This window comes from Hoylesella shahii (assembly GCF_937990675.1).
GTDB lineage: Bacteria > Bacteroidota > Bacteroidia > Bacteroidales > Bacteroidaceae > Prevotella > Prevotella shahii.
On the sequence record NZ_CALKQY010000003.1, the window covers coordinates 1 to 57,671 of the forward strand.

44 protein-coding genes and 1 riboswitch (1 of these 45 running past the window's edge) are annotated in these 57,671 nt (G+C 40.9%); of the genes, 20 read left to right on the forward strand and 24 right to left on the reverse strand.

All coding sequences use genetic code 11. The features are described 5' to 3' along the window. Positions 1 to 283: 283 nt before the first annotated feature. The 5 genes from QME03_RS00450 to QME03_RS00470 form a co-directional block, all read right to left on the reverse strand. Positions 284 to 1,705, reverse strand: a complete 1,422-nt coding sequence (locus QME03_RS00450) for a threonine/serine exporter family protein (protein ID WP_281723094.1) — start codon at positions 1,703 to 1,705, stop codon at positions 284 to 286. Between the two features lie 396 nt (positions 1,706 to 2,101). After that, positions 2,102 to 2,830: an SDR family NAD(P)-dependent oxidoreductase gene (locus tag QME03_RS00455; RefSeq protein ID WP_281723095.1), complete on the reverse strand. Its 729-nt coding sequence runs from the start codon at positions 2,828 to 2,830 to the stop codon at positions 2,102 to 2,104. A gap of 67 nt (positions 2,831 to 2,897) precedes the next feature. Further along, entirely contained in the window at positions 2,898 to 4,259 is a 1,362-nt protein-coding gene (gene tilS / locus QME03_RS00460) for a tRNA lysidine(34) synthetase TilS (protein WP_281723096.1), read from the reverse strand. A gap of 32 nt (positions 4,260 to 4,291) precedes the next feature. Next, complete coding sequence (locus QME03_RS00465) at positions 4,292 to 5,479, reverse strand: class I SAM-dependent rRNA methyltransferase (RefSeq protein ID WP_273262137.1); 1,188 nt, start codon at positions 5,477 to 5,479, stop codon at positions 4,292 to 4,294. 57 nt (positions 5,480 to 5,536) lie between these two features. Then, on the reverse strand, positions 5,537 to 6,160 hold the full coding sequence (locus QME03_RS00470; RefSeq protein ID WP_025817381.1) for a 3'-5' exonuclease: 624 nt from the start codon (positions 6,158 to 6,160) through the stop codon (positions 5,537 to 5,539). A gap of 112 nt (positions 6,161 to 6,272) precedes the next feature. Here QME03_RS00470 and QME03_RS00475 point away from each other — a divergent pair, with 112 nt between their 5' ends. From QME03_RS00475 to QME03_RS00495, 5 genes are all read left to right on the forward strand, one after another. Continuing rightward, on the forward strand, positions 6,273 to 8,759 hold the full coding sequence (locus QME03_RS00475; protein WP_281723097.1) for an FtsK/SpoIIIE family DNA translocase: 2,487 nt from the start codon (positions 6,273 to 6,275) through the stop codon (positions 8,757 to 8,759). An 87-nt stretch (positions 8,760 to 8,846) separates the two neighbouring features. Then, a complete protein-coding gene (lolA1, locus tag QME03_RS00480) occupies positions 8,847 to 9,458 on the forward strand; it encodes an outer membrane lipoprotein periplasmic chaperone LolA1 (protein WP_281723098.1) in 612 nt (203 codons plus the stop codon). 41 nt (positions 9,459 to 9,499) lie between these two features. Next, positions 9,500 to 11,011: a DUF5687 family protein gene (locus QME03_RS00485; RefSeq protein WP_281723099.1), complete on the forward strand. Its 1,512-nt coding sequence runs from the start codon at positions 9,500 to 9,502 to the stop codon at positions 11,009 to 11,011. A 147-nt stretch (positions 11,012 to 11,158) separates the two neighbouring features. Further along, a complete protein-coding gene (gene recJ, locus QME03_RS00490) occupies positions 11,159 to 12,907 on the forward strand; it encodes a single-stranded-DNA-specific exonuclease RecJ (RefSeq protein ID WP_281723100.1) in 1,749 nt (582 codons plus the stop codon). Positions 12,908 to 12,913: 6 nt separating this feature from the next. Then, a complete protein-coding gene (locus QME03_RS00495) occupies positions 12,914 to 14,839 on the forward strand; it encodes a RecQ family ATP-dependent DNA helicase (protein WP_281723101.1) in 1,926 nt (641 codons plus the stop codon). 253 nt (positions 14,840 to 15,092) lie between these two features. Here QME03_RS00495 and QME03_RS00500 read toward each other — a convergent pair whose 3' ends face one another. From QME03_RS00500 to mscL, 6 genes are all read right to left on the reverse strand, one after another. Next, positions 15,093 to 16,859, reverse strand: coding sequence for a DUF4465 domain-containing protein (locus tag QME03_RS00500; RefSeq protein ID WP_110370381.1), 1,767 nt, complete (start codon positions 16,857 to 16,859; stop codon positions 15,093 to 15,095). A gap of 17 nt (positions 16,860 to 16,876) precedes the next feature. Next, a complete protein-coding gene (locus tag QME03_RS00505) occupies positions 16,877 to 18,049 on the reverse strand; it encodes a YncE family protein (protein ID WP_281723102.1) in 1,173 nt (390 codons plus the stop codon). Between the two features lie 13 nt (positions 18,050 to 18,062). Beyond that, entirely contained in the window at positions 18,063 to 20,078 is a 2,016-nt protein-coding gene (locus QME03_RS00510; protein WP_281723103.1) for a TonB-dependent receptor plug domain-containing protein, read from the reverse strand. Positions 20,079 to 20,118: 40 nt separating this feature from the next. Further along, a riboswitch (cobalamin riboswitch) is annotated at positions 20,119 to 20,314 on the reverse strand. Between the two features lie 372 nt (positions 20,315 to 20,686). Beyond that, a complete protein-coding gene (locus QME03_RS00515) occupies positions 20,687 to 20,974 on the reverse strand; it encodes a hypothetical protein (protein ID WP_281723104.1) in 288 nt (95 codons plus the stop codon). Positions 20,975 to 21,588: 614 nt separating this feature from the next. After that, on the reverse strand, positions 21,589 to 24,129 hold the full coding sequence (locus QME03_RS00520; RefSeq protein WP_281723105.1) for an endonuclease MutS2: 2,541 nt from the start codon (positions 24,127 to 24,129) through the stop codon (positions 21,589 to 21,591). Positions 24,130 to 24,252: 123 nt separating this feature from the next. After that, a complete protein-coding gene (mscL, locus tag QME03_RS00525; RefSeq protein WP_281723106.1) occupies positions 24,253 to 24,648 on the reverse strand; it encodes a large conductance mechanosensitive channel protein MscL in 396 nt (131 codons plus the stop codon). Between the two features lie 194 nt (positions 24,649 to 24,842). On the opposite strand from mscL, the gene gap reads away from it, so the two are divergent. The 3 genes from gap (at position 24,843) to QME03_RS00540 (ending at position 27,832) form a co-directional block, all read left to right on the forward strand. After that, positions 24,843 to 25,862 carry a type I glyceraldehyde-3-phosphate dehydrogenase gene (gene gap / locus QME03_RS00530; RefSeq protein WP_025816532.1) on the forward strand — a complete coding sequence of 340 codons (1,020 nt, stop codon included), beginning with the start codon at positions 24,843 to 24,845 and terminating at the stop codon, positions 25,860 to 25,862. A gap of 82 nt (positions 25,863 to 25,944) precedes the next feature. Continuing rightward, positions 25,945 to 26,880 carry a tRNA (adenosine(37)-N6)-dimethylallyltransferase MiaA gene (gene miaA, locus QME03_RS00535; protein ID WP_273147319.1) on the forward strand — a complete coding sequence of 312 codons (936 nt, stop codon included), beginning with the start codon at positions 25,945 to 25,947 and terminating at the stop codon, positions 26,878 to 26,880. 19 nt (positions 26,881 to 26,899) lie between these two features. After that, positions 26,900 to 27,832 (forward strand): diacylglycerol/lipid kinase family protein, encoded by a 933-nt coding sequence (locus tag QME03_RS00540; protein WP_273147321.1) that lies wholly within the window; start codon positions 26,900 to 26,902, stop codon positions 27,830 to 27,832. Here the strand turns inward: QME03_RS00540 and QME03_RS00545 are convergent. Then, positions 27,829 to 28,533 (reverse strand): Crp/Fnr family transcriptional regulator, encoded by a 705-nt coding sequence (locus QME03_RS00545; RefSeq protein WP_025816535.1) that lies wholly within the window; start codon positions 28,531 to 28,533, stop codon positions 27,829 to 27,831. The two genes, QME03_RS00540 and QME03_RS00545, sit on opposite strands and share 4 nt — an antisense overlap. Before the next feature lie 254 nt (positions 28,534 to 28,787). Between QME03_RS00545 and QME03_RS00550 the strand changes: the two genes are divergently transcribed. The 8 genes from QME03_RS00550 (at position 28,788) to QME03_RS00585 (ending at position 40,704) form a co-directional block, all read left to right on the forward strand. Further along, a complete protein-coding gene (locus QME03_RS00550; protein ID WP_281723107.1) occupies positions 28,788 to 30,734 on the forward strand; it encodes a glycogen debranching enzyme N-terminal domain-containing protein in 1,947 nt (648 codons plus the stop codon). An 18-nt stretch (positions 30,735 to 30,752) separates the two neighbouring features. After that, positions 30,753 to 32,021, forward strand: coding sequence for a glycosyltransferase family 4 protein (locus QME03_RS00555; RefSeq protein WP_025816537.1), 1,269 nt, complete (start codon positions 30,753 to 30,755; stop codon positions 32,019 to 32,021). A gap of 24 nt (positions 32,022 to 32,045) precedes the next feature. Then, a complete protein-coding gene (locus QME03_RS00560) occupies positions 32,046 to 33,443 on the forward strand; it encodes a glycoside hydrolase family 57 protein (RefSeq protein WP_281723108.1) in 1,398 nt (465 codons plus the stop codon). A gap of 430 nt (positions 33,444 to 33,873) precedes the next feature. Next, on the forward strand, positions 33,874 to 35,715 hold the full coding sequence (locus QME03_RS00565; protein WP_281723109.1) for an ABC transporter ATP-binding protein: 1,842 nt from the start codon (positions 33,874 to 33,876) through the stop codon (positions 35,713 to 35,715). A 30-nt stretch (positions 35,716 to 35,745) separates the two neighbouring features. Continuing rightward, positions 35,746 to 37,719, forward strand: a complete 1,974-nt coding sequence (locus QME03_RS00570) for an LTA synthase family protein (RefSeq protein ID WP_281723110.1) — start codon at positions 35,746 to 35,748, stop codon at positions 37,717 to 37,719. A 2-nt stretch (positions 37,720 to 37,721) separates the two neighbouring features. After that, positions 37,722 to 38,699, forward strand: a complete 978-nt coding sequence (locus QME03_RS00575; protein ID WP_025816540.1) for a lysophospholipid acyltransferase family protein — start codon at positions 37,722 to 37,724, stop codon at positions 38,697 to 38,699. 12 nt (positions 38,700 to 38,711) lie between these two features. After that, positions 38,712 to 39,524 (forward strand): alpha-1,2-fucosyltransferase, encoded by an 813-nt coding sequence (locus tag QME03_RS00580; RefSeq protein ID WP_025816541.1) that lies wholly within the window; start codon positions 38,712 to 38,714, stop codon positions 39,522 to 39,524. A gap of 1 nt (position 39,525) precedes the next feature. Continuing rightward, positions 39,526 to 40,704, forward strand: coding sequence for a glycosyltransferase (locus QME03_RS00585; RefSeq protein WP_025816542.1), 1,179 nt, complete (start codon positions 39,526 to 39,528; stop codon positions 40,702 to 40,704). Between the two features lie 1,200 nt (positions 40,705 to 41,904). Here QME03_RS00585 and QME03_RS00590 read toward each other — a convergent pair. Both QME03_RS00590 and QME03_RS00595 read right to left on the reverse strand, forming a co-directional pair. Next, the gene (locus QME03_RS00590) at positions 41,905 to 42,678 is read right to left on the reverse strand and encodes a glycosyltransferase family 2 protein (RefSeq protein WP_025816543.1); all 774 of its coding nucleotides are present in this window, start codon (positions 42,676 to 42,678) and stop codon (positions 41,905 to 41,907) included. A gap of 162 nt (positions 42,679 to 42,840) precedes the next feature. Then, positions 42,841 to 43,677, reverse strand: coding sequence for a hypothetical protein (locus tag QME03_RS00595; RefSeq protein ID WP_281723111.1), 837 nt, complete (start codon positions 43,675 to 43,677; stop codon positions 42,841 to 42,843). Between the two features lie 333 nt (positions 43,678 to 44,010). Here QME03_RS00595 and ftsY point away from each other — a divergent pair, with 333 nt between their 5' ends. The 4 genes from ftsY (at position 44,011) to QME03_RS00615 (ending at position 48,693) form a co-directional block, all read left to right on the forward strand. After that, a complete protein-coding gene (gene ftsY / locus QME03_RS00600; protein ID WP_281723112.1) occupies positions 44,011 to 44,964 on the forward strand; it encodes a signal recognition particle-docking protein FtsY in 954 nt (317 codons plus the stop codon). Positions 44,965 to 45,235: 271 nt separating this feature from the next. Continuing rightward, a complete protein-coding gene (gene rimO, locus QME03_RS00605) occupies positions 45,236 to 46,531 on the forward strand; it encodes a 30S ribosomal protein S12 methylthiotransferase RimO (protein ID WP_025816545.1) in 1,296 nt (431 codons plus the stop codon). Between the two features lies 1 nt (position 46,532). Beyond that, positions 46,533 to 46,823, forward strand: a complete 291-nt coding sequence (locus QME03_RS00610) for an HU family DNA-binding protein (protein WP_025816547.1) — start codon at positions 46,533 to 46,535, stop codon at positions 46,821 to 46,823. Next, positions 46,816 to 48,693 carry an HU family DNA-binding protein gene (locus QME03_RS00615; protein WP_281723113.1) on the forward strand — a complete coding sequence of 626 codons (1,878 nt, stop codon included), beginning with the start codon at positions 46,816 to 46,818 and terminating at the stop codon, positions 48,691 to 48,693. Before QME03_RS00610 ends, QME03_RS00615 begins: the two co-directional genes overlap by 8 nt. A gap of 358 nt (positions 48,694 to 49,051) precedes the next feature. On the opposite strand, the gene QME03_RS00620 is transcribed toward QME03_RS00615, so the two are convergent. From QME03_RS00620 to QME03_RS00665, 10 genes are all read right to left on the reverse strand, one after another. Then, the gene (locus tag QME03_RS00620; protein WP_025816549.1) at positions 49,052 to 49,762 is read right to left on the reverse strand and encodes a hypothetical protein; all 711 of its coding nucleotides are present in this window, start codon (positions 49,760 to 49,762) and stop codon (positions 49,052 to 49,054) included. A 130-nt stretch (positions 49,763 to 49,892) separates the two neighbouring features. Beyond that, positions 49,893 to 50,264, reverse strand: coding sequence for a preprotein translocase subunit SecG (gene secG / locus QME03_RS00625; protein WP_281723114.1), 372 nt, complete (start codon positions 50,262 to 50,264; stop codon positions 49,893 to 49,895). Between the two features lie 115 nt (positions 50,265 to 50,379). Continuing rightward, positions 50,380 to 51,135 (reverse strand): tetratricopeptide repeat protein, encoded by a 756-nt coding sequence (locus tag QME03_RS00630; protein WP_273115094.1) that lies wholly within the window; start codon positions 51,133 to 51,135, stop codon positions 50,380 to 50,382. A 26-nt stretch (positions 51,136 to 51,161) separates the two neighbouring features. Further along, positions 51,162 to 51,683 (reverse strand): LptE family protein, encoded by a 522-nt coding sequence (locus tag QME03_RS00635; RefSeq protein WP_025816552.1) that lies wholly within the window; start codon positions 51,681 to 51,683, stop codon positions 51,162 to 51,164. Then, positions 51,661 to 52,923, reverse strand: coding sequence for a sigma-54 interaction domain-containing protein (locus QME03_RS00640; protein WP_025816554.1), 1,263 nt, complete (start codon positions 52,921 to 52,923; stop codon positions 51,661 to 51,663). Before QME03_RS00640 ends, QME03_RS00635 begins: the two co-directional genes overlap by 23 nt. A gap of 228 nt (positions 52,924 to 53,151) precedes the next feature. After that, positions 53,152 to 54,189, reverse strand: coding sequence for a lysylphosphatidylglycerol synthase transmembrane domain-containing protein (locus QME03_RS00645; protein ID WP_281723115.1), 1,038 nt, complete (start codon positions 54,187 to 54,189; stop codon positions 53,152 to 53,154). Positions 54,190 to 54,195: 6 nt separating this feature from the next. Continuing rightward, on the reverse strand, positions 54,196 to 55,311 hold the full coding sequence (locus QME03_RS00650; RefSeq protein WP_281723116.1) for a PdxA family dehydrogenase: 1,116 nt from the start codon (positions 55,309 to 55,311) through the stop codon (positions 54,196 to 54,198). A 22-nt stretch (positions 55,312 to 55,333) separates the two neighbouring features. Next, positions 55,334 to 56,389, reverse strand: coding sequence for a dual-specificity RNA methyltransferase RlmN (gene rlmN / locus QME03_RS00655; protein WP_281723117.1), 1,056 nt, complete (start codon positions 56,387 to 56,389; stop codon positions 55,334 to 55,336). A 154-nt stretch (positions 56,390 to 56,543) separates the two neighbouring features. Continuing rightward, a complete protein-coding gene (gene nudC, locus QME03_RS00660) occupies positions 56,544 to 57,329 on the reverse strand; it encodes an NAD(+) diphosphatase (protein WP_281723118.1) in 786 nt (261 codons plus the stop codon). Positions 57,330 to 57,556: 227 nt separating this feature from the next. Continuing rightward, positions 57,557 to 57,671 carry the 3' portion of a bifunctional metallophosphatase/5'-nucleotidase gene (locus tag QME03_RS00665; RefSeq protein WP_281723119.1) on the reverse strand. The gene runs 1,613 nt beyond the window's last position, so 115 of the gene's 1,728 nt are visible here — the last part of the coding sequence; the start codon falls outside the window, past its right edge; its stop codon occupies positions 57,557 to 57,559.

A 57,671-nucleotide genomic window follows, 5' to 3' on the forward strand; every position in this document is an offset into this window, starting at 1 on the left:
ATAACAAACCCATCGGAAGAATTAAATACGCACTAAATTAATTCCGCCAACGGGTAAGTAATATATGTTAGGTAACAATACAAAAACAAGAACTCAGGAAACATTGTGACCTAATGAGACCGGTTGGGGTTCAATAGCAAATTCCATATAGTATCTATATACTAAAACGGTCAAGACCATTAGCCTTGACCGTTTTAGTACATTGCATGTGATTTGCTTAAAACTTGTAAGTTTACCGTAGCTAATAAACAATTACAAGCTGATTATAACTTTCTAGTTCAAGTTAGCTGCCCATAGTGGCGATATCAACAAACTTACCACGCTGTTTTCTTTCTTCAATCATTCGTTTCAATTTGCGTTGTCTGTTAGGAGCAATCCATTTTCGTGCAAAGATATTGGGGATGGCTACACCTATCGCAACACATAAAACGATGAGCGATGCAGTCATGCCATTAGTCATTGCCTTAGTAAGTTCGCCCACTACGCCGTGCATATCTAGTAAGGCGAAAAGACAACGATACATCAAAACACCAGGAACCATGGGTATAACGGTGGGAATTGAAAGGCATTGATGAGGCAAATGCACCCAGTGCACCACTTTGATATAGATGATACTAACGAGCGAAGCGCCAACCAAGGAGCCAATAACTGGACCTAAATCCAATCCAATATTGTTTGTGCTCTCACCAAGATTAACATAGTTTCTGGTGCAAACAGCCACAATACCTCCCAATGCCAATATCCATAAATGCTTTGGAGGGAAGTTGTATATCGTGGCAAAACCCATAGCCGAGATGGCGGCAGCCACAGCGTATTCCCAATAATCGTGATGGGGCGTCATGCTAAGCGTCTTAACAAAGTTGTCAATGCCACAAACACGAATAGCCAAGACAATACCAAAGGCCATGGCCGTAACAATAAGTATTGTGTTGATACCGCGTATAATACCCACCTCGATGTTGTTATCTAACACATCATTAACAAAGTTGATGATGGGTACACCTGGAACGAGAAATAGTGTACAGGCCATTAGCGGATGCCAAGGAGTATTAGTGTGTAGAACATGTGAAAGCAATGGAGGAAGGCTTGCCACGAAATTAGAAGAAGCAAAGGTGCCAAGCAGCCAAGCAAGGATGGTTGCCACAAAGGCTGCCATTGCGATGTTGGCGTACATATTAGAGCCAATCTCATTAAGTTTGACACGGAGTCGGAAACCTAGTGCTGCCGCAATAGAAGCATAAAAGAAGGCAGGCCAGTCGCAACCAAATTGGATGCAGAAGCCCCCACAAGCAAAACCTGCTGCAATGGCAACTTGCCAGTGGGTGTAACTTCGTTTGCGAGTGGCAATTTTATTTAATTCTTCTTCGTAGCGATCGAGCGAATAGTCTTCTTTAATTGCACTCCACGACAGTTTACTGATGTCTGAAATGGCGTGCATCTCTATGCCGTGCTTGTCGCAACGTTGAAATTTGGAAAACGAATGTGTGCCGTCGCTTAGGTTTACCATCAACATGTTGTAGGTGATGTGTATGTGCAGCTGTTCTTCGTTGAGACCTAAATAGGCTGCCGTTCTTTTCATGTTGCGCATAATACGACTGGTATCGGCCGAACTTTCAACGAGAATTTTACCTGTACGAAGTAGCAAATCAAGTTTTCTTCGCAATAGTTTTCTAGACTCAACTTGTTGATTTCCTTCTTGTTTCATTGTTTTACTAAACTAAATGTTTATGATTTGGTTTCCTGAGAACACATGCAAAGTTAATAAAACATAAGGAGACTAAGGTGGTTTTTAACTTCTTTATCATTAGCAAACTATGTGTACAATCTCTATTTTAAAGGCTAATTCAATAGGATAAATCAGCTATTTGCAAATATGTTCAAAGTTTGTTTAGGTCTATGGGATGGAAGCGCCTCAAGTTTCATATCATTTCTTTAGTTGATATATGACTGCTTTTCAATAAAGATAGTGCCAACAACCATAAGACGTTGTTGGCGCTAAGCTATATTTTAGAAGTTATTTCGGTTAAATGTGTTGTGGGTGGAAAATAATTAGGGAATATCGACACGCAAGTTGCTGCATATAAGCTGCGTATTAAACACCTTATGCCTTCTGCAGTTTAAATCTTCGCCACAGCCAATTGGGTAGCATTCGCCAAAATAGTATCAATAACCGATAGCGCCAATCTATAATTCGCACACGTTTTTTGTATTTTAGCGCACGCATAATGCTGTCGGCGACTCGATCTACCTGCATCAACATAGGATAATTGCCCCCCGTTAACAAGGCTGTATCCACAAATCCAGGTCTTATATCCGTGAAGTTGATATGCAAATTGCGCATCATTGCTAATTGGTCAAGGGCTTGTATGTAAGTGTTTTGAAAGGCCTTTGAAGCGCTATAAGAAGCAGCACTACCCATTCCTTTTGTGCCTGCCACAGAAGAAACCACAGCAATATGTCCACCATCATGTTGTGCCATATAGTTAAACACAAAGTCTACCATACGCGCAAAACCCATTACATTTGTTTCAAGAGTTGCTAGTTCGATGGTTTCGTCGAGTAAGCGATTTTGTTTGCCAATGCCCGAAGCGTGAAAATATAGGTTCACTCCCTCTAAACGGTCAATGAGTTGAGATAGGGGGGCAGTGGCATTGAAGTCGTTTACATCTACTTGTTGGGTAAACACCCTATTGGGAGCAAGCTGTTTCAAAGGTTCTAACAATTCTAAACGGCGAGCAGAAAGCCCCACCGTCCAACCATCTTCTATTAGTCGTTTGGCAACAGCATAGCCTATACCAGAAGATGCACCCATAACAATAGCCTTTTTCATTGTATTGCGAATTTAGATAATTATCGTTTAATTATATTTGAGATGCAAATAACACACATCTAGTGTATTAGCTAATCAAACATTCCAATTGAAGCACTTCATTTGTGTTTTCGTTTACTCTAAACCTGTTGTCTGTTCGTTCGCCAACAAGCCAAATTAGTGCGCCATTTTTATCAAAAAGTGCCAGTTGTCGTTGTTTGTCAAAGTACGAACGCTTTCTGTCGGTGAGAAAATCACTTACCAATTTCGAACTTTTCATACCAAAAGGTACAAAGCGGTCGGCTGTTTTAATGTGCCGTAAAACTAAGGGGAAAACAATATTGCTAGCATCAAGATGCACGCATTGAGCAAGTTTACTGGGGCGAAATGTTTCTGTTTTTGTGCATTTGGTTATTCGCAAGCGAACATTCTGTGAGAAAACATAAGTTCCAACCTCAGGAAGTAGCATTGTTCTAGTCAATTCGGCAGGTGTAACGCTTTGTTCTATCAACAATATTTGCCTGTCAACAACTAGCGTATGATTAGCCGAATGCCACATTTTACCCGTTTGTTGGTTATCATTTTGAGCTATTTGTTCAATCTGAGCAGGTGTAAAACCCAGTTTGTGAATGAGCTGGAAGAGCACATATTGAGGCGAAGGCGTTTGCATCAACTTATCAATCGCAATACCCAGTCGCCATCTTGGCTCCTCATCTTTAAATATCGTCACTTCCTTTGCATAAGTCTCGATGGCAGGATTGAACACTTTTTCGGCTTCCACTAGTCGTTCAATTGTCTTGGTTATGTTTTTTGTAGACGCCTCGTTTATTTCTGTGAGTAGCGGAATGAGCTGAAGCCTGATTTTGTTACGTGTGTAATCGGTGGTGAAATTGGTGCTATCGGTAACATACGTCTGACCTATGCCTTGCAGATAATCTTGCAAATCAGCGTGGGCAACCTGAAGTAAGGGGCGAATCACCCACCCATTGCGAGGCATCATACCCGTGAGCCCATTCAGTCCTGTACCCCTAAGAAGATTAATGAGCATTGTTTCCACATTGTCGTCTTTATGGTGACCCACACAGATGCCATCCATATCAAGGTCGTGCCGAAGTTTTTCAAAATGGTTATATCGTAATTCGCGTGCAGCCATTTCGATGCTAAGTTTGTGGAAGGCAGCATATTCAGCAGTATCGAAATGCACAGTGTGAAACGCAACTCCATGTTCTTTACATAGATTTGCACAAAAAATCTCGTCGCGAAATGACTCCTCACCTCGCAATTTGAAGTTGCAGTGTACCGCCTCTATCTGTAAACCCAATCGCAAGAGTATGCGAAAGAGCGCCACACTATCTGCACCACCCGACAAAGCAACGAGATAGCGCCCTTGTGGCGACAGCAAACGATGCTTGGCAATAAACTTAGTTACCTCTCTTTCAATATACATCATGCGTTTGTAATGGTGAAAACGACTTGGAAACGTTATTCAACGTAGAGTACAAGTCCCTTTAAATATTCACCTTCTGGATGAAAAATATTGATGGGATGGTCGGCTGGTTGGTGCAATTGGTGCATGATGCGCACCTTTCTACCAGCTTGAGCTGCTGCTGTGAATACGGCATTGCGGAATTGGTCTTTGGTGACAACTTGACTACAGCTGAAAGTAAAGAGCAAACCACCGGGCTTAATACACTCGAAACCCTTGGCATTAAGACGGGTATAACCCTTCAATGCATTGTGGAGGGCTGCACGATGCTTAGCAAAAGCAGGCGGGTCGAGTACAATAAGATCGTATTTATTCTCGTTAGCATTTAAGAATTTGAATGCATCTTCGCAAAAAGCCTCGTGTCGGTTGTCGACGGGAAAGTTTAGTTCCATATTCTTATTGGTCAATTCGATAGCTTTAGCACTACTATCAACCGAGTGAACAAGTTTAGCATTGCCACGCATTGCATAAACAGAGAAGCCACCGGTGTAACAAAACATGTTGAGAACACTCTTACCCTTGGCATACTTTTCGAGTAGCAAACGATTATCGCGTTGGTCGATAAAGAACCCAGTTTTCTGCCCTTTCAGCCAATCCACATGAAAGAGCAAACCATTTTCTTTGCCCGTATTATTCTCGCTTCCGCCGAAGATAAATTCATTTTCTTGTCCCAGTTCAGCTTTGAAGGGTAGGGTAGTGTCACTTTTGTAGTACACATTCTCAATTCTTGCGCCCAACACCGCAACCAGCGCATTACAAATAGCGTGTCGAGCCATGTGCATGCCAACGCTATGAGCTTGCATCACGGCCGTTTTACCATAACAATCTACAATAAGTCCTGGTAGGTTGTCGCCTTCGCCGTGCACCAATCGATAGGTGTCGTTATCATCTTTATCAGCAATACCAATGGCCAATCTAGCATTAAGCGCCGAAGCGAGTCGGGATTTCCAAAACCCATCGTTGATTTCAACGTCGCTAAACGAGAGTACGCGCACAGCAATAGATCCAATTTGATAATGGCCTACAGCAATAAAATCGCCCTCATTGGTAAGCACTCTCACTACCTCGCCTTCTTCAATCTCGTCTTTTTCGGCAAAACCAGCGATGGCACCAGAGAACACCCATGGGTGAAAACGCTTTAAACTTTCTTCTTTTCCCTTCTTTAAATATATTGATTTGTACATAAATCTTATAATTGTCAGATAATCAAAAAACAGCGATTAACGGCAAGAGCGTATGTGTTATTCTTGCTCGTTAATCACCAATTCGTAGTCGCCACTGTTTTTAAGTCGCACAATCTCTTTATACAAATTGATGCATGCCCAAGCATCGAGAGCCGCATAAGCTTTTTGTTTGTCGTTAAGCACATCCGAGTCCCAGTTTGTTAGTCTTTGTCTTTTGCTTATTTTTTGATGAAAGAGGTTGGCATATAGCTTTTGAAGACTAAGGTCTTCGATACCCAAATCGCCCACAAGGTCTTGCAGGTCGATAAAGTTTCCAGGTCTAAAAGCCTCCCTCTTATGCAGCGACAGCATATCGTCGTGCAGCGACAAGCCCACCATAGGCACTGTCTTATTCTCTAGAAGGCGCAAGATGGCAGGAGTAATGCCAATATGATTGAGCCTGAAGAGGAAACAAATATCGCATGTAGACACTTGCAGGAGCGACACCATGTGCGATTCACCCTTCTTAAACGAGGGTCTAGTCTCGGTGTCAACGCCCAAGATGTCTTGACTAAGAAGGAACTCAACGGCCTTCTCAGCCTCGCTCTCGCTCATTACCACAACCGTTTTTCCAGGGAAAGCAACTGTGGGAAGTTGAGCAATGCTTTTCTTATCGAATTTGTTATATATAATCTTTTTCATTTCCACTTCGCATTATAACGTGTTGCAAAATTAGAAAAAAGTTGTGACTTTATGGGCCTTTCTTGGTTTTTTACGCTAATTTTGCAGTTGATTTTCAGTTAAAAAAGTAACGATGGTAAAAAGAAAGACAGAGAGTAAGCCAAAAAGGAAAAGCTCAACGTTCTCACTTAGCAGCATATTTAAGATAAGCAACGAACGAACCGATTTTATTTTTGGGGTTGTACTCATCCTGATCGCGGTTTATGTGACTATGGCAATGGTCTCTTTCTTCTCAACGGGAAAGGCCGATCAAAGCATATTGGAAGACCTAAAACCGGGTGAATGGTTGAATACGAATAGAGAATTTTCAAACTATTGCGGTTCGATAGGAGCCATAATAGCCTACACACTCATTTCGCTCAATTTTGGTTTTGCTGCTTTTGCTGTGCCCATCTTTATTCTTTTGGTTGGGGCAAAGCTTACTCGTGCTTATAAGGTTAACCTTTGGAAAACCTTCTTTTACTTAGCCATCATTATGGTTTGGAGCTCAGTGGCAATCGCTAAGTTCCTTACTCCGTTTACAGGAAGTCTCATATTTAACCCTGGTGGCAATCATGGTTTATTCTGTGTGCAAAATATTGAGAACATGATTGGCCCTCCAGGACTTACCGCATTGTTGTTTATTGTGGCCTTAGCTTTTCTTACTTACTTGAGTGCAGAGACTGTTTCGCTAGTAAGAAAGGCGATTAATCCTGTTAATTACATCACTAATAAGGTAAAATTTACTATTGCCAACAATGGAAATCGTACCGTTCCAACCGACAGCGACGAGGATGTGCTTGTTGAAACACCACAAGAAGAACCCATTATAGAAACAGAAGAGGAAGTCGACGAGGAAGAAACAATGCCAACAGTTGTTGACCTTACGGCTGCTACAGACCAGTTACAAGACAAGGGAAAGTCTGTTACTGAATTGAAAGTGAATGATGAGCCTGAAGTGATAGACGATGCAGCAACACAATTAAAAGTGGAAATTCCTCAAGAAGAAGAGGAAGCTAGTGGTCGCGAATTAACAGCTGCTGAGGTGTTAAGCACACCCATCAATCCCTTAGAGCCATTCTTATCGTACAGATATCCCACGTTAGACTTGCTTAAGGCTTACGATAATGACAATAAGCCTTATGTGGATATGAACGAATTGAAGGCTAACAACGACCGCATTATAAAGGTGTTGCGGGACTTCGGGGTTGAAATTAGGGAAATTAAGGCAACAGTTGGTCCTACCATTACGCTCTACGAGATTACACCTGCTGAGGGAGTTCGTATTAATAAGATACGAAATCTAGAAGACGATATCGCTTTAAGTCTTGCAGCTCTGGGCATTCGTATCATTGCACCTATACCAGGCAAAGGAACAATCGGTATTGAGGTGCCCAACAATAAGCCAAATATCGTGTCGATGGAGAGTATTCTCAACTCGAAAAAGTTCCAAGAAACGAAGATGGATCTGCCTTTGGCTTTAGGAAAAACCATTACCAACGAGGTGTTTATGGTGGATTTGGCCAAAATACCTCATCTACTCGTAGCAGGTGCCACGGGTCAAGGAAAGTCGGTAGGTCTTAATGCTGTTATTACTTCTTTGCTCTATAAAAAACATCCCAATGAGTTGAAGCTAGTTTTGATAGACCCAAAGAAAGTAGAATTCAGTATATATTCGCCTATTGCCAACCACTTCCTGGCCAAAGTGCCAGAAGACGATAGCGAACCCATCATCACCGATGTTACAAAAGTGGTGCGCACGCTCAACAGTCTTTGTAAACTGATGGACACACGTTACGACTTGCTTAAGGCAGCAGGAGCTCGTAATATCAAAGAATATAATGAGAAATTTGTTAATCACAGACTAAATCTTAACAAAGGCCACGATTACATGCCTTATATCGTGGTAATTATCGACGAGTTTGGCGACCTAATCATGACTGCTGGTAAAGAAATAGAATTGCCAATAGCCCGTATTGCTCAGCTAGCTCGTGCGGTAGGTATTCACATGGTGATTGCAACACAACGCCCAACAACGAGTATTATCACGGGTAATATCAAGGCAAACTTCCCCGGTCGTATGGCTTTCAAAGTGAGTGCAATGATTGACTCGCGCACCATTCTCGACCGTCCAGGTGCCAATCAACTAATTGGACGAGGTGACATGCTTTTCCTCAACGGCAATGAACCTGTTCGCGTGCAGTGTGCATTTGTTGATACACCTGAAGTTGAAAACATTAACCTGTTTATTGCAGATCAACCAGGACCTATTGAGCCAATGGAGTTACCCGAACCAAACACCGAGGAAGGCGGAATGGGCGGCGGTGGAACAGCCGATATGAACAGTCTTGACCCCTATTTTGAAGAAGCAGCTCGTGCAATTGTTATCTCGCAACAAGGCTCAACCAGCATGGTTCAACGACGTTTCTCTATTGGATATAACCGTGCAGGAAGGCTAATGGACCAGTTGGAGGCCGCAGGAATTGTAGGAGTAGCCCAAGGTAGCAAACCCCGCGAAGTGCTTATTAGCGACGAAAATACACTTAATACCCTCTTAGCTAAACTACGGGGCATAGGATAAGTTGCGTGAACGGGGTATGGATGGCTAAATATAGCCCTCATAAACAAATAAATTAAGAATAAGCTATAATAATAAGGAGTAATAGTTATGTTAAAAAAAGTATTATTGTTGATGTGTCTTTCAATATTTGCTTTTAGTGCAAGCAAGGCGCAAACAGATAAAGAAGCTCGCCAAGTATTAGATAAAACAGCAGCCATCGTGGGCAACAAGGGTGGGGCACAGGCCAGCTTTAAACTCTCCAATGGTAAGCTAGGAGCAATCAATGGCACGATCTCGATAAAGGGAAATAAGTTTTATGCACGCACAGCTAAGGCTACAGTGTGGTTTAATGGTAAAACTCAATGGAGCTATATGCCTTCAACCAACGAGGTAAACGTAAGTACTCCAAATGAAGTTCAACAAGCAGCCATGAACCCTTACACCTTTATTAATATGTATAAGAGCGGTTATAAACTCTCAATGAATAAGGTGGGAAGCGACTATCAAGTGCATCTTGAGGCTGAAAAGGGCAATAAAGGTATTCCCGAAATTTATGTTTTGGTAGACGCTTCGTATAAACCTAAGCAGGTTAAGATGAAACGAGGAGGAGAATGGACTACTATTACGATCAGTAATTTCCAGCATAAAAAACTCTCAGACAACCTCTTTAGCTTTAATTCAAAGGATTTCCCAACTGCCGAAGTAATTGATTTGCGATAAATAAAATATTGCAACACTAACTATTTTAAACTATCATACCTATGAATCGTGTACAGTTATATCGCATCTTATATAGGCATCGTTCATTATCCGCACGTCGTGCACTGGATTATGAACAAAATCGCTCATACAAGTATATGTTTTATATCCTTTATACGTTTATGTTTGCGTATTTGCTATTTGCAGCAGTGATGATGTCTCTAGCAGTAAACAACATGAAGGGTGTAAACTCGATGGGTATGATGACGCTGTTTTTACCCTTTATCTTGTTGTTAGATCTCTTCATTAGGTTTTTCTATCAACAAACGCCTGCACAAATAGTTAAGCCATATATGCTTTTGCCTATACCGAGAAAGGTGTGTATTGAGAGTTTTATTGGTATTTCGCTATTCAATTTAGGCAATGCTTTTTGGCTAGTACTATTTGTTCCATATTGTATTATGTCGGTGATTTTCAGCTATGGTTTGTTGGCCACATTGATGCTTTTGGTGTTTCTTAGCTTAGCCATACTGCTCAATAGTCAGCTATATCTAATTTTTCAAACACTTAGTAGTCAATCGTTGCTTTGGCTATTAGGACTTTTGCCAACCTATTCTCTGCTGGCTTTGCCAGCTATATGGGGTGGAACGCTCTCGACAAACAGCTTCTACGTTTTCTATACAGGTATAGGAATATCTTTGTCTAAGGCAAATGTCTGGCCATTAATCATCCTTTTACTTGTTCTTTTAGTTGTTGTTTGGCTTAATAGAGAAATTCAATTTAGAAACGTTTGGAATGCGTTAACCAAAGTGAATGGTACAACTAAGATTAGCGGAAAAGACCGAATGGCGTTTCTTAAACATTATGGTGAGGTGGGAGAATATGCTTATTTGGAGTGTAAATTGATTTCTCGCAACAAATTTCCTCGAAATGCTATCTTAACCAGTATGTTAGTTATAGCCTTGTTAAGTGTCGTTATGAGCTTTACAGCAGCATACGATAGTCAATCGATGATGGCTTTCTGGTGCACATACAATTTTGTTTTACTAGGGATAACCTTCTTTACTAGACTATTATGCATGGAAGGGAATTATATTGATGGGCTAATGGTTCACCCAAACAGCATCTACTCATTGATGCGAGCAAAATATTATCTGCACTGCATCTTGCTGATCGTGCCTTTTGTATTGATGATTCCCATTGTTATAGTGGGTAAAATTAGTTTGTACATGTTAATTGGATATATGCTGTTTACTGCAGGATTTCAGTTCTTTATTTTATTCCAATCAGCAGTTTACAACAAGCATAGCCAAAAACTAGATGGTAAATTCTTTAGCAATCGCAATGTCGATCGCAATTATTTGCAAATGTTCATTGGAATTATGACATTCTTTTTCCCTTTAATATTAACCACAGTGCTTAACGTTCTCGTTTCCAAAACTGTATGTTACACCATCCTTGCAATAGCAGGTATTATCGGAATACTCACCCACAAACTTTGGATAAGAAACGTTTATGGACGGATGATGTCGCGGCGATACGAGAACATGGAAGGATTTAGAGCCACTAGATAGCACAAACATCCGCTGAGAATATATATCAACCAAAGGTTTTCTACCTTTACGCATGATAATGTCGTAGATATTTTGTAACTTTACACCCTATATGCGGTTTGCTTATTAACCGCCATTATGGATAAGAAACAATAAACCAACACGATAATGCACTTTAAATGGATATACGATCCGCTTTCGCCTCAAATGCAATCTGTGGCAAAAGAACTGGGTGAGAAGCTCAACATGAGTACCATTCTTGCCCAATTGCTCATACGTAGAGGCATTACAACCGAAAGTGCGGCCAAGCGTTTCTTTCGTCCGCAGCTCAACGATATTATCAATCCCTTCTTGATGAAAGACATGGACGTGGCCGTAGATAGGCTTAACGATGCCATGGGACGTAAAGAGCGCATCATGGTGTATGGCGATTACGATGTGGATGGATGCACTTCGGTTGCTCTTGTATACAAATTTCTACAACAATTCTACTCAAACATCGAGTATTACATACCCGACCGTTATGAAGAAGGCTACGGCGTGAGTCGAAAAGGTATCGACTATGCCCATCAATCAGGTGTTAAATTAGTTATCATCCTCGACTGTGGCATTAAGGCTATCGACGAAATAGGCTACGCCAAGTCGCTTGGTATCGACTTCATTATTTGCGACCACCATGTTCCTGATGAAGAGATGCCACCTGCTGTGGCCATTCTTAACCCTAAACGCCCCGATGACCATTATCCCTTTAAACACCTTTCAGGGTGTGGAGTGGGCTTTAAGTTCATGCAAGCATTTGCTAAAAACAATGGTATTCCTTTCTCAAGGCTCATCCCGATGCTCGACTTATGTGCTGTTAGCATTGCTGCCGACTTAGTTCAGGTGGAAGAAGAAAACCGTATCTTGGCTTTCCATGGTCTTAAACAGCTTAACCAAAATCCCAGTTTGGGTTTAAAAGCTATTATTGACATCTGTGGACTCGCAGGTAAGGAAATTTCAATGAGCGACATTGTATTTAAGATTGGCCCGCGTATCAATGCTTCTGGACGTATGGAGAGTGGTAAAGAAAGCGTGTCGCTATTGGTTGAGAAAGATTATAACGTGGCTTTGCAAAGCGCTAAGCACATTAATGAATACAACGAACAACGAAAAGATATCGACAAGCAAATGACTGAAGAGGCTAACCAAATTGTTGCGCGCCTTGAAAGTCAGAAAAAGCAGTCGAGTATTGTGCTATACGATGAGAATTGGAAGAAAGGAGTGATTGGCATTGTGGCTTCACGGCTCACAGAAATCTATTTCCGACCCACCGTTGTCATTACTCGTGATGGCGATTTTGCCACAGGATCGGCTCGCAGTGTGATGGGGTTCGACATTTATTCGGCCATTAAGAGCTGTCGCGACTTGCTTATTAACTTTGGCGGACATACTTATGCAGCCGGGCTTACGATGCGGTGGGATGATGTGCCCCTTTTTGTTGATCGGTTTCATAAATATGTAGACCAACATATTCTGCCTGAACAAACTGAAGCCATCCTGCATATAGACGAATTAATCGACTTTAAGGATATTACAAAGAAGATGCATCACGACTTGAAAAAGTTTTCTCCCTTTGGTCCGGGCAACCTTAAACCGCGCTTTTGCACCAATAGTGTTTACGATTATGGCACTAGTAAAGTAGTAGGTCGTGAGCAAGAGCACATCAAACTTGAACTTATCGACTCTAAATCAAGTAATGTGGTGAACGGAATTGCTTTCGGACAAAGTGCGTCGGCTCGTTATATCAAGTCGAAGAGAAGTTTCGATATAGCTTATACCATCGAAGATAATGTGTTTAGACACAATACAATACAATTGCAAATAGAAGATATCCGACTTACCGAGAACGACGATCAAGACGATCACAACGCTCTTTAATCACCCATGGAAGAATCTAACGGCGCGCTCAATGCCAACGATGCATTTAGACAAACATTACGCGAGTATTGGGGTTATCCCGATTTTCGTGGCATCCAACGCGACATCATTGAGAGTATCTCACAAGGAAAAGATACTCTTGGATTGATGCCTACCGGTGGTGGAAAGTCTATTACCTTTCAAGTGCCTGCTTTAGTGATGCCTGGGGTTTGTGTTGTGATAACGCCTTTGATTGCTCTGATGAAAGACCAGGTAGACCATTTACGTCAAAAAGGCATTCAAGCAGCCGCCATTTATTCAGGCATGAGTAGGCGCGAAATAATCACAACACTTGAAAATTGTATCTTCGGAGGTATAAAATTGCTTTATGTTTCGCCCGAACGCTTGTTCTCAGATATCTTTAAAGTAAAGTTTAAGCACATGGATGTTAGCTTTGTCACCGTTGACGAAGCACATTGCATTAGTCAATGGGGGTACGATTTCCGCCCATCTTACCTCTCTATTGCCGAAATTAGACAGCTTAAACCTGATACAGCCATTCTCGCTTTAACCGCAACAGCCACTCCTAAAGTTATAGACGACATCCAAGAGCGTCTGGGTTTTAAGCAGAAGAACGTTTTTAGGATGAGCTTTGAACGTTCAAACCTAGCTTATATCGTTCGTGAAACGATGGATAAGTACACCGAATTAATTCATATTCTCAATGCTGTTTCTGGTTCGGCCATTGTTTATGTACGAAGTCGCAAGCATGCAAGCGACATGGCACAATTCCTTACTTCAGAAAATATCTCAGCAACCTTCTATCATGCAGGACTCGAACCTGCTATAAAAAACCAGCGTCAAAACAGTTGGCAGCAAAACGAAGTGCGCGTAATCGTTGCTACAAATGCCTTTGGTATGGGTATCGATAAGCCTGATGTTCGCCTTGTGCTGCATATTGATTGTCCCGACTCGATTGAAGCCTATTTTCAAGAGGCTGGTAGGGCAGGTCGAGATGGGAAAAAGGCTTATGCTGTGTTGCTTTGGAACAAAGGCGATCGAAAGAAACTCAACAAAAGGGTGGCCGAAAATTTCCCTGAAAAGGATTATATTAAAGAAGTGTACGAAGACTTAGCCTACTATTACCAAATTGGAGTGGGTAGTGGGGCTGGCTATTCGTTTGTATTTGAGATAGATAAATTTAGCCGAACTTTTAAGCATTTCCCCGTGCAAACCCATTCTGCACTTCAAATTTTAGAGCGAGCGGGCTATATACATTACGAGATGGAGCCTGAGGCTAGAGCAAGAGTGATGTTTAAACTGGGCCGTAACGACCTCTATCGACTTGATGAAAGCAGTAAGTTTGAAGATGCCGTGATAACGGCTTTGTTGAGAACCTATGGTGGTTTGTTTAGCAACTATGTTTATGTTGACGAGGGTTTGGTGGCGCAAGAAGCCGGACTTACTACTCAACAGGTTTATGTGATACTGAAAAATCTAGCACAACGTAATATCATCTATTTTATTCCGCAACGCAAAACTCCGTTTATCACTTATCTCCAAGATAGGATTGACGGTGAGAACGTTGTGTTAAGTAAGGAGATATACGAAGAACGTAAGGAACAATATGTTAAACGTATCAACGCCATGCAGGCTTATGCAAGCAACAATGAAGTGTGCCGAAGCAGACAACTCCTTATTTATTTTGGCGAAAAACGCCATAAGGATTGCGAACAGTGCGATGTTTGTCTAGACCATGAGTCGCCCGAACCTAGCAATGAACAGACGAAAAATGCACGAGAAGCTATCCTTAATCTATTAAAAGATGGCGAACGTCACCATATAACCGAGCTTCACAAATTGAATTTGCCAAATAAGGGATTGGATGTGGCACTAGAATATCTTATACACGAAGAAGAAATTAATATTGATGGTAGTTTCATTTTCTTGTAGCGATATTTCAATCTCTTACATAAGATGGTACTGACAACCATTTAAGCGATATGAATAAGGCTGTCCCAGTCTCGTAATAAGCCGAAGTGGCAAAAAATGTTTTGCATACACCGCTGTCTTCTTAACTCTTTACAACCACTTTATCAGATTGGTCGAATATTATATAACTTTTAAATAACAATCGTGCCAGTAACACTTCGCGGTGATACTGGCACGATAAGTATTGCTTTAATCAAAATCTCTAAGCAAAACTTTATTCTACAACAACCTTCTTCGTTGTTCCGTCTGCATATTTCACGATATTAATACCTTTAACGGGCCCATTAATGCGTCTACCATCAATCGTATAACGAGCCACTTCGCGTTTCTCGTCATCGTTTTTCAATGTGCGTTCTACGCCTGTTGTGATATATTTTCTACCACTCTTGCCATCGTCAGTGCCATTAATATTGTCAATACATACATAGCTGGCCGTAGTTAGTCCCCATTGATTAGAACGTGAACCACTAAAAGAGAATTTCAATTCTTTAATTGCACCCATGCCACTAAGGTCAACCCACTGCCAGTCTCCTATGTAATAATGTTCAGCTGTGTTGCTCGAACGATAATCAGCCAAATACACCTCTGTTTTTGTTTCACTACTATCTGCTTTTATTCCTGTAATCGTTAGTAGCAGCCAATCGCCTTTCTCAAACCCTTTCTTGCCTGTAGCACCTTGCGAGAAGCCATCACCATCAAGAATATTGCTCAGTGTATATGCGGAGTTAGTGAGATATAGACCGCGAACCACTTCTCCTTCGGCTTTACCCACTACTTCAATAGGTGCAGACTGACCAAAGACATAAAGAACACAATAATTCGAAGAGTTGTTATAACCATGGCCAACACACGAATTAAATTGGTCGGGGAATAGTTTTTTAAAACTAGTTTCAGTACGATTTGATATTGCAAAATCATTCCAACTATTCCATTTCTTGATGTTGGTAAGGCTAAATCTATAGTTTCCGCTTATATAATACGATGTTTTAGCTTCACCATTGTCACTTTCCATACCCATATAATAGCCATCAGAACTTAGGTTAACATCCACATCGTCAAAGGTTGCAACCCCTTCTTTCAAAGCTTTATCAATAGCAGCTACCGACTCTTCTATATGCAAATCTTCAGCACCTTTCACCTCGGTTGAAGTTTCTCCTAACCAACCAGCCATCTGTTGTTCTGCACAATACACCTTTATAAAGTCTATGAAGTCTAGTTTTACCTTCTTTCTGTTTTGGTCTACTGCCCAATCAATGTCAAAACTATTTCCCTCTTTGTCAGAATTGGCCTTATTGTCTACATAACCCCAGTTAAACCCACTCAAACTCCAAAACCCTGTATCAGGGTCTTGTTTAGCATTTTTAGGAAGAAGAGTGCCTTTATAAGTAATTTTTGCAGGCATCCACAAAGGATAATATTCCTGGCTATGATAGGTATTACGCTCCACTTTCCCGCTGCCACCTTTATTGTCGGTCCAAGGAATGTCTTGCATAGGCGAGGCGGTATAAGTTACTTCGTAGCCATACACCAGCTTGTTGGGTGTTTCTCTATCGGCACTTCCACTCAGTTCGTACCACGGGTCGTCAGCAATACCATTTCGATTCACGTCTTTCGACACCATCACAATTCCAGGTTCAGAGTTTCCCTCAAATGCATTGCCTTCAATAAGAAAATCTTTTTGACCAGCTACATTTGCTACACTATGGTCGAAATGAAAGATTATCGAGCCACCAAATGCACCCAATGTAACCAAATCGCCTTTGTTATTGGCAAGACTTTCTGTGCATTTTTGGGCCATTTTTGTTGCATCGTCACCAGTTTCAAACATAGGGAGTTTGTTGACAAACTGACCAGGTGCGGGTGAATAGTCTACAACTTTATAAATATATTTTCCCGGTGTGGTCTTTGTGAAATACTGTTGTGCAGATGCATTCGCGCCAAAGAGCGATAATACAGCCACTAAAAGTAAAGTTTTATTCATACTGTTGCGTTATTGTTTTAATTCGTTTTACGTTTATATACAAAGGTGGCGTGCCCTGGTATGTCGCCTGTTTGAACTTCCCAATCAAACGTGCCATCTGCTTTAAAGTGTAAAAGACTACCACTAGAAACATAGTTTTTAGCATCCATCAAATAGAAATCACGACTTATTGGGTTAACTATAATTCCGTAGGGCATTTTTATTGTATTTATTTGGGGCGATGTAAATAAGTTGGTGCTGATGCGTTGATGGGTTTTTACATTTATTAGTCCATAGCTGATAACATTTGTAGCAGTGGCATTATTCCACGCCGAACCATAAAAATATAAGGAATCGCCCACGATTGAAATACCCGATACGGGCGTGTCAATACTGTCTATTGTCTCGTACTGTTGGTTCTTATTCTTAGCAAGCCAATAAATACGCGAAGGGATATTGTTGTAGTTGCCCCTAGTTGTAACCCATATTTGCCCATATTTGTCTACTTGACAAAGATGCGGATTGACACCCACGTTTATTTTTCTTATCTCCTTAAATGTGTTAAGGTCTATTTCGCTTACAGTGTGGTCGTAATTAGGAGCACGATAACCACCGCTGTTTACTACGTATAGTTTGTTGTCAACAATACAAAGCTGTTCGGGCTGATAACCAACAACAACCGAATCTTTCTTCTTAAAGTCAACAGTGTCAACCTTATAAACCATTCCTAGAGGCGCATTTTTATCAATTCTCACCGGTCCGACATAGGATGAGACATAAGCATAGCCATCTTTAAAGGCCAAATATCGGCAATTGGGTATGTTGATTTGCGTAATGCGTTTAGAACTATCTACGGTAGCCACCTCCACCTTGTTCGACACATTAACCACAATCCACAGCTTACTGCCATAGATTTTGATGTCGTTACCCACATCACCCAATTCTTTCACCACTTTAGGATTGCGTTCCGAATAGATGTTTTTTTTGTAATACACTGTGGGGTTATTATCATTTAAATCAAGATAATCAATTGAGGCTTTGTTGCTTCCCATATTTCCCTCGTTCAATACATACATACCCACAATGTTGCCCTGTGTGGGTTGTGCACCTGTATCTTGATTATGCGAAGGTATAACGTACAATTCTTCTCGACATGCATTAATCGTCGCTAAGAGTACAAGTGATATAAATAAAAAAGATAATTGTCTCATTGTTGGTTTATTTTTAAAGTGTTACATCTAATGTGATGGCGTAGTTGCGCTTAGGCATTGGATAATTGAGTATTACATCATAGTCTTGCGCTAATAAATTATTTACTTCGGCCGTTATTTTACATTTAGTTTTCTTCCAATTAAAGGTATAAATCAGCGACATGTCGCTGGTATACCATGCTGGCATATAGTTATAAACGCTGTTTTCCTGTTGATTAAATCGTTTACCTGCATATATAAAGCTATAGTTAAGTTGCCAAGCTTTATAATTTGCGCCAACAACAGCAGACCCGCTATGCCATGGAATATAGGGGATTTGGTGTTTATAATACGAATCGGAAGGGTTGGTCACATCTCTTGCCTGTTGATAGGTGTATTGCAAACGGGTTATAATAGAGAGCAGGGTGGTGGGTTGCACCGTTGTTTCGGCTTGCAGATCAACACCTTTTATATGCACCTTACCCAGGTTAAGCATCGTCCATCTAAACTGTTGCCCCTTGGGATAAGCCACAATTTTATCGTCAACACTATTGAAATAGCCATCTGCTTGCACCCTTAGTCTGCGTAACAAGGCTTTGGCAAACATTTTTTGCCACACAGCCCCCCCATTGTATTGTACTGCAGTTTCAGGTTTTAATAAAGCGTTGCCCACTTCGGTGTAATACAATTCGTTAAAGGTGGGCATCCGAAAACTTTTTTTGACATAGGCTCTAAGCGAAAAATCTTTGCTTGAAAAAGGATAGAAGTTAACGAAAATGGCAGGCGAGAGGGCAAATTTGCTATTGCCATCGATCAATGTTTTTGTGTGGTCTTTAACAAAAGTGGCCAAAACAGAAGCTTGCAACTTAAGGCGTTGATAGTCGAAAGCTGTGGCACACGATAAGAAATTGCTGAAGCGGTGAGGAAAAACAAATAAGCGAGCATCTGAATCGAGTTTGTTCCACTTGAAATCGTAGCTCAAACTAATCGACCAGTTTGGCATTAATCCCAATACGTTGGCCGTAGAAAGATAAAACTCTTGCTGTTTATAAGTGTTATCAACGGGTAGTTGGGTTGGGTCGTTGTTTACATAATGGGTGCGATAGTAAGCATATTTAGTCAACCATTGCGTAGAAAAGGCATCCGAGAAACTTTTTTGAAAGCGCAATTGCGAAAAGTGGTTATGGTCTGATTGTCTTTCTCCTCGTCGCCACACGTTATTAACAATTGCGCCTGGTATTCCGCGCTGCGAGTTATAGGTGTAAACCTTCCAGTTCCACATGCCATGATCTATTACACCATGGAGGTTTGCTTCAGCTCTTAATGCCCAGATGTCGCCATTTTGGCGTACAGCAGTGGTGTCGTAGGCCACGGAGCGGTCTTGATTATGGCGCAGATAACGAAACTTATACTTACCGCTTGAACTGAGATAGCCCAAACTTAGTGAGGCATTAACAGATTGAGTGAGTTTGTTTTCCCACAACCCCGATAAACGATAAGTATCGCTAGAGGCATTTCCAGCCTTAACTTTTAGGTTAAAAGACTTATTAACACTGAACCGTGGTGTGCGTGTGCGAATATAAACAGAGCCAGCATTTCCAAATTCGCTTGCAGGTTGGAAGATGGCACTTTTCTGACCATTATATAAAGTAATCTCTTCTACATTGTCTAATGACAGTTGGCCCAGGTCTATTTGTCCGTTTTGGGCATTACCAAGTTCAATTCCATCATAAAAAACACCAAGATGGTTGGTGCCCATACTACGGATATTAACCGTTTTTAGTCCGCCAACGCCCCCATAATCCTTAATTTGTAATCCCGAAAAATATCGCAATGCGTCGGCCACACTATGCGCATTAAGTTTTTCGAGCACTTTTCCGTCTAGTTTTTGCGAAGGGATTACTTCTCGATAGGTGTTTTTAGACACAACAATAACCTCGCGCACATGCTGCACCGAGTCTAGTTCCAACTGCTGTTTTTTATTTTGTGCGTGGCTAGATGTAGCCACAACGAGTGCTACACAAAGCCCAAAGATATGTACTCTCTGCATATTTTACGGCTTATCTTATAACCTTTCCTCGAGGTTAAAATAAAGATAATAGGCAATGGCAGGTCTTCTGACTTTGTAGCCCAGCCACAAACGCCTTCCCGAATGTTCCTTATTGGGTTCAGTGGCTTATTTTTTGTGCCTGTAAAAAGGTTACTCACAGCAGCGGGACTGTTCGGGATTTTCACCCGATTCCCTATTAATCGCCTATAAGCGAACCTATTGCCTTACTTTGCAAAGTTAATGATAATATATGGAAAATGGATAGTTTGGCTGTTATAATTATCTTTATTTAAGTTCGAACCGTAGGTTGGGAGTATGTAATTAGTTTTGATTGTCGAGGATTAAAGTGGAAACTAGTGGCAAATAGGGTACTTATTGTTGATAGTGTAAGGTACTAAAAAAACAACGTAGGGATAAATGCTGATCAACTTGATAACTCATTACTTTGGTTATAGAATTGGCTCTGCATTTGTTTTAATAATGCCGATATAGTTTTATTTTTTAATCATTGCAAAAGAAAGGTATTGGGGAGTCTTAATTATTCATCCCTCCCTTTAACTGCAATAAACAATATGTTAAAGATGGTAATAATATTTTACAATGTGGCTTTAAATAACAACGCGTTCTAGAAGAAAAACAGGCTTAAAAACCCCAATAACTGCACAAATAAGAAAAAAATGTGCAGCTGTTTTTGGAGGTAAAGCACGGTGGTTTTGATAAAACACTATGGTTTTAGCACTTTTTTTAGAAGAAAATTGCGCTATATTTGTATTCGCAACATCACAAAATATGAGACAGATTGCTTCAAGTTGAATAGCGTTTTGCTGCAAAACGCAGTGCAATCTGCTGCAAAACGCAGTGCAATCTGCAGCAAAACGCAGTGCTATTTGCAGCAAAACGCAAGGTATTTAGCAGCAAAACGCAAGGTGTTTTGCTGCTAAACGCAAGATAATTTGCAGCAAATAGCATCGGAAAAGCTTAAAAAGTGGTTTAAAACACGCTTTTTATGGTCAAAATATTCTTTTTGAACATGAGCTGACTTACTGGTCTTAAAATATTCAATTTGTTATGATTTTGTCTTTTTTGCGAACTAAAATGCGAACTTTTGCGTATAAAACGCCGTAAACTGCAATAAGTCAATAAGATAGAAACTTTAAAAATACGCTCAAAAATAAGAGCACTTCCTAGATTTTTCTAACAAAGGGCACTCTTAATGTTAAAAATCAGTAGAAATATTTTACAAAGACGAGGGTTGCAATTCACTCTTTATTACAGAGCGTTCCTTAGTGTTAAGAACGATTAAGAGAGAAAGCTGTAGATGATGTTTAACAAGTATGTATGGAATTAATCAGGATCGCAATTCGAGCGATTTATCAATACGAAGGCTACCAGTAGCTGATAACTACACCATAGTAAGTTTTCGCCGATAGCGTAAACTAAATATAGCTAACTAGCAACAACTGGTAGCCTATAATAAATACTACAGAGCAGGACAGAGTAAGTTAGATGGTTATAAATCTACCACGGTAATACCGGCTCCACCAAACTGCACATGCTCATCTTTAAAAGCGGTGACATTAGGAACTGTGGCCAAATATTGCCTGATAAGTTGTCGCAAAATACCATTGCCCTTACCATGAAGAATGCGAACACGTGGCATACCTACTAAAATGGCATCGTCTATAAAATGCATCACGGCATTAAGCGCCTCGTCGCCACGTTCACCACGCACATCGAGGTCTTGGTGAAAGTTGTTCTTACGATCGTCAATGGCTTGACGTGTCTCTTTACTTATGCTGTATAGCTTGGTTTGCTCTTTCTCTGTGGGTGTAGCCAATTCAAGACGTTTTACATCAATTTTAGAACGTATACCACCAAAAACCACCATGGCCATACCGTTGGAGTCGAGAGATTCTACCCGTCCAACAGTAGTAAGTCCTTTCATCTTCACCGAGTTTCCTGGCATAATCACATCCGTGGGTGTAGATTTCTTGCTTACGGCCTCCCTAATCTGCTCAGCTGCTTTCTTCTGTTTCTCAGCTTTTTCCTTGATATGTTTCTCGTGTCTTTCCTTTCTGCGCTTTATTTGTTCAATCTTTTTGGCGATAAACTCATCGTTGGCAGAAGCATCAACCTGTTCGACAGAGGTACGAAATTCGCTTAATTCTTCGCGTATGCGTTTGGTACGTTCCTTTTCGGCTTGCGCTTCCTTAATCTCGCGAATAGTGGTTTCAATACGTTTGTTGCTTTCGCGCAAAAGTTCTTCGGCCTGTTCTTTTGCTCTTTTGAGCACATCTTTGCGCGTTTTACCAATTTCTTCAATATCTTTTTCGTAGCGTTCGATAACCGCTTGTAAGTCTTTCTCCTGTTTATGTATTGTGGCGCGTTTGTTTTCCCAATAACGTTTGTCGCGTACAATGTCTTGCAGATACTTGTCGCTTTGTATATAATCTTCACCCACAATGCGCGAGGCATCTTGTATAACTTCTTCAGGTAGACCAATTTTACGGGCTATCTCAATGGCAAACGAACTTCCTGGCTGTCCGATAGACAACATAAAGAGCGCTCTCATTTCCTTTCTATCATAAAGCATAGCGCCATTGACCACCCCTTTATGATTGTCGGCAAAGTGTTTAAGGTTTTGATAGTGAGTGGTAACAACGCCAAAGGTGCCTTTTTTGCAAAATTGAGTAAGTACCGACTCGGCAATTGCACCGCCAATTTGCGGTTCGGTGCCAGTTCCAAACTCGTCAATGAGGATGAGTGTTTTGTCGTTGGCGTTCTTCATCATCATCTTCATGTTGAGCAAATGCGAAGAATAGGTGCTCAAATCATTTTCAATGCTCTGTTCGTCGCCAATATCTATCATGAGATTTTGAAATACACCCACACACGAAGTGTCGCCCATGGGCACAGAAAGTCCACATTGCACCATATATTGGAGCAAGCCAACGGTTTTGAGACACACCGATTTACCACCCGCGTTTGGCCCTGAAATAATCAAGATGCGTTTATCCTTGGTGAGAATAACATCAAGAGGCACAACACGTTTGCCCTGTTTTTCTAACGAGAGCCTTAACAAGGGGTGAACGGCCTGCCCCCAATCAATAAGTGGTGAACTGCTTAATTGCGGTTCGATGGCTTTAAAGGTGCGAGCCAATTCGGCCTTAGCACGAATAAAATCGATGTGCGCCAGCAATTGGTAAGATGCCATCATAGGAGTGATGTGTGGCCTAATGTCTGCCGACACCTCTTTTAGTATGCGCACAATCTCCTTTTTCTCATCGGCTTCAAGTTCTCTAATCTTATTGTTTGCCTCTACCACCTCGGTGGGTTCGATATAAACCGTACGGCCCGAAGCCGACTCGTCGTGTACGATACCTCCAATCTTGCGCTTCATTCCAGGCAAAACAGGGATTACCAAGCGCCCTTCGCGAATAGCAGGCGAAACGTCTTTTTCAACCAATCCCTCTTGTTGAGCGTTGCGTAAGATATTATTTAATATGCGCGAAACACTACCTTCAGTTTGCGCAAGTTCGCGTCGGATACGTGCTAACTCAGGCGAAGCATTATCTTTAATTTTACCAAACTTATCAACAATCTGTCCAATACGGCGCACGATGTCGGGAAATGTGGTCACCTCCACGGTAAGACGCTGTAGAGTGGGGTAGGGAAAGCGTGCGTTTTCCCCATCAGTGGCATCTTCGCCATCGGTGGTGCGGTTGAGAAAGCGGGTTACGAGGTGTATGGTGTCGAGCGAACGAAGCAAGTCGAACAACTCTTGTTCATCAAGATGCGTTCCTTCGATACGCAATCGCGATAAGGTAGAGCGAAGATCGAAGAAATATTGTAGAGGGAAATCGTCGGCTTCAGTTTGCAAGAGTCTGAACTCACGCGTTTGCTTGAGCCAAGTTTGTATTGCGTTGGGGTCATCGCTCATAGCCATATCATCTACCAATCCCGTGCCAAGAGTAGATAGGCATTTGCTTTTTAACAAGGTTCTCACCTCGTTAAAACCAATTTTCTGCTCGAAATTATTTGGATAAATCATACTGCAAAATTACGTCACATAATTGAAATGGCAAAACCAAAGGGCAAAAATGGTGCATGAAGACAAACTAAAAGCACCCGACAAGTGAATGTCGGGTGCTAAAATAAAGTTTAGAAGCTAATATTATTGCTTCAATTTTAGTAAGTCGCGAATTTCAGAAAGCAACTTCTCTTCATTGCTGGGTTCAGCAGGAGCTTCGGGAGCAGCAGGTTCTTCTTTCTTCTTTTTTGTGAGAGAATTGATACCCTTCACGATGAGGAAGATACAGAAAGCCACAATCAAGAAGTCGATAACGTTTTGGATGAAGTTTCCATACATAACTTGTGCTTCGCCAATTTTAAGCGATAGATTTTTGAAATCCAACCCTCCGAGAGCCATTCCGACAAGAGGCATAAGGATATCGTCTACAACCGACGACACAATTTTGCCGAAAGCTCCACCAATTATAACACCGACTGCCAAATCTAATACGTTACCCCGCATGGCAAAGTCTTTGAACTCGTTTAAAAATTTACTCATTGTTTTTTGTTGTTTATAATAATTATTTGGTGAAATCTTATGCAAATGTAGAAATAAATTTGTAACTTTGCGGTGCAATTGAGGAAAAAAGCATTGTTTAGGCTAACATTTTGATTTTTTAATCCATTTTGTAATGTCAACTTGCTAATTTGCCCCTGCTGTGTATTTTTAACCCATTAAAAATAAAAAACAAGATGATTAAAATTGGTATTAACGGATTTGGCCGTATCGGTCGTTTCGTATTCCGTGCTTCTCTCGAAGAGACTAACGCTAAAGAAGTGCAAGTTGTTGCTATCAACGACCTTTGCCCCGTAGACTACTTGGCATACATGCTAAAGTACGACACGATGCACGGCATCTTCAAAGGCACCATCGAGGCTGATGTGGAGAAGTCGCAACTCATCGTAAACGGCAACGTTATCCGTGTAACCGCAGAACGCAATCCCGCTGATTTGAAGTGGGGTGAAGTAGGTGCAGAATATGTTGTTGAGTCAACTGGTCTGTTCCTTTCTAAGGAAAAGTCACAAGGTCACCTCGATGCTGGTGCAAAGTATGTTGTTATGTCTGCTCCTTCTAAGGACGATACACCTATGTTTGTATGCGGTGTAAACGAGAAGAGCTACGTTAAGGGTACACAATTTGTATCTAACGCTTCTTGTACTACCAACTGCTTGGCTCCTATCGCTAAGGTATTGAACGACAAATGGGGTATCACCGATGGTTTGATGACCACTGTACACTCTACCACTGCTACACAAAAGACTGTTGACGGTCCTTCTTTGAAAGACTGGCGTGGTGGCCGTGCAGCTTCAGGCAACATCATTCCTTCTTCTACTGGTGCTGCTAAGGCTGTAGGTAAGGTTATTCCTGAACTGAATGGCAAGCTTACTGGTATGTCAATGCGTGTTCCTACACTCGACGTTTCTGTAGTTGACCTTACCGTTAACTTGGCTAAGCCTGCTAAGTACGAGGAGATTTGCGCAGCTATGAAGGAAGCTTCTGAGGGCGAACTCAAAGGTGTTCTGGGTTACACCGAGGACGCAGTAGTATCTTCTGACTTCTTGGGCGACGCTCGCACTTCTATCTTTGACGCTAAGGCTGGTATCGCTCTTACCGATACTTTCGTTAAGGTTGTATCTTGGTACGACAACGAAATTGGCTACTCGCACAAGGTTGTTGAGCTGATTAAGCACATGGCTAAGGTTAATGCCTAATTAATTTTAGTTTCAACCGAACAAAAACGAGCCGTCCTATAACTTAGGACGGCTTTTTTTTATTACCTTTGTCTTTGTGAAGATGATTACGATATTAGGTCCTACGGCTTGCGGAAAAACAGCATTAGCCGTTAAGGTCGCTGCTATGACTGGTGGCGAGATTATCAGTGCGGATAGTAGGCAGGTGTATCGAGGTATGGATATTGGCACAGGTAAAGACTTGAACGAGTACATTGTTGACGGAAAAGCCATTCCCTATCACCTTATAGATATAGAGGATGCTGGGCAGAAATATAATCTGTTTAGATTTCAAGAAGACTTTAATGCCGCCTACGAAGATATCACACGTAGAGGAGTTCTGCCCATTCTGTGTGGCGGAACGGGTCTTTATATGGAAGCTGTTCTCAAAGGTTATGCCCTATCTCCTGTTGAACAGGATGATAATTTGCGTAAAAAACTTTCTACGAGAACGCTCGACGAACTCAAAGAATTACTTACCCGACTGAAAGCGAGAAACGGTTCGGCCATGCATAACGTAACAGATGTAGACACCGTGAGCCGAGCTGTGCGAGCAATAGAAATAGAATTTCATAATTTGAAGCATCCTTTAGATACGCGTTCAATGCCTGCAGTAAATTCGCTTATCGTGGGATTGGATGTGGATAGAGAAGTGAGACGAGAAAGAATAACCGCCAGACTGAAAGCAAGATTGCAAGAAGGAATGGTGGAAGAGGTTAGCGGATTGCTGAAAAACAATGGCGTGACGAAAGAAGACCTGATGTATTATGGGCTGGAATATAAATATGTTACGGCATACGTAGTTGGAGAAATGTCGTACAACGATATGTTCAATCAACTTGAAATAGCCATCCATCAATTTGCAAAACGCCAGATGACCTGGTTTAGAGGCATGGAACGACGAGGATTTAATATCCATTGGCTAAATGCAAGTATGTCTATAGAAGATAAATTGGCTCAGATAGAACAGTGGATGAGCGAAGAAAAGGAAACGGTTTAAGAAAAAGAGTATAACAAAAATGGCAGCAAACAAGAAATGGGCGATATTATACTGTCCCAAAAAAGGCATGTACAGCAGAGGAGTACGTTGGAGTAAGGTGGAAAAATGCCTGATGGACAACGGTATTGACTTTGACTATGTGCAAAGCGAAAACGCCAATAGCGTGGAACGACTGATAACTATGTTCATTGAAAATGGTTATAAAACAATCGTGGTTGTTGGTGGAGACTCGGCCCTGAACGATGCTGCCAACTGCTTAATGCATATTGATAAACAGGCACGCGAAGACATTGCACTGGGCGTTATACCCAATGGCTTAATGAACGACTTTGCACATTTCTGGGGAATGAGCGAAGGAGACATTGACGCCACAGTGAAATGGCTAAAGAAAAGGCGAGTTAGGAAAATAGACTTGGGCAAAGTGCGCTATACCAATAAGGAAGGCCAACAATGCCAACGCTATTTTCTTAACTGTGTAAACGTGGGTTTGATTGCCACAATCATGAACTTACGCTTGCAAACACGTCGCTTTTTTGGTTCGCGAACACTTTCATTTCTCTTCTCTTTTGTGCTTCTGGCCTTTCAACGACTAGAATACAAGATGCATCTAAAGATTAACGAAGATGTGTTGAACCGAAAAATTATGACCATCTGCGTGGGAAATGCCCAAGGGTACGGACAAACGCCCAATGCAGTTCCATACAACGGATTGTTGGATGTGTCGGTGGTGTATCATCCAAAGATGATGAAGTTGTTCGAAGGTATATATTTGTTTTTACGTGGTAAATTCTTAAATCATAGAAGCGTGCACCCTTATCGTACACGCAAAGTGGAATTCATGGATGCCAACCACGCTTTAGTAGGCATTGACGGCAGGCCTATGAATACGCCTGCTGGTTCGTTTACGATTACAGTAGAGCAAGAGGTGATCAACTTTTTGATACCTGATTAACCTAGTTTACTAACTTTTCGCAACTCTTCGTCTTGCATGATGCGGATTTTTCGTCCGTCAATAGCAATCATATTTTCAACAGCGAAAGACGACAACGTACGTATAGCGTTGCTCGTAGTCATGTTAGACATACTAGCGATGTCTTCTCGGCTAAGATAAATGCTCAGCGTGTAGCCATCTTCTTCCACACCATAACTATCTTTTAAGAATAGCAATGTCTCGGCCAATCGCCCACGAATATGCTTTTGTGTGAGGCTAACCGTACGTTCGTCGGCCGTGCCTAACAATTTTGCAAGATGGCGAATAAAGAACATGGAAACAGCATTGTTCTCATGTACAAACTTTATAACCAATTGTATGGGCAAGAAAGCCACCACACAATTATCTATAGCCATGGCCGAAGTTTTATATTCTTCGCCTGCAAAGAAGGCACGATAACCAAAGAAATCAACGGCTTTGATGGCACGAATAATTTGACTTCGCCCATTAACACCATCTTTATAAACCTTAACTTTACCAGCGATAAGGCACATCACCTCACGTGGAGGTTCACCATCTCTATATATAATATCGTTCTTTTTGAACGAAACAATCCTAACATTGTCTGCCAATAGCTTTCGTTGAGACTCTGAAAGGGGCGTCCAGCGATCGGAAATAATCTTGATTACTTCGTCTTTTGATACTAGAAATTTAGCTGTCATAATTTTTCTGGCTTTACTCAGTCTTATGTTGATTAACAGAATTGGTTACAAAATTACAACTTTTTCTTCTATGAGACCGTTTAATTGTTCTCTTTTTTATATGAATGAAGAAGAAAATTTGTTATTTCTGTAATTTTTATTGGTTTTATTTGGGTTAAAGACAATTATTTTGTACTTTTGGCAATAGAAGAGTTGAATACCTAACCAACTTCTTTTACTAGATGACTAACAATTAAACCTTAAAGTATAGCTGTATGGGTTATATACGATTTGAAAAAGGCCTCATGACAAACCTTGAGGAAACATTGCCTAAAGAGTTGTTGCGAACCAACAGGTCGGGAGCATATTCATGTTCGTCTATACTGGACTGTAACACAAGAAAGTATCATGGACTTCTTGTTGTGCCTATTCCTGAGATTGATGATGAAAATCATGTATTGCTTTCTTCGCTTGATGTGTCCGTTATTCAACATGGAGCAGAGTTTAATCTTGGCTTGCATAAGTATCGCGGAAATATCTTTAGTCCGAACGGCCATAAGTATATCCGTGAATTTAACTGCGACAAAGTTCCCACAACCTTATATAGAGTGGGTGGAGTTGTGCTAAAAAAAGAAGTGGTTTTTCAACATTTTGAAGACCGAATTCTAATCCGTTATACGTTAGAAGATGCTCATTCTGATACAAAATTACGTTTCAAGCCCTTCTTAGCTTTTAGAAGCGTACGCCAGTTTACTCATGAGAATGCTGTTGCTTCGCGTGAATACCATGAAGTGGAGAATGGAATAAAAACTTGCATGTACGCGGGTTATCCCGATTTGTTTATGCAGTTTAGTAAGAAAAACACATTTATCTTTGAGCCAAATTGGTATCATGGTTTGGAATATCCCAAAGAACAGGAGCGCGGCTATGACGCCAACGAAGACCTCTATGTGCCTGGCTATTTCGAAATGAACATCAAAAAGGGCGAGAGTATAGTGTTTTCTGCATCCACACAAGCGTTTAAAACAAAGGAATTGTGTAAGCTTTTCCAAGAAGAAGTGGATGAAAGAAGCCCTCGCGACAACTTTTTCCATTGCCTAGTTAATGCTGCTCACCAATTTCATATCAGCGAACCTAACGGCGATGAATACATTTTGGCTGGTTATCCTTGGTTTAAATGCAGGGCGCGCGACACCTTTGTGGCGCTTCCTGGACTAACGTTGGCCATTGAAGAAGAAACTTATTTCGAGGCTGTAATGCGAACAGCTGAACGTGGTTTGCGTGAGTTTATGAACGATAAACCGCTAACAGTGAAGATTGCAGAGATTGAACAGCCCGATGTGTTGTTGTGGGCGGTTTGGGCTATACAACAATATGGACGAGAAACGTCTAAGGAACGCTGCATAGAAAAATATGGACAGCTTGTTAAAGACATCATTATATATATAAGGAGCAATAAACATCCTAACCTTATTTTAGACGAAAACGGACTGATACGTACCAATGGAAGAGACAAAGCCGTTACTTGGATGAACTCAATCATCAACGGACGACCAGCTATTCCGCGTTCAGGATATATTGTTGAGTTTAATGCATTGTGGTATAATGCTCTGAAATTTGCTGCAACTATCGCTACCGAGATGGGCGAACCGCATGAAACGGTGAACTTAGAAGAAATGGCTGCAAAGTGTAAAGAGGCTTTTGTTGAAACGTTCTTGAACGAATATGGCTATCTTTACGACTTTGTAGATGGGAATATGGTGGATTGGAGTGTTCGGCCGAACATGATTTTCGCTGTAGCACTCGACTACTCACCGCTAGAGTTAAGCCAAAAGAAGAGTGTTTTAGATGTATGTACGCGCGAACTGCTCACACCTAAAGGACTTAGAACGTTATCGCCAAAGAGTGGCGGATACAATCCTATGTACGTTGGACCGCAAATTCAACGCGATTATGCCTACCATCAGGGTACAGCTTGGCCTTGGTTGGGAGGATTCTACATGGAAGCATGCCTTAAGCTCTATAAACGCACCCGTCTTAGCTTTATCGAAAGACAAATGGTTGGTTATGAAGACGAGATGTTTTACCATTGCCTCGGAACCATTCCCGAACTTTTCGACGGCAATCCACCATTTAGTGGGCGCGGAGCAATATCGTTTGCCATGAATGTAGGCGAGATATTGAGAACCTCGGAGTTACTTGAAAAATACTCATATCAATAATAACGGAGGAACTAAATAATGAAAGTATTAATGTTTGGTTGGGAGTATCCTCCTCACATCTTAGGCGGTCTTGGAACTGCTAGCTTCGGAATAACCGAAGGCTTGCATGCACAAGGCGACATGGAAATTACATTTTGCCTGCCCAAACCTTGGGGTGATGAAGACAAGAACGCCGCAAACATCGTGGCCATGAATTGTGTGCCCGTGGCGTGGCGTGACGTTAACTACGATTATCTAAAAGAAAGGTTGGGTAATGTGATGTCTCCAGAATATTATTATGAACTGAGAGACAATATCTATGCCGACTTCAACTACATGAACCTGAATGATTTGGGCTGTGTTGAATTCTCTGGTCGTTATCCCGAAAACCTGCACGAAGAGATTAATAATTATTCTATCGTTGCGGGCGTTGTAGCTAGACGAGAATCGTATGACATCATTCATGCCCACGACTGGCTTACTTATCCAGCAGGAATTCATGCGAAACAAGTATCTGGAAAGCCTTTGTGTATCCATGTTCACGCCACAGACTTTGACCGTTCGCGCGGAAAAGTTAACCCTACTGTTTATTCTATTGAGAAAGACGGTATGGATAATGCAGACTGCATCATGTGTGTGTCTGAACTTACCCGACAAACGGTAATCAAAGAATATCACCAAGACCCGCGAAAGGTTTACACTGTGCATAATGCAGTGTACCCCTTAGCGCAAGAATTACAAGACATTCCACGCCCCAACCACAATGGAAAGGAAAAAACTGTGACCTTTCTAGGTCGCATCACCATGCAAAAAGGCCCAGAGTATTTCGTTGAAGCAGCAACTATGGTGCTGCACCGCACACGCAATGTACGCTTCTGCATGGCAGGATCCGGCGATATGATGGATCAAATGATTATGCTCGCTGCCAATCGTGGTATTGCCGACCGTTTCCACTTCCCTGGTTTCATGCGTGGCAAGCAAGTTTACGAATGTCTTAAAGCTTCCGATGTGTATGTGATGCCCTCTGTTAGTGAGCCGTTTGGCATCTCGCCACTAGAGGCAATGCAATGTGGCACACCTACGATTATATCCAAACAGAGCGGATGTGCTGAAATCTTAACCAACTGTATTAAGGTGGATTATTGGGATATCCATGCTTTGGCCGATGCAATCTATTCTATTTGTCATAACGACAGCTTGTTTGAGTACCTACAAACAGAAGGTAAAAACGAAGTAGACCAGATAACATGGGAGAAAGTGGGCTTGTGGATACGCACGCTTTACGAGAGAACAATTAACAAGAAGTAATGCAGCCTTTAAAAATAAAAAACGATGAAAACGATATGTTTATATTTTGAGATACACCAAATTATCCATCTCAAACGGTATAGATTCTTTGATATAGGTACCGACCACTACTATTACGATGACTTTGAAAACGAAAGAAGCATCGCCGACATTGCCCAACGCTCGTACATGCCTGCGCTTAATGCCCTGCTAGATATGATTAAAGCCAATGATAAGTATTTCAAAGTGGCTTTTTCACTCTCGGGTGTGGGTATCGAGCAATTGGAAATGCATGCTCCGCAGGTGCTAGACAAACTGCAAGAGCTTAACGAAACAGGCTGCGTGGAGTTCTTGGCAGAGCCTTATTCACATGGTTTGGCTTCGCTTGTTAACGAAGATAGCTTTGAAGTTGAAGTAAAAAAACAATGCCAGAAAATAAAAGAATACTTTGGACAAACGCCAAAAGTGCTTCGCAATTCATCGCTTATCTATAACGATGATATAGGTTTGAAAGCTTCTCAAATGGGATTTAAGGGCATGCTCACCGAAGGAGCAAAGCATGTGCTTGGATGGAAGTCGCCCCATTACTTGTACCATTGCAGCATGGCGCCCAATTTGAAGTTGTTGCTTCGTGATATTCGCTTAAGCGATGACATTTCTTTGCGCTTCAACAATAGCGAATGGGAGGAGTATCCATTGTTTGCCGACAAGTATGTATCTAAGATTGCAGCTCTTCCTCAAGAAGAACAGGTTATCAATATCTTTATGGAACTGTCAGCATTAGGTATTGCGCAGCCACTTTCAAGCAACATATTGGAATTCTTAAAAGCTATTCCCGTTTGTGCAAAGCAAGCAGGTATCACCTTCTCTACACCAACCGAGATTTGTTCAAAGATGAAGAGTGTGGCAGCTTTGGAAGTGCCTTACGCTCTTTCGTGGGTCGACGAGGAACGCGATGTTAGCTGTTGGCTTGGTAATTCTATGCAACGCGAGGCCTTTAACAAATTGTATAGTGTTGCCGATAGAGTCAGAATTGCCAACGACTTGCGTATAAACCAAGATTGGGACTATCTGCAAGCTTCAAATAACTTCCGCTTTATGACTACCAAGAATACCGGTGTAACTATTGACCGCGGTATTTATAGCAGTCCGTTCGATGCTTTCACCAATTATATGAATATTCTTGGCGATTTCATCAACAGGGTTAATAGTTTGTATCCCGAAGAGATAGGCAACGAAGAGTTGAACAGCTTGTTGACAACCATCAAAAATCAAGGTGATGAAATAAGAGTGAAAGAAAAAGAAATTGTTCGTCTTCAAACGAAAATCGCTAAGATTGAAGCTGAAAGTGATAAACTTCGTGCTCAACTTGAAAAGGGAGAAAGGAAAGCTAAACCTAAGAAGGCAACAGTCAAAAAGACTGCACCTAAAGCTGAAAAATAAAAATCCTTTAATCGTTTAATTTTGAACGAGGTTTTAGTTCGTTGTTTTTTACTATACCTTATAGTTCTTCTATTGGATATACAAGGCATTTTTCCTTAGTTAATTATGACTATACAAACTGCCTGAATAGTAAAAACTTGTTTAATTATCACATTTAGCGTGAGTTTAGATTAGTCTAAGCTCACGCTTTTTTGTATGTTATACACATTCAAAAGCTAAGAGGGATGTATTCAAATCAGAAACTTAGTGCACAAAATAAGGTTGAATGCACGATGATTGGTTGGATGTATGCAGGCTTGATAAGCAAGGTTGCAAGGTCAGACAATGAAAAACAATCACAAAGAAGTTGTGAAAGCGCGTAAATTGCATTACCTTTGCATAACGAAATACATAAAACCAGTACCGTAGTTGGTGCATTCTAACTCAAGTTATGAAAGAATTTTTACGAGTATTGCGTCGCTTTGTGCCGCCCTACAAGAAATATTTAATTTTATCAGTTGTATTCAATATCTTATCTGCGATATTGAACATCTTCTCATTTGCAACGATTATCCCAATATTAAACATCCTTTTCGAGACAAATGAGTCGGTCAAACCTGTGTCTTACATAGCTTGGAGTAGTATAACAAGTATTGGCCAACTGGTGGATGTTGTAACAAACAATCTGAACTATTATGTGCAACAGATGATCGTAAGTTGGGGAGCTACAAACACATTGCTAGCTGTGGGTATGCTATTGGCTTTTATGACCATGCTCAAAACACTGGCCTACTTTCTGTCCTCAGCTTCTATCATCCCTATTCGCACGGGGGTGGTGCGCGACATTCGCAACCAAATGTATAACAAGATAAACCAACTCTCGCTTGGTTTCTTTTCTGAAGAGCGCAAAGGTGATATCATTGCACGTATGAGTGGCGATGTTCAAGAGATAGAAAACTCTATTATGTCTTCGCTCGACATGCTCTTTAAAAATCCTATTCTCATTATAGCCTACTTCATTACCCTCATTATTGTGTCGTGGCAACTAACGCTATTCACCATTATTTTTGTGCCTATATTTGGCTGGTTTATGGGATATGTGGGCCGTAAGCTTAAGCAAAATTCAATTAAGGCGCAAGCTTTGTGGAGCGACACTATGAGTCAAGTGGAAGAAACATTGGGCGGACTGCGCATTATTAAGGCGTTCTGTGCAGAAGAAAAGATGAATGCCCGCTTTGATAAGGTAAATAGTGCCTATCGTAACGACATCATGAAGGTGAACATTCGTCAGCAATTAGCCCATCCCATGAGCGAGTTCTTGGGTACGGTGATGATTGTTATCGTATTATGGTTCGGTGGAATATTAGTGCTTAACAATCAAGTGATGCAAGGCCCAACTTTTATTTACTACTTGGTGATGCTCTATTCAATCATCAATCCTCTGAAAGATTTCTCACGAGCAGGCTATAATATCCCTAAAGGACTAGCCTCGATGGAACGTGTAGACAAAATTTTAAAAGCCGAAATAGACATCAGGGAGAAGGAAAATCCTGTGCATATAAGCAGCTTTGAACATCAGATAGAGTTCAGGGACGTGTCGTTCAAATATGGTGAACAATGGGTGTTGCGCCATATTAACCTCACTATTGGTAAAGGAAAAAGTGTGGCTTTGGTGGGACAAAGTGGTTCAGGAAAGTCCACTTTGGTAGACCTTATACCGCGTTATTATGATGTCCAAGAGGGCGAGGTGCTTATCGATGGCATCAATGTCAAAGACTTAGGTGTACACGACCTGCGTCAACTTATTGGCAACGTTAACCAGGAGGCCATTTTGTTTAATGATTCGTTTTATAACAACATTACTTTTGGCGTAGAAAATGCCTCAATAAAGGAAGTGGAAGATGCTGCACGCATTGCCAATGCTTACGAATTCATCAAAGAAACAGAGCATGGCTTTGACACTAATATTGGTGATAGAGGAGGCCGTTTGTCCGGCGGACAACGCCAACGCATAAGTATTGCTCGTGCTGTGCTTAAAAATCCACCCATACTGATTCTTGATGAAGCAACGAGCGCATTGGATACTGAGAGCGAACGAATAGTGCAAGATGCACTTGAACGCTTGATGAAGACTCGCACAACAGTAGCTATTGCCCATCGTTTATCCACAATTAAGAATGCCGATGAAATATGCGTATTGCATGAAGGACGTATTGTAGAGCGAGGCACGCACGAAGAACTATTAAGCATCGACGGCTATTATCGTAAACTGAACGATATGCAGTCGCTCTAACAATTACCAACATAAAATGAATAAGATTCTATGAGAAAAAATCTCCCGAAGCTTATGCGTAGTCCTCTAGCGCCCTTTGTAGCCTTATTGGCTAATCTGCTTTTGGTTTTTGGTCTATATATTGTAGCCCGTATCGAGTATTTATTTGAAAACTACAATTATTTCTGCGCAGTGATTTCGCCATCACGGCTATGGAATGTGTTCTATGGTGGATACATGTTCGACCGTTCTGCTATTGTGTACACCAATGCGCTATACATCGTCATGATGCTTTTCCCGCTGTGGTTGAAAGAAACACCGCTATATCATAAGCTATGTAAGTGGCTGTTTGTGGTAGTTAATTCGCTCACATTGATTATCAACCTTGGCGATTCTGTTTATTTCCCTTATACACTTAGGCGCACCACAATGGGTGTTTTCAATGAGTTTAAAAACGAAAACAATCTTGCCGATGTGTTTTGGGGCGAACTTTTAGTGCACTGGTACTTGGTGTTACTGGCCACAGGATTGATTTTTCTTATGTGGAAGTTATACGTAACGCCACAAGTGTCCGCTTCTCAATATGTTACCGCTAAGCAACGCTTGGCTTATAGCGGTTTACAATTAGCCTTATTGGCCGCAGTTGCGCCTTTTGCAGTTTGTGCTTGTAGAGGTGGTTTTGACCAATCTGTTAGGCCTATTACTATCAGCAACGCCAATGAATATGTTGAAAGACCCACCGAATGTGCTTTAGTGCTTAACACGCCTTTTTCACTTATTCGAACCATTGGTAAAGATGTATTTCATGTTACCGAATATTTTAAGTCGCAAGAAGAGTTGGAAAGCGTTTTTACCCCCGTTCATAAACCAGACTCTTTGCATGCGCTTAATGCAAAAAACGTTGTGATACTGATTGTTGAAAGCTTTGGAAGAGAATATATCGGTGCGCTAAACAAAGATTTGGAAGGTGGCAACTACAAAGGTTACACCCCTTATGTGGATAAGCTAATCGAACAAAGTACCACCTATCAATACTCTTATTGCAACGGGCGAAAGAGCATCGATGGGATGCCTTCGGTGCTTTGTGGAATCCCTATGTTTGTAGAACCATTTGTGCTTTCTCCCCAATCTATGAACACCTATACAGGTTTACCTGGTTTATTGCGTCAAGAAGGTTATCAAACAGCATTCTTTCATGGAGCAAATAGAGGTAGCATGGGATTCTTAGCTTTCGCTAAAAAGATTGGTTTTGAAGCGTATTATGGTCGTGAAGACTACGCTGCTGACAAACGTTTTGGCGGAGATGCCGATTTTGATGGACACTGGGGTATATGGGATGAACCCTTCTTGCAATACTATTGTGCCAAGATGAGCGAGATGAAAGAGCCTTTTATGACGGCTGTCTTCACCGTAAGTTCGCACACTCCCTATGTTATTCCCGAAAAATATAAAAAGGTGTATCCCGAAGAAGGCTTGATAATGCACAAGTGTATCAGGTACACCGATATGGCTATTGGTAAGTTTTTTGAGAGCGCTCGCAAACAGCCTTGGTTTAAAAACACCATCTTTGTACTTACCAGCGACCACACCAACCTGAGCGACCATGCACAATATCAGACAGACATTGGTGGTTTTTGTTCGCCTATTGTTATCTACGACCCCAGCGGAGAAATCGAACCTGGTATGCGAGATGGTATTGCGCAGCAAATAGATATATTGCCTACAGTACTTGGGATATTAGATTATAACAAACCGTTCTTCTCCTTTGGGTGCGACTTAATGTCAACGCCTATGGACGATACCTATGCAGTGAACTACCTTAATGGTATTTACCAATATGTGAAGTATGGGTATGTTTTACAATTTGATGGCAATGAAACCAAAGCTGTGTATGCACTTGACGATGTGTTGATGAAAAAGAACCTCAAAGGAAAGGTGAAAGAGCAAGCACAGATGGAGCGCGAGGTTAAAGCTATTATACAGCAATACATGTATAGGATGAAAAACGATAAACTGATGCCCTAACGATGAAGAATGTTTTCAGTTTTATAGCCTACTATCTGCTGTATACAGTTTGGTTTACCTTTTCACTTTTGCCATTTTGTATACTTTATGTGTTGTCAGATTTCTTATATTTCATCTCTTATTATGTGGTGAAATATCGGCGTCGCGTTATCCGAATGAACATTACAAGTTCGTTTCCCGAAAAGAATGAGAATGAATTACGCGCCATAGAGAAAGGGTTCTACCACTGGTTCTGCGACTATTTGGTAGAAACTATAAAACTGATGACCATGAGTAAGCAACAACTAATGCGGCACTTGGTGTTTACAGGTACTGATGTTATCGACAAATATATTGAAGAAGAACGTTCGTGCGGTGTCTACCTTGGACATTACGGACAATGGGAATGGATAACTTCTCTTCCTTATTGGATAAGTGATAAGGGGCTTTGTACACAGATTTATCACCCCTTAGAGAATAAACGATTTGATAGCTTGTTTAAAAAAGTTCGCGAAAAGCAAGGGGCACGTTGTATTGCCATGGCCGAAACTCTTCGCCGTGTGGTGGCCTATCAGCAACAGAAACAACCCATAGTAATGGGATATATATCAGACCAGGTGCCTTTTTGGAACAATATACACCACTGGTTTAATTTTCTAAACCACGACACGCCAGTACTTACAGGAACAGAGAAAATAATTAAAGCCACAAACCAAGTGGTTTTCTATTGTGATGTGTCGCGTATTAAACGTGGATATTACCGTTGCGACATGCAACTAATAACCGACAAACCAAAGGAAAAGACCGACTTTGAATTGACAGACCTTTATTTTGAAAAACTGCAAGCAACCATCAGACGTGACCCTACTTTATATCTTTGGAGCCATAATCGGTGGAAACGAACACGTGAAGAGTTTAATTTGCGCTACGACGAAAAAACAGGAAGGGTTGACCTTGGAAGTCTTGACGATATAAAAAAACGTAAACAGATAGAACAATAATAACAAAGGAATATGATATTTGTCAAAGGATATGGGCAGATGTGCAATAATATCTTGCAATTTGCGCATGCTTATGCTTATGGAAGAGAGCATGGCATAAAAGTAGTTGCAATGCGTTTCTGTTACAAATACAGATATTTCGAGCTATGCAATCAGGCTCTCTATCGGCCAATTACTTATCTCATTGCTAAGTTTCTCATCAAGTCGCATTTAATTAAATGCCTTAAATTCGACAGATGTGATGTTCCTTCCGAATATTATCGCTTGCTAAATACCCAGAAAATCATAGCATTAGACGACTGGTTGTTTAGACATCCAGAATTGTTCTTGAAATATCGTGAGGAAATAAAGCAACTGTTTAGATTTAAGCCCAACGTTATTAAGAGGCAGAAGGAATGGCTGGAAACTGTCGAACGCGATAGTACGATAAAACTAGGCGTACATATTAGACGAGGCGACTACGCCAGATTTATGGGCGGAAAATACTTTTTTAGCGATGAGGTGTTTGCTACACGCATTAAAGAATTTTCTGATATGCACCCCGATAAAACAATACAGGTGTTTATTTGTTCGAATGATTCTAATTTATCGGTCGACAAATTTAAGCAGTTTTTGAACAACAACGAGGTCTATCTTTCTCAAGGCAACCCTGCAGAAGACCTCTACGTGTTGTCTGAATGCCAATATATCATTGGTCCTAAAAGTACATTCTCGCTCATGGCATCGTTTTATAACAATGCCCAACTGCATTGGATGGAAGATAAAGAAGTGTGCTTAACGGGTGATAAGTTTAAACATTTTGAAGATCTCTTTATGAGTATTTGATATGAAGAAGAAGCGAATTTTGTTTTTATTGAGCAGATTTCTCGATGGAGGTATCGACTCTGTACTTGTGGAATACCTTACTTATATGGCCTCTCAGCCACAATGTGAGGTTACGTTGGCCATCGGTATGAACTACGACAAACTTGAAGTTTACAGCCATCGCATACCTTCTAACGTGCGAATTGTACATCTCGTTAACAGTTCGCTGTTAACTAAATGGAGGAAAAAGAAACTCTATTCGCCCATTCCTTTTTATATTAAGGCGTTCGACGAGGCACTGCTAAATCCAATAAGAAGGTATATTATATCGAGGAAGATTGCTAAATTGGCCGAACAATCTGATGTAATTGTCGACTTTGATTGTTGTTCGCATTCGTTTGTTAAACGCATCAACAAACCAAAAATCGGTTATTTTCACTTTTCAATTAAGCAAGTTTTGCAAGAAAATGAACGAAAAAGGCAGCGCATGCAACAAACCATTGAATGCTATAATAAGTTTGTTATCATTTCTTATGCCATGCTTGAAGAAGCTAAAGACTTGTTCCCCAGCTTGCAAAATAAGTTTGAAATGATTTACAATGGCATCAATTTTCACGAGCTTTCACAGAAGGCAATGGGAGAAACAGAAAACTCGCTATCTGATATCCCATATATTTTAACCATTAGCAGACTGGAAGAAAGTCAAAAGGATGTGTCTACCCTGTTGCAGGCGTACGCTCTTTTGCGCTCGAAATACAACCAAAAGCTGCCACTAGTGATTATCGGAAAGGGAAAATCAGAACAACAATTGCGCGAGTTAACTGCAAAGCTTGACATATCAAACCACGTTCATTTCTTAGGTTTTTGCTCCAATCCTTATCCTTGGATTAGTAAATCTAGATTGTATGTACAAAGTTCTAAGTTTGAAGGTTTGCCCACTACGTTAATAGAATCGTTGCTTTTAGACAAAGACATTGTGGCTACTGATTGTCCAACTGGCCCTAAAGAAATTCTGAATTTGGGCAAAGCTGGTTTGCTCACGCCCGTGGGCGATGCTGAACAATTGGCTGCTGCTATGCACAAAGCTTTGAGTGATGAAGAAGTTATTAAGCAATTGGCCGAAGGAAGGCAGCAACACCGAGAGAATTTCACAATGGAGAAGTCGGGTAGGGCATTGCTCGAACTTATTGAGCGTATGTAAACGACAACGAGTTAAAGCTATCTATATCCCTATTTATTGGTATTAAAGCATATAAGTGTGAACAATATTCGCAAACATTGCTGTCTGGTAAACTTGTTTTGTGTATAATAGGGTTACCAGATAGCAGAATAAAAAAACATCGAAGTTTTTAAGCGTAAAGTTGTTAAGATGCTTTGTTAAATATAGTTTTAATATTTTACAAAACAAACACTGCAAACCAAGCCTTTCTAGCAAAAATACATGTTAAATAGCATCGATTTCTACTGTTTTTAGGTCATGCTGCGTTTATTTTTACACCGTTTTTGAGCACCATAGTTGCATTTTGTACCATTTAGCCTTTCTAGAAAGTCGTCAGCTTTCATTTTTTCACCGCTCAAAACACCTCTTTTAGTAGTCAAAAAGTACTTTTATATATCACATTTTACTTTAAAAAGCCTTATTGTTTCATCATATGCTCAAGCGTGATGCTCACAAAAAGGTGCATTGTTTACTTTTCAATCTACTTTTTGCTGCATTTAGCCTTGCGTTTTGTAGGAGATAGCCTTGCGTTTTGCATGAGATAGCACTGCATTTTGCATGAGATAGCACTGCATTTTGCATGAGTTAGCACTGCATTTTGCATGAGTTAGCCTTGCGTTTTGTTACATTTAGCCTAATTTTAGGAAAAAATGGGGGATTATTTAATTGAAAACTCGTTTTGTCTGCAATCACAAATCACAACTATTTTTACACTAACAAACCTTCGCGAGAATCGATTATTTGCAAGCAAGTGGAATTAGGTGAGCAAAAAACGCACTCACAGTGTTAAATTTTATACTTATTATTTTACATCAAATAAAGAGTGGTTGCAAAGAATATTGAAGAATTGGGAAAGCAAAATTAACTAATCCATTCTCACTATCTCCAAACTCAAACAAAATAAATTATACGTTTAGTGGATTCTAACTCATTGATAGGAAATGCTCAGGATGATACGTTAAAAATAATGGTCGCAAAAATCAATGCCCAACCATAAAGAAAAATACTAATTTGATTGAGGAAAAAGGCTTTAAATTTAATACGAAATTACCAATTTTAAAGCAAATGCAAATGTTTATTTGTGTGATTAAAGTTTTGATAGACTGCCATAATTGGCAAACAAAAATAGGTGAACCATTTCTAGCATCAACCTTCTTATCACAAACCCATACGAACTAACCGCTAATCATTTTGTTTGCGCTTATACTCCATTATCTTAGCCACAATTGTGAATTGATAAATACCCTGCCATACTGCATAAATAAAACCTGCAACACCATCTTTAAAGCCACCTTTAAGAATATACGCGCGAATAAATCGAAACGAAGGGCGAACCAGCAATGCACCAATGCCATAGTGTTTATCACGCCGCTTAGAAATCTCGTTATCAGAATAAACATTATTTTTATGGTTAAGAGTGGCAATCGAATCGTTTGCAAGATGTTCAAATGCTAAGTCTTTGCGGTTTCTTGGCAAACGAATAACCCTACCTTTTACAATGGGCGAAGCATGAATAATGGGTGGCCAAGTGGTTAAGTCTTTTTTAAAGAAGCGCAAAATATAGTCGGGATAAGAGGCATGCATAAACTTTCCCATGAAATAATTTTTGCGAGGGATGGCCACACCTTCTTCACAATCGGGTTTAGAGATGTGTTCGTACAAATAAGCTGTTAGTTGTTTACTTACAATTTCATCAGCATCGAGCACTAAAACCCACGAAAATGTTGCACTTTCAATGGCAAATTGACGAGCCGGTTCAACTATATTGTAATCTCTTTTTTCAAAAGTTACCACACGACAACCATTGTTCTGGGCAATATTCACCGTGTTGTCTGTGCTTTCCATATCGCACACAACAATTTCATCAAACCCTTTTGCTGCATCAATCACCTGCTGCAAATGGCGTTCAGCGTTATAAGTGTTTATAACAACAGATATTTTATTGTCATCGTTCATGCTGCAAATATAATGAATTATTGGCTACATACCACACAAAAAACAAGCTTTCTTAAGTTCAAATCCACGACATACAGCAACAAAACATCCCCTTAGGCAGTACGTTTATTGTTAAACCGCCAAAGGGGATGTATCGTTTTCTATAAGTTGAGGGGTTATTCTTTAGAAACTATCATCATCTTCTTCGATATTTTCTGCTTCCATTCCCAGCTCATCATTATCTTCTTCGAACGTTGTGCGATAACTTTCTTCAGTAAGTATATCCTCATCGAAAGAGTCGTCATCATCGTCATCGTCCTTATATTTACTGTCTTGTCCGCTCAGGTCATCATCTTCGGCGTGGTCGTCATCATCATCATCATCGTCATCGTGCGACGATTTTCTTCCACTCAATTCATCGTCAAAACGAGCCGAGAGTTTATCTATTTCAGGTTTTTCTTTTACGAAGATGGCTTCAACCCAAGTTCCTTTTTCAATTTCTAGGGCTTCAAATCCGTCTTCGGTTTTCTTCTCAAACATACCACCTTTTTTGTGTAAACGGTCCTTTGGCAAAACAGTAGTGCTCACTTCAAAGCCACTTTCGATGATATCTTTAACGCTTTGAGACAACGAGTCCCATCCACCACCAAAATTTCTGTCTAGCACTTCGATAAGTTTAGCAGCCGAAATGTATCGTATGTTTTCATAAGTAAGGTCGGTAACCCTCATAATAGGGTGTTTCTTTATGGCCATCTTAACCTTTTGGCCTTCATCCAATCTTATTGTACCCACCTTAAATCCGCGGTCTTCATATTTTTTAATTATTTCTGGTCGGTCAACTTTTAGCTCTTCTGCATCAAACGCGCTCTTCACCACATCCATGTAATGGCGGGCATTATCCTTTAGGTCAGCGTCTTTTTCTGCCGCTTCCCACATTCTGAACACGTCGTTTTCCTGGATGCCCCACACGTTGCTTTTAGTAAGTGTTTTAAGGGTCAGAGCTTTTTTTTCTTGTTTCATATACGATTATTTATCTTTGTCTTATTGATAAAAGACCTTCGAGGGAGATGCCCTGCTGGTCTAGCAGATACAGGTACAACCCATTAGGTGGTTTTCTACCTTTTGTGTGTTGTTGCTGCAAAATTATATACTTTCGTTAAATCTACAAACTTTTGCAACAAAAATATTAATCTCAACCCCATTATAGATTAATCTCTGCGCTAATTCTATCTGTTTGCACTGCATATAATAAGGTTTTGTTTAAGATTATTGGCCATTGTATACGCCACTAAACACCTCCTAATGTAGGTTATCTAAATAAAAATAAGTATCTTTGCATCAAAAATAAACGAAATGGGTATATTCGGATTTTTCAACAAAAGCAAGAAAGAAACGCTAGACAAGGGATTGGAAAAGACCAAACAAAGCGTTTTCAGCAAGTTAACGCGTGCCGTAGCCGGAAAATCAAAGGTAGATGATGAGGTGCTCGACAACCTTGAAGAGATACTTATCACATCCGACGTGGGCGTAGACACTACGTTGAAAATCATAGAGAGAATTGAAGAGCGAGTTGCTCGTGATAAATATGTATCGACCGGCGAACTTAATAACATCCTTAAAGAGGAAATTGCTGCGCTTCTATCTGAAAATAACACGCAAGACAACGACAACTGGGAATTACCTGAAACAGGAAATCCTTACGTTATTCTTGTTGTTGGCGTAAATGGAGTTGGCAAGACAACTACTATTGGTAAGTTGGCCCACCAGTTTAAGCAAGCCGGTAAGAGTGTATATTTGGGTGCAGCCGACACTTTTAGAGCTGCTGCTGTAGAGCAAATATGTATATGGGGTGAACGAGTTGGCGTGCCTGTGGTGAAGCAACAGATGGGGTCCGATCCTGCATCAGTGGCTTTCGATACACTGAGTTCGGCCAAAGCCAATGGGGCAGATGTGGTTATCATCGATACCGCAGGCCGACTTCACAATAAGATTGGCTTGATGAACGAGCTGAAAAAGATTAAAGACGTGATGAAAAAGGTGATGCCCGAAGCGCCTAACGAGGTGCTTTTGGTGCTTGATGGCTCTACCGGACAAAACGCTTTCGAACAAGCTAAGCAATTTTCTGCTGTTACCAACATCACTGCGCTGGCCATTACAAAACTAGATGGAACGGCTAAAGGTGGTGTGGTGATTGGTATCAGCGACCAACTGAAGGTGCCTGTGAAATACATTGGCTTGGGTGAGGGCATGGAAGATTTGCAACTATTCAACCGGAAACATTTCGTCGACTCGCTTTTTAACGAATAACCTTCGCTTCTGAGTGGTGTAAAATTGGACCATATCTAGGGTTTAACCGATATGTTAACAGACAATAATGAGCTTTATTATGTTATAGCAGAGATTTAATTGTGCTATTGACTCCTCTCTTTACATGCTCACAAACTTATATAGACATCACTGGGGCGCTAAGCCTCCTTCGCCCAGTTGTTAACTAGGTCACAACTGTGACTATAGCTACTTTTCTCCACGTTGTTCGTGCGGAAATGGGCGACATTTCAACAAGTATTCAAATATTAGAATGATTAAAAATCAGGTAGACATCATAACAATGGGGTGTTCTAAAAACCTCGTTGATAGCGAATTGTTGATGAAACAGTTTGAAGCCAACGGCTACCATTGCGTGCACGACAGCAAAAATCCCAAAGGAGAAATTGTGGTTATCAACACGTGTGGTTTCATTGAGAGCGCAAAAGAAGAGAGTATCAATACCATCTTGGAGTTTGCGCAAGCCAAAGAAGAGGGGCGATTAAAGCAGCTTTACGTGATGGGATGCTTGTCGCAACGCTATCAAAAGGAGTTAGAACAGGAAATCCCACAGGTGGATAAATTCTATGGCAAGTTTAATTATAAAAACTTGTTAAAGGATTTGGGCAAGGGGGTTATTGCTTCTTGTAATGGAACGCGAAGCATTACTACTCCTCGCCACTATGCCTATCTAAAGATTAGTGAGGGTTGCGACCGCAGTTGTGCTTATTGTGCCATACCTCTTATTACGGGTAAGCACGTAAGCAGACCCAAAGAAGAAATTCTTGAAGAGGTTCGTAGTCTTGTTTCACAGGGGGTTAAAGAATTTCAAATTATCGCTCAAGAACTTACCTACTATGGGGTTGACCTCAACGGACAGCGCCAGATAACCAGTTTGATAAGCGATATGGCCGATATTAAGGGCGTAGAGTGGATAAGACTGCATTATGCTTACCCCAATCAGTTCCCTTTAGATTTGCTTGAGGTAATCAAAAACAAACCTAATGTGTGCAAATACATCGATATTGCCCTGCAACACATATCGGATAATATGCTCACTCGTATGCACCGCCATGTGACAAAAGCGCAAACAGAAGAGCTTATCCGTAGAATTCGTGAAGAAGTACCTGGCATTCATCTGCGCACGACACTGATGGTTGGTTTCCCCGGTGAAACAGAAGACGACTTTAACGAACTGCTCGAGTTTGTGAAATGGGCACGATTTGAACGTATGGGGGCTTTTATCTACTCTGAAGAAGAGGGTACATACAGCGCAAAACATTACGAAGACAATGTGCCAGATGAGGTAAAACAACGCCGACTTGACCAGCTTATGGCCTCGCAACAAGAAATAAGCGCCGAAGTGGAAGCACAAAAAGTGGGGAAGACTTTACGAGTGATTATCGACAGAAAAGAAGGCGACTATTATATAGGAAGAACTGAATGGGCTTCGCCAGAGGTAGACCCAGAGGTGCTAATTCCTGCAACTGTACGTCTGCGTGTTGGAAAATTCTACAATGTACGCATCACAGACAGTGAAGAATTTGACTTATATGGTGAAATAGAATAGAATGAACAACAAAGAGTTTATAACCGAACTAGCACAGCAAACGGGCTATACACAGAGTGTAACCCAAACCCTAGTGCGTAACATCATCGACGAAATGGCAGCCCGTTTCGACGAAGGAGACATCGTATCGATTTCTGGCTTCGGCACGTTTGAAGTGAAAAAACGACTTGAACGTGTGGTGGTGAATCCTGCAACTCAACAGCGTATGCTGGTTCCACCTAAACTTGTGTTGAATTTTAGACCAACGGCTTCCATTAAGGAACGCCTCAAAAACGGTGGTGAAGATGAATAATAGGGTTGGTATTCATGAGTTGGCAATGGCTCTTGTCAACAAAAAAAAGCTGTCGCTTAAAGATGCAGAGGCTTTTGTCGCAATGATGTTCGATACCCTTAATGAGGGATTGAACAATGATAAACTTGTTAAGCTAAAAGGACTTGGCACTTTTAAGGTGATGAGCGTTAGCGCTCGTAAGAGCGTTGATGTTAATACTGGTGAACCTATCATTATCGATGGACGTGATAAGATTTCGTTTACGCCTGATAGTACGATGAAAGATTTGGTAAACAAACCTTTTGCGCAGTTTGATACGGTGGTTATCAACGATGGCGTTGATATTAAAGAACTAGAGCGAATGGATTGGTTGGAAAACCCTTCCAACTTTGATACGTCTACTTTGGGGGATATTTCAGATGATGAAGACCTACCTATCACAATAGAGTTGCCACCTTCTAAGATTGAGGCTGCCGTGAACGAGGCTGCTAATGTAATGGCCACCAACGAGACCGAAGTAGAAAATATACCTCAAACCTCTGCGCCTAAAGCTGCTGAAAAGAGCCATTTGCTTACATCTGAACAATTGGCAGCCCTAAATGGTTACCCCGTTTCTAGCACTCGTGTAGCGCAAGAGTCTGCAGTGAACAATGGTGAATTAACACTTACTACCGACCAATTGCGATTACTCAACGATGATAATAGTTTGCAAACAAAGGATGAAGCAGAGGTTTCGGTTGAAAGAAATGAATCTTTAGCAACTGAACAAACTTTGTCATCACCTGTAGTAAACAATGATGCTGATGCATTAAATAGCCCTGAAAGCGAAAAACAGGAGGGTGCTGAAGTTGTTGCCGAAGTTATAACCAACAAAGCTGAGATTGAAGAAGTAAATACTGTAAGCAACCTCGTTGATACGGTGCACGCACCAAAAACAGATGCTTATAGCAGCAATGAACCACACGATGAAGAGCCAACGCTTGATAAGGAGTCGCAAGAGGTAGTGGTTTTGAGCAACGAAGTTCATAATGATAATGAAGAGCTTGATGAGACAGACAGTCCAGAAGAAGACGAAATTACTGATAACGAGCTAGAAACATTGGCTAATGTAGAAACCATTACTGAAGTTGTTCAGGAAGAAGTTAGCGATGTAAAACCCAACGATTCTCCCGAAAGTAACATTGAAGATGAGGAAGAAGAAAACACTAACTCCAATTTTGAAGATGAATGGGAAGAAGAGGAGCGCAGGATAAGACGCAAACGACTCATTGCGGCTGGAGTCTTGGGTGTGCTGGCTCTGTTTGGTATTGCTGCATGGTATTTCTACAACCAAATTCAGTTGAAAGATAATCGTATATCGCATCTTGAAACTTTATTGAATACCTCTAAAACAGCTGCCAATTGTGATAATGGCCAATCTCTTTCAAAGGCCGACTCGGTTCGTGAAGATTCTATTAATAGGGCAATTGATGCGCAAACAAAAGCCGACCTGGATGCTACAATGGCGAGAATAGAACAGAGTAATGCTGAAAAGCAGCAGAAGACAGAAGAAAAAAAAGCTAATAACCAACCTGCAACTGATAATAAAACGACAGAACGGGCTGTTGAGAAAGTAGTGCCGAGACTAGAGAGAAAGTCGGAAACCAAGAGTGCTGATTTGGATTATAAGCAATATGAGAAAGATGCTCGTGTACGTACAGGCGCTTATAAAATAGTTGGTATCGACCGAGTTGTTACTGTTAACAAGGGGCAAACGCTCTATTCTCTCAGTAGAAGCACACTAGGCCCTGGCATGGAATGCTATATCGAGGCTGTAAATGGCAACGTTAAAGAGTTGAAAGCGGGTGAAAAGATTAAAATTCCAAAGCTGGAATTGAAGAAGCATAAATAATGGATTGGGGCGTGAAACATCTAAATGAATTTTCACGCCCCATTTTTTTGATATTTTAGGGAAGCTTACAACTGGGTTTTAGGACTGACCCTATTTTAGCTTTATTGACAGTACATCTCTTGTCGAGTTTTTTGGTTAGCGGTTATACATGCTGTTCATCGTTCGCTTGCTTTCTTCATTTTGACTGGCTTATTCTCTGTAAGAAGTAGGCAACATCGTCATAAATTAAACAAACAAACTTCTAAAAGCAAAAACGAAATCTATAAACGATCATAACCATTATATGTTTACCTAACAGCCCTGTAAAATCGCACAATTTAAATTGGTGAATAAAGTGCTATAAAGCAATTATAAAGCTTTATTTTATCTCTTCAAAATAACCTTTAGCGTTTATGCGATAGTATCTGTTACGAAAGTCAATCAACCCTTTATCACGTTTTTCACCATGAAGACATAATACTTGGTTGGCCAGCCATCTATAACTTATACGTTGATAGTCGGCCTTACTCTCGTTTTCGGCTCCCCAATCATCCCACACATAATGTACGCACAAACGTTGCTTTTGGGCATCTACAACACCATGGTGAGCAATGCACATTTCCCAATACTCAGTGTCACCATATTCATAAAGAAGGATGAAGAGGTCGAACCCATTATAGCTAGGTAAGCTAGCTATACCACCTGCGTGCGAATCAAAGTACTCACTAAAAGGGATGTGTTTGCCATTGAGAATGATTGTCTTTAGTTTATTTGGTATTTTATCAGTTATTTCATTAGGTAAACCGTCATCATCAGCCGATATTCTTGTAGTATCAATATCTTTATTTGCGATATCTGCATCCTTACCCTTGAAGAAATCAACTATAGGCTTACCCGTGTTCTGAAAGTTGATGTTATCAATACTATCGCTAGAGGTTTGTGTAGTTATGACAAGTTGTTGTGCTTTTGACAGGTTATGCTTATTTTCTGACCGAGTATCAACCTTACTGTTATTTGATTTCTCGATCTTGCAGCCCAAAAACGTAAAAACAATGTACGTATATAAAAAGAGCAATATTATTTTTTTCATGATAATTTTATTGTGACTGTTTAGAAAAGAAGGCTTTATAATAGTTAAAATCCCATTGAAAGGGAATTTTCAATGGGATTTCAAACACAGTAGTGGCATGTTCTTACGAGCATGTTGCAGTTGTATGCAATTATTTCTTCACTGGAGCTGTAGTAGGATCAGTGGTAGCAGGAGCATTTGTTCCTTGTGACCCAGCGCCAAATCCAGGAGTAGTGTTGGGGTTAGTGGTTTGTGTCTCAGTAGCTGCCTTTTCAAGAACACTGTTTTCTGCAGTAGATTTAGGCGCAACGTAAGCACAAACTACGCTAAATACTACCATGGCAATAGCCAAACCCCATGTGGTTTTCTCAACTACATCAGTAGTTTTGCGTACACCCATGATAGAGTTAGAAGAAGAGAATTGCGACGAAAGGCCACCACCTTTCGACTCTTGAATGAGTACAATGGCAATCATCAGCACTGCTGCAATGCAGATAAGAACCACAAAAAGAGTGTAAATCATTGTTTTATTTGTTTATATTATTTATTTTTATTACTTATCTATGACACTATTCACGTTCAACAATTAACAGTGAAGCAACTAGAATTACTACAATGAGAATTACGGCAAACATACACTATTTATTGTTATTGTTAATAATTAGTTTCTCTAAGAAACGTATTTGGTCTGCAAAGTAAACATTTTTTTTTGGATAATTCAAATTTAAACGCCTAATAATTTCAAGTGCCTTCTCAAATTTTCCTTGTCTAATGTAAATCTTTGCCAGTGTTTCTGTAAAATATCCGTCCGTTCCTTGTGCTGTTTCAGTCGATGTATTGTCATCTACAACAGGCATAAATTCAGGTTCGTCTTTTAGTTGCATCTTACCACCTTCATTATAAATGAAGTTGTCTATTAGTGTTTGCCCTTTGAGTTGTGGTGTATCTTGTTGCACTTCCTGTTCTTCGCTTTCTACTTCAATCAAGTAAGATACATAGTCGATCGCTGCATCTGCAGGAGTGGGTTTGCGGTGCGGTTTCTGTGTTTCTTGTGTTTTATCCACCGGAAGCGAATCCAAGAAATTGTCGATAAGCGATATTGTTCTGCTTTCGTTGCCGTCAGTCTGCTGTATCTGTTTTGTTCGACGTTCTTCAGTTTTTAGCTTGTAGTGCGATGCCTCAATCATTTCGAACACGACATTGCGATTGGTGAGGTACACGGAGGCCCGTTTTAGTTCCTCATCAAATGTTGGATCGTGCAATATATACAAGTTTTGCAACATCATCAACCTTGCAGGCTGGTAATAAGGATGGAGCGCAACAATGCTCCGGAGATCGTAAAGCGTCTCCTTATCTAGCAGTTCGGGGTGATTGACAAGTTGTGTTAAGTTCATTGTTTGTGCTGTTTGTTCCATGGTTATTACCAATTAGCTACAGTAGCATTGAATATTTGGTCAGTCAAATCTTTAATCATTTCTCTTACCAAACGTTCTTGAACCACATTCAAAGACAAAGTTGTTTCGTAAGTGGCGCTAGCGGTGAACTGACGTTCAAAGTTTTCTTTGGGATTTTTGGTATTGGTAAATCTCACGTTAACAGTTATCGACAGTTCGGTTTGGGCCGAATATCCTTCGCTTGACACCGACTTATTTCGTTGTGTATACTGCAAAATTTCGCCTTCTACGCGCATGTCGCCATTGCGTTTAACTTGTGTTAGACGAGTGTGGTTGGCATAAATGTCCTTCAGTTGATTGTTGAACATTGGCGCCATTGGTCCCCAAACATAGCTGCTTCTGTTAGGAAATTCAGCTATTTGTATGGTTTTCGTTTTGCTATAGTCAATACTTGCTCCGTTAAACTTGTAAGAAACAGAGCATGCCCACAGCACACAAGTGCCGAGGACGAGTGTTATTGCCAGCCTATTTGCTGTTTTCCAATCCATACTGCTTTATTCTCCTATACAATGTTCGGTCTGATATGCCAAGTTCGATGGCTGCTTTTTTTCTGTTACCACCATTACGTTCGAGCGCCTTTTCCACCATTTGTCTTCCCAAATCGTTAAGGTTCAGGCTTTCAGTTTCTGCCTCGTTTATCTCTTCTGCTTCGACAAAGCCGTTTGTGTGGGGGGCTTGTGGTGTGGACTGAATAGCTGGTAGTGTGTGGCTTGCATCATAGTTTTGCGGGTTAAGTGTGGCAAGAGGCGATGCATATCCTGGCAATTCTGCGCCGAGAGCTGCGCTATCGTCAAGCCGTTTTCTTAGTCCCGATACTTCTCTACGCAAGTCGCTTACATTACCACGAAGCTCATAGAGTATCTTATAAAGCACTTCGCGTTCGCTTTCATACGAGTGTGTTCCCCCTGTAGATAGCGGAGCAAGCTGTGTGCTCTCAGGGTCTTGGGGGATAAACTTTTGTAATAGCGCAGCATCAATATCTCGTTCACGACTTAATATTGATATTTGTTCGGTTATATTCTTAAGTTGTCGAACGTTTCCAGGCCATTTGTACTTTAGCATTAGGGCCTTAGCGTCTTCAGTTAAAGATATTCTAGGTAACTTATACTTCTCTGCCATCTGCATGGCAAATAGTCTAAAGAGCAGAATAATATCATTACCACGGTCTCGAAGTGGTGGCATTTGAATGGGGATAGTGTTCAAGCGATAGAACAAATCTTCTCTAAATCGTCCCTCGCTGATGGCTTTTCGCATGTTAACGTTTGTGGCTGCAACAATGCGAACATTAGTTTTCATAATTTTTTGCCCACCCACGCGGATGTATTCGCCAGTTTCGAGTACACGAAGAAGTCTTGCTTGCGTAGCCATGGGTAGTTCTCCCACCTCGTCAAGAAATATTGTTCCATTGTTGGCAACACCAAAATATCCTTCGCTTTCACCGATGGCACCTGTGAATGAGCCTTTTTCGTGTCCAAAAAGTTCGCTATCTATTGTGCCCTCGGGTATCGATCCACAGTTGATGGCAAAGTATTTCTCTCGCTTTCGAGGAGAATTATCGTGAATAACGCGTGGGATTATTTCTTTTCCCACACCGCTTTCGCCTATGATTAGTACAGACAAATCTGTAGGCGCAACCTGCATAGCCACGTCTAAAGCATGATTTAAGGCATCGCAGTTGCCCACAATGTTATACCTTTGTTTTATCTTTTGTAGTTCCGTCGTATTCATAGGGATGACAAAGTTACAAAAAATAGCCGAACAAAGGGCACAAAAATGGAAGATTAACGATTTTCGGCATGAATGCTTTTATGTTATATATCTGTTGATTTGTTTATATTTTGATTATTAACTGCATTATTTTTGCTATTGACATGCAAATAGTTTGTTTTGTATTTTTTGAGAGATATCTGTTAAAGAGGTCACCTTCAATAGGTTATCTTTCGATCGAATGCGTTATTATCTCTTATCAGGCGTTTCAGCACTAGGAGTTGAACTATCGAACTTAATAAGAAGTAACCCCAGCCCCGTAAATATCAATTCTCTGATGCGTACAATGAGTGCCACGAAAATTCCAGAACTCGAGGCAATCCCCAAACCCGAAGCCGACATAAGGAAGCCTCCTTCGCGCCCCCCTAGTTGCAGAGGAATGAAGAAAAGCAAATTGGCAAACAGACTAGTGAAGGCCAATATCAATATGCATTGTATGTAATTCACATCTGGCATGATAACCAACAGAATAAAATATATTTCTAATGCCGAGATTATTCTACAGCCTAACTCCAACAACACGGCTGAAACAAAAGTGCTTCGGCTTTGTTTGTGCAGCGCAGATATCTGCTGATCGATGTTGTCTAGTTGCGTTTTGTTTCTTTCGATGAAGCCCAAAGCCCAGCGTTTAACTAAAGGCACATGACTAAGTAAGCGCATGGCTCTAAAAGTAAGCCCCTTTTGGTAGCCCACCATGAAGAACCAGAGCCCTAAAAGACAAAACACAGTGCTTGCAAGCACAATGGTTAGATGGCCAGTAGTTAACGGTTGAGTGATAAAAAACAACACAATTGAAACGAGCCAAAACCAAAAATGGCTAAAGATGTGGGTCATTGCATAGAGAATTACAGACGAAGAAGCTCGTTCTGTACCGATCTTTGGCGCTATCGACATAATGCGATAGGGTTCACCACCCATAAGTCCGCCTGGCGTAGCATAATTTAATGCAAATCCCGAGACAGTAACTTTGTATAGCCACCAGAAATTAATTGGCTTGTTGTTATAGCCTTTTTGCGTTGCGTCTTGTTTCTGTCCTGCTTTGATAATGATGTACCATGCAGAAGTGTTAAGCACATATAATGCCATCCACAATGCCAAAACCGCAAAAAACCAATAACCAGTGTGCTGCAATCCGCGCCAAACCTCGGCATAATCAAGCTGTGTAAGCATAATGCCTAACAGCCCTAAGCCGAAGATGAAAAAGCCGTTTTGATATTTCTTCTTCATCTTTTATTATTTACTTGGCTGTTCTTCGTTGTTCTCTCGCTTTTTAGTTACGTTGAAACGAACCTTCTCGCTCTCGTCTCTTTTCTCGTGATAGAGTTTCTTCAGCGGGTTTTTATAGGGTTGATCGTAAGCAATTCTATTTCTGTAAACATCAATGGCCAGGTAGATAGCATGCCTTAAAGCCAATTCGCTGGCAACGCCTTGACCTGCTTGTGGGGCTAAAGCCTCGTCATCGGTTGATGTTACAACAGCCGAGAGTCCTGTTACAAACCTCACACCTCCATCATAAGAGAGGGTTTTAAAAGGTGTCATGGCCTGGTCGTGATTCATGGCTACCACGGCATCAAAGGTGTCGAATGTTCTATCTTCGAAAAAATGCTCGGCCTGATAAAGACCAAAAGCTGCAATTCCATCATCTATTAGCTGTTTGATTGCAGGTGAAATCACCTCTTGTTCTTCTTTACCAGACGCGTCTTCCAATGCGGGATTGAGCGCCAAAACAGCAATTCGAGGAATAGAAATCATGAAGTCGCGTCGCAATGATTGATGTAACAACTTCACAGTTTGTTCTATTTTCTCTTTAGTTACCTCACGTTCAACATCTCTTAAGGCCAAATCTCCAGAAACTGTAGTGATGCGCAGACATTCATTGAGCGCCATTTCAAGCACTTCGTCAGTGTTTCCCAGTTGCTTGGCAATGTATTGTGCTAAGCCGCTTCCTTTTTCTAGTGTGTTAGAAAAATATTTTTCGTTTATTGGTGCATTAACAATTGCGCACACCATGCCCCCTTTATAGTCGTCAATTGCTTTGTCTATAGCCTTACGTGATAATAAAGCGGTGGCGTCACTAGGCGTTGCGAACTCAATTTTTACATCTTCGTCGGTCACAGCCAACAAATTAATGCGTTCGGCTTTAGCATCTGCAGCATCTTGAATGATATTGAAATTCACATCCAAGTTTAAGGCCTTTTTATAATAAGCCGCAACTTTAGGCGACCCATATACAATGGGCGTGCAAAGTTCGAACATCTCTGGCGTGGCAAAAGTTTTAAAAATAAGTTCCATGCCGATACCATTAGCGTCGCCTTGTGTTATGGCAATACGAAGTTTATTGTCGTCCATACGTTTCTGCTTAGTTCTTTATTTATTGGTGTTTGCTGCTATCTTTTCTGCCCGCTATTTGTTTGGCGGTGCTAAGAAGTCCGCAAGCAGCGAAAATATCTTGTCCTCTACTGGCTCTAATGGTTGTAAACACGCCATGATTGGTGAGGTAATCTCTAAAGGTTTCCATGCGTTTCTCATCCGAATTCTTTAGATTAACATTGGGAATTTGATGAAAACGAATAAGATTAACTCTGCAGTCCAGTCCTTCTACCAACTTAACCAATTGTCGTGCATGCACAGGTGTGTCGTTGAAACCGCCAAACATGATGTATTCGAACGACAAGCGACGTTGGTGTGCGAAATCGTATTGTTTTAAAAGCTGTACAATATCCTCTATAGAAAGCCCTTTTTCTGCAGGCATAATGCTAGCTCGCTCTTCAGGAATAGGTGAATGCATGCTGACTGCTACATGGCAATCGCTCTCGTCTAGAAAACGTTTTAGCTTACCTTTTAGACCCACGCTACTCACCGTTATACGCTTAGGACTCCAGGCATAACCATAATCGGCCGTAAGAATCTGAGTTACTTTCAGCACATTATCAAGGTTATCCATTGGTTCTCCTTGACCCATAAACACAATATTTGTGAGCTTTTCTCGCTCGGGTAGGGCGTAAATTTGGTTAAGTATGTCGCTTGCCGTAAGATTCCCTTCAAATCCCTGCTTACCTGTTTGGCAGAACAAGCAGTTCATTTTGCATCCTACCTGGCACGATACACACAACGTAGCACGATCACGGTCGGGAATGTACACAGTTTCCACAAACTTACCGTTTGCTGTTGGGAAGAGATATTTGATGGTTCCGTCTTTAGAATATTGTGCATCGATAAACTTCGAAGCACCTATATCATAACGCTCAGCTAACCGTTCACGGTTAGCTTTCGAGATATTGGTCATCTCGTCTATAGTTTCCACATGTTTATCGTAGAGCCAAACGGCCATTTGTTTACCAGCAAATGCAGGCAAACCGTTGTCTACGGCAATGGTCTTGAGTTCGTCTAGCGTGTGCCCTAGAAGTGGAATCTTGTGGTTATCCATTTATAGTTTGGTGTATAATATGCAGTAATAATTGAAAATTTTCCATGCAAAGTTACTACATTTTATTGGGATTAGCATGTGGTATAGCTCGTTTTCTTGCCATCTATATCATGCTTACGAGGCTACAGTTTAGCTTTGAAATCAGTCTTTAATACTATAGCGTATTGGGTTTCTGCTCCAACCAGTGGTCGATTAATTTGCGAGCAAGACTTAGTTTCTCAGGTATTTGTGGCAGATGGTCACGATGAAACCATCCTCCAGCCGACAGTTCTTCTTCTTGTAGGTGAAGTTTTCCTGCTTTGTATCGGGCCGTAAATCCAATCATTAAACCAATAGGGTAGGGCCAAGGCTGACTATCAAAGTAACGAAGTTCTTCTATTTCCAATGCTGTTTCTTCTCTAACTTCACGCACAACAGCCTCTTCTAGCGATTCTCCCGTCTCTACAAAACCTGCAATCAAACCATAGAAATTGCTTTTGAAGTTTTTGGCATGCACCAACAACACTTCGTCGCCTTTATAAATAAGCACTATTATAGCCGTGGCTAGCTGTGGCCACACTTCGTTTGCACAATGTGTACAGCATTTAGATATATTGGTGTGCAACTTCATCGGAGCCCCACAGACGCCACAATATTGACTATGCGCATCCCAATAGTTTATCTCGCGACACTTTCCTGCTAGAAGATAATATTTATTAGGAAGTTTATAATACGACTGTCTTAGGTCGCAATATACGTGTTTTAGGGGTAATTGTGTTGAAGAATCCACCGAATATGTCTTTACAGGTATTCCTTCTTCCGTAGGTTCCATCTCATTAACTTGTTGCCCTTCATTAATAAATGTTGGAGGATTGTCAGACAACGGGATAGTGAATAGGTCGTTACCTAGCTGCTCAAGCAGCAATTCCGACTCTTTAAATACAAACCACAGGCTTTTCATTGGCGTTTAGTTTATGAGTAAAATGTAATTCCAGTACCGAGTTGTGTAACTTTTATAAAAGGTTTTCTGCTATTTGCAAATTATTAAAATATAGTATTTGAAGCATAGCTTGATAACAACTCTGCTTATAGACATTCAAATGGATGAGTTTCTAATTTTACACCTTATATAATATAGTCTACTAAAATCAAAAACTCATCCACTCAAGTCGCTCACAATGTGGAGGGTTAGTTACCAAAAATTAGTTTCTTATCGCGCTCAATTGCTGGCTTTGTCCACTCTTCTGGCACAAACTTCCAATTGTTATGTGCCTGTGGGTTCATCACCCCAGCATCTTCAATC

Coding starts and splice junctions, on each gene's coding strand:
- QME03_RS00615 (WP_281723113.1), top strand. CDS start 46,816: ATGAATAATAGGGTTGGTATTCATGAGTTGGCAATGGCTCTTGTCAAC.
- QME03_RS00475 (WP_281723097.1), top strand. CDS start 6,273: ATGGTAAAAAGAAAGACAGAGAGTAAGCCAAAAAGGAAAAGCTCAACG.
- QME03_RS00635 (WP_025816552.1), bottom strand. CDS start 51,683: ATGGATTGGAAAACAGCAAATAGGCTGGCAATAACACTCGTCCTCGGC.
- secG (WP_281723114.1), bottom strand. CDS start 50,264: ATGATTTACACTCTTTTTGTGGTTCTTATCTGCATTGCAGCAGTGCTG.
- miaA (WP_273147319.1), top strand. CDS start 25,945: ATGATTACGATATTAGGTCCTACGGCTTGCGGAAAAACAGCATTAGCC.
- nudC (WP_281723118.1), bottom strand. CDS start 57,329: ATGAAAAGCCTGTGGTTTGTATTTAAAGAGTCGGAATTGCTGCTTGAG.
- QME03_RS00580 (WP_025816541.1), top strand. CDS start 38,712: ATGATATTTGTCAAAGGATATGGGCAGATGTGCAATAATATCTTGCAA.
- QME03_RS00560 (WP_281723108.1), top strand. CDS start 32,046: ATGAAAACGATATGTTTATATTTTGAGATACACCAAATTATCCATCTC.
- rlmN (WP_281723117.1), bottom strand. CDS start 56,389: ATGGATAACCACAAGATTCCACTTCTAGGGCACACGCTAGACGAACTC.
- QME03_RS00570 (WP_281723110.1), top strand. CDS start 35,746: ATGAGAAAAAATCTCCCGAAGCTTATGCGTAGTCCTCTAGCGCCCTTT.
- QME03_RS00470 (WP_025817381.1), bottom strand. CDS start 6,160: ATGAAAAAGATTATATATAACAAATTCGATAAGAAAAGCATTGCTCAA.
- QME03_RS00555 (WP_025816537.1), top strand. CDS start 30,753: ATGAAAGTATTAATGTTTGGTTGGGAGTATCCTCCTCACATCTTAGGC.
- ftsY (WP_281723112.1), top strand. CDS start 44,011: ATGGGTATATTCGGATTTTTCAACAAAAGCAAGAAAGAAACGCTAGAC.
- QME03_RS00545 (WP_025816535.1), bottom strand. CDS start 28,533: ATGACAGCTAAATTTCTAGTATCAAAAGACGAAGTAATCAAGATTATT.
- QME03_RS00450 (WP_281723094.1), bottom strand. CDS start 1,705: ATGAAACAAGAAGGAAATCAACAAGTTGAGTCTAGAAAACTATTGCGA.
- QME03_RS00590 (WP_025816543.1), bottom strand. CDS start 42,678: ATGAACGATGACAATAAAATATCTGTTGTTATAAACACTTATAACGCT.
- rimO (WP_025816545.1), top strand. CDS start 45,236: ATGATTAAAAATCAGGTAGACATCATAACAATGGGGTGTTCTAAAAAC.
- QME03_RS00520 (WP_281723105.1), bottom strand. CDS start 24,129: ATGATTTATCCAAATAATTTCGAGCAGAAAATTGGTTTTAACGAGGTG.
- mscL (WP_281723106.1), bottom strand. CDS start 24,648: ATGAGTAAATTTTTAAACGAGTTCAAAGACTTTGCCATGCGGGGTAAC.
- QME03_RS00455 (WP_281723095.1), bottom strand. CDS start 2,830: ATGAAAAAGGCTATTGTTATGGGTGCATCTTCTGGTATAGGCTATGCT.
- lolA1 (WP_281723098.1), top strand. CDS start 8,847: ATGTTAAAAAAAGTATTATTGTTGATGTGTCTTTCAATATTTGCTTTT.
- QME03_RS00610 (WP_025816547.1), top strand. CDS start 46,533: ATGAACAACAAAGAGTTTATAACCGAACTAGCACAGCAAACGGGCTAT.
- QME03_RS00645 (WP_281723115.1), bottom strand. CDS start 54,189: ATGAAGAAGAAATATCAAAACGGCTTTTTCATCTTCGGCTTAGGGCTG.
- tilS (WP_281723096.1), bottom strand. CDS start 4,259: ATGATGTATATTGAAAGAGAGGTAACTAAGTTTATTGCCAAGCATCGT.
- QME03_RS00465 (WP_273262137.1), bottom strand. CDS start 5,479: ATGTACAAATCAATATATTTAAAGAAGGGAAAAGAAGAAAGTTTAAAG.
- QME03_RS00585 (WP_025816542.1), top strand. CDS start 39,526: ATGAAGAAGAAGCGAATTTTGTTTTTATTGAGCAGATTTCTCGATGGA.
- gap (WP_025816532.1), top strand. CDS start 24,843: ATGATTAAAATTGGTATTAACGGATTTGGCCGTATCGGTCGTTTCGTA.
- QME03_RS00500 (WP_110370381.1), bottom strand. CDS start 16,859: ATGAATAAAACTTTACTTTTAGTGGCTGTATTATCGCTCTTTGGCGCG.
- QME03_RS00550 (WP_281723107.1), top strand. CDS start 28,788: ATGGGTTATATACGATTTGAAAAAGGCCTCATGACAAACCTTGAGGAA.
- recJ (WP_281723100.1), top strand. CDS start 11,159: ATGCACTTTAAATGGATATACGATCCGCTTTCGCCTCAAATGCAATCT.
- QME03_RS00575 (WP_025816540.1), top strand. CDS start 37,722: ATGAAGAATGTTTTCAGTTTTATAGCCTACTATCTGCTGTATACAGTT.
- QME03_RS00540 (WP_273147321.1), top strand. CDS start 26,900: ATGGCAGCAAACAAGAAATGGGCGATATTATACTGTCCCAAAAAAGGC.
- QME03_RS00650 (WP_281723116.1), bottom strand. CDS start 55,311: ATGGACGACAATAAACTTCGTATTGCCATAACACAAGGCGACGCTAAT.
- QME03_RS00640 (WP_025816554.1), bottom strand. CDS start 52,923: ATGAATACGACGGAACTACAAAAGATAAAACAAAGGTATAACATTGTG.
- QME03_RS00630 (WP_273115094.1), bottom strand. CDS start 51,135: ATGAACTTAACACAACTTGTCAATCACCCCGAACTGCTAGATAAGGAG.
- QME03_RS00565 (WP_281723109.1), top strand. CDS start 33,874: ATGAAAGAATTTTTACGAGTATTGCGTCGCTTTGTGCCGCCCTACAAG.
- QME03_RS00510 (WP_281723103.1), bottom strand. CDS start 20,078: ATGCAGAGAGTACATATCTTTGGGCTTTGTGTAGCACTCGTTGTGGCT.
- QME03_RS00495 (WP_281723101.1), top strand. CDS start 12,914: ATGGAAGAATCTAACGGCGCGCTCAATGCCAACGATGCATTTAGACAA.
- QME03_RS00505 (WP_281723102.1), bottom strand. CDS start 18,049: ATGAGACAATTATCTTTTTTATTTATATCACTTGTACTCTTAGCGACG.
- QME03_RS00595 (WP_281723111.1), bottom strand. CDS start 43,677: ATGAAACAAGAAAAAAAAGCTCTGACCCTTAAAACACTTACTAAAAGC.
- QME03_RS00620 (WP_025816549.1), bottom strand. CDS start 49,762: ATGAAAAAAATAATATTGCTCTTTTTATATACGTACATTGTTTTTACG.
- QME03_RS00485 (WP_281723099.1), top strand. CDS start 9,500: ATGAATCGTGTACAGTTATATCGCATCTTATATAGGCATCGTTCATTA.